We start from the raw sequence: 54,892 nt of genomic DNA, 5'->3' as shown, positions 1-54,892 counted from the left end.
GCGACGGCCACGGCGAGCGCTCCGCCGAGCCCCACCGCGTACCGCGCACGCCCCTCGCTCAGCTCGATCCCCACGACGGCGATCCCGCAGGCGATGCCCGGCAGCAGGGCGAACAGCGCCCATCCGGCGGGCACTTCGGGGGCCCGGCGTGCGGGGGCCGGCAGGGGGGTGCCGCGCTCCTCCTCGTCGCGCGGCACGCGCGCGTACATCTCCTCGGCGAGCGCGAACACGTCCCGGTGCCTGAAGCGCGCGGCGGTCCGGTCGGTCACTCCGTGCGCCTCAAGGCCCGCGGCGATCTCCAGCGGGTCGACGGCGCGCTCGCACAGTTCGCGGTGCCGGTGCATCAGCGCCTTGACGGGGTCGACGGCGCCGCGGCGCGCGGGCTTGGCTCCGGCCCCCGCCCCGGCTCCTGTCCCTGCCCCGGCGCTCGGGCCCCGCCAGGCCGCGGGCTCCCGTACCAGGGCGGCGTCGGCCACCAGTTCCTCCGACCGCACGTCCCAACCGCCGGGGCTCCCCGGAGCCCGTGGCGCGTCGATCCGCTGTTCCTTGTTCATACGCCCGCCTCCTTCAACCGCTCAGGTCCGTCCGCCTCTTGGGCCCAGCTGGGCGCGCCGCCCGCGCCGGTGACCGCGTCCCCGCCACCGGAGGCCGCCGCCCACCGGCCCGGCAGGTACGCCTCCGCCGGGTTGCCGAAGGGCACCGGCTCGCCCGCGTCGTCGAGCGCCTCCCTGCGTACCGGGCAGTGCGAGACGATCTCCAGGTAGATGTCGCGGAAGGCTTCGGTGTTCTGCTCCACGGTGAACAGTTCGAGCGCCCGCGCACGCGCCGCCGCCCCGAGCCGGTCACGCCGCCCGGCGTCGCGCAGCAGCGCCACGCACGCCTCCGCGAGCGCACGCGGATTGCGCGGCGGGACCACGAGTCCGGTGCCGCCGATGACCTCGACGACCGCGCCGACATCCGTGGAGACCGTGGCGCGCCCGCAGAACATCGCCTCGACCAGGCTGATCGGGAAGCCCTCGACGACGCTCGAAAGGACGACGACGCTCCCCGCGGCGTACGCGTCGGCGAGTTCGAGCGCCCCGGGCGCGCCGATCTCCTCGAAGGAGACGGGGTTGTCGCCGACGGCGTGCGCGCCGTCCGCCTCGTCGGGGAAGAGCTGTGCCGCGAGGGCCTTGCAGTGCGCCAGATACGCGGCCGCCTCGGGGCCTTCGGCGGACGCCCCGACGATCCGCAGCCGGGCCTTGGGCTCCTCCTTGCGGATCTCCGCGAAGGCGTGCAGCAGGGAGATCAGATCCTTGGCGGGCTCGATGCGCCCGACCCAGAGGAGGGTGTCGGGGTCCCCCGGGTCCTCCCGCTCGCCGACCTCCGCGAAGCGGGAGGCCTCCATGCCCGGGTAGACCGTGCGCAGCTTCGACCGCTCGGCCCCGCACCGCTCCTGCCAGCGGCGGGCGTGCGTGTTGCCCGGGGTGATGACCGTGGCCCTGCGGTACACCTCTGCGGCGAGCTTGCCGTGGAAGGAGGTGAGAAGTGCCCGCGCCGGCGCGCTGAGCGCCTCGTCGCCGGTCGCGAGGTAGTGCGCCCGCAGTTGCACGCCGTATTCGGTGACGAGGAGGGGTACTCCGGAGAAGTGCTGGGCGAGGAGACCGGGGAGCGCCGCCGGACCGCCGGACGTGGCGTGGCACAGGTCGACCGCGCCGAGGCCGTCGGCCTCGTACCAGTCGAGGGAGAGGGGTCGCAGCGCGCGCTCCAGGAGGCCCGCCACGGCGAGCAGGTCGGGTACGCGAGCGGTGCGCGCCGCGCGGAGTGCGCCGGGCGCGCGGCACGCGCCCTCCAGGGCGCGCACGGCGGTTTCGGAGCGCAGGGCGCCGCCGAGGCCGCCTTGATCGGCGGCGAGTTCCGCGAGGCCGTAGAGCGCGCTGCCGAAACGGTCCGCCAACGCTGCGGAGTCGCCGGATGCGCTGCCGGCGGCCGCAGCTCCGGAGTCGCACACCGCCGCGGCCAGTTCGCCGAAGCACTCCGCGAAGCGCCGCCGCGCCCGGCGTCCGTACCCGGCCCCGAAGGACGCTCCGTCGTCGGGCCGGTCGGCGGTCCACAGGGGCGCGGTCCGCACCCGGTTGACCTGGGGCGGCAGCTCGATCCAGCCCCGCGCCTCCTGCCGCTCGCTGCGGCTGAGTGCGTAGATGTCGAATTCGTGCTGCTCGAGCCCGCGCACGAGCCGGTCGCACCAGAGCCTGGCCTCACCGCTCACATACGGATAACCACCCTCCGTAAGCAATCCGATGCGCACGCGTACACCCCCGATCTCCCATGTGGGGAGCCGCCGTTGGACCGGCGGCTCGCAGCGGGACGAACGTATGCGGACATGCCGGTGGCGCGACGGACGGTTGTCCATCGCGCCACCAAAAGGGGTGAACGGCAGTAACTTTCTCGCCCCGGTAGCGTTCTGTCGCGCTATGGAGCCAGGAGAGCGCTCTTCCGCTACGGAGAGTCAAGCTGCGGCCAGCTCCCCGGCGTACGTCCGCACGTCTGTCGGGGCGCTCCGCACACCGCGTCGCACTCGCCCTGGGCACGCACCTCACGCAGCGCAGCGCAGCGGAACGTTACGGAGCGGCGATCAACTCACCGACGCCACCGCGCCGGATATGCCTCAACTCTTGGGAAACGCCCAGGGGTTGGCCTTGCACTTGATTCCGTCGTGGTCGAGGAACTTCGTCTGCTGCTGCATGACCGGCGCGAGGTCGCCGTCCTTCGTGCAGTCCGTGTGATTGAAGCCGAGCCGGTGGCCGACCTCGTGGTTGATCAGCATCTGCCGGTACGGGTGGATGCGGTCGCCGTAAGTCTTGGCGCCCTGCGCCCACCGGTAGGCGTTGATCATGACGCGCTCGGTGGCGGCGGAGTCACACGAGACGTTCTGCTCCATCGTGTCGAGCCCGGACTTCGCGCACCACTTCGCGGTCGTACCCGGGCTCGCGAGCGTGATGACGAAGTCGGGTTTCCCCGAGGAGATCCGCTCGAAGGTCCGGCCCCCGCCGTGCGCCCAGCTCCGTTCGTCGTTCAGGGTCTTCTGCACGGCCGACGCGAACAGCTCGCCGTCCAGGCCCATCCCCTTCTCGACGTCCACGCGGTAGCGGAACAGCTGCCCCTTGCCGGGGGCCTTCTCGATCCCGGCCATCGCGTCGAAGTCGCCGGAGGCCGTGAGCTTGGCGTCGAGCGGGTACTTCTTGGCCATCTTCGTCTCGTACGTCGCCGGGGCGGATTCGGGGGGCGTGGGCCGGTCGTCCGAGCGGGACGCGTCCTCGCCCGCGGCACGGCTGTCCTGCCCCTTCGCGGCCCGCGTGGAGGCCTCGGGAGCAGAATCCTTTGCCCCGTCGGCCACTTGGCCCGCCACCACGACCGCGAGAACGGTCGTCACAGCGGCGGCGGCGATCCCGGTGAAGGTGCGGCCCTTGCCTCCCTTGCCGTCCCGGTCGCCCCGGTCGTCGTCCGCGAAGGCGCCAGGGCCGTCGGCTCCGTCCGCCCCATCGGCGCTGTCGGCCCTATCGACACCGTCCGCACCATCCGCACCGTCGGCCCAGAGCTCACCCTGTGCTTCCTCGTCCTCGTCGACCGCGCGGTCCCAGTCGGTGACGGAGGCGTACGGGTCGCGGGGCTGAGGCGTCCGCGGCGGCGGGGGCCCGGTCGGCGCGCGCGTGGCACCGGTCGCCCCGCTCTCGAAGAGGTCCTCGTCGGCGAACTCGTCGCCGAACGCGTCCACGTAATCGCGACGCGGCCCCGGCATGCGAGGCGGCGCGGTCCGCGCCCCCGGCGTCCCGTAGGCGGCGCCCATCCGCGGCCCGGCTCCCCACGCCCCACCCGGCTCACGCTGCTCGGGGTGCCCACCACGGACGTGCGGCGTGCCGTGTGACGGGGTGGCCTGGGGCGTGCCGTGCGGCGGGGTGGCCTGCGGGAATCCATGCGGCGGGGTGGCCTGCGGGACGCCGTGCGCGGGCGTGCCGGCGTCCCCCGGGGCGCGTCTGCGGCGGCCCGTGCCGGGGCCCGGCGGGCGTGCGCCCTGCGGTGCCGGTATGTCGTCGGTATTCGTGTTGCCCGTGTTGTCTGCGAGGTCGGTTGAACCCCGGCGGCTATGACGTCCCACTCGCCGCCTCAGCTCCCCGCGCCCGATTGACCGGATGCATGCAACTCGCCCGTGTCCGCGAGGAGCTCGCGGATCGCCGTGGCCACCGTATCCGGATACTCCATCATCGCCACATGCCCTGCGTCCGGCAGGGTGAGAAGCCGTGAGTCACGGAACGCGGCGGCGGCCTTGCGGGCCATGCGGTACGACACGAGCAGGTCCTTGCCGCCGTACACGAGCAGCGTCGGCGCGAGCACCCGCTCCGCCTGCCGCCACAGGCCGTGCTGCCCGCCCAGTGTGTACGCGTTCACGATGCCGCGCGCCGAGCGGGCCATCGCGTCCCACATGTACGGAAGGGCGAGCCTGCGCTCCATCTCCCGCACCGCCGCGCTGTACCCCTCCGGCGAGACCCGGCCCGGGTCGCCGTAACAGAGCCCCATGACACCGCTGACCCGCTGCTCGGGCGTCCAGTCCTTGGTGAGCCTGGTGAACAGGGTCGCGACGCCGGGCACCGCGAGGAGCCCGGTGGGCACCGCCGTGCGCTGCACCCGGAGCTCGGGGAGCGCCGGCGAGATCAGCGTGAGGGTGCGCACCAGGTCGGGGCGGACAGCGGCGACGCGGGTGGTCACCGCGCCGCCCAGCGAGTTCGCGATCAGATGCACGGGGCCGTGCTCGCGCGAGTCGAGATAGCGGATGACCGCGCGCGCGTGCCCGGTGACCGAATAGTCGCCGTCGTCCGGCGGCGGCGAGTCACCGAAGCCCGGGAGGTCGACGGCCGCGCAGTCGACGACGTCCTCGAGGAGCGGCATCAGGGCCGACCAGTTCTGCGAGGACCCGCCGAGCCCGTGCACGTACAGCGCGGAGGGCAGCCCCTCGCGGACCGACGGCCTGGAACGCACCGAGAGCGTGAGCCCGGGAAGGGTGACCGAGTCGAGCCGCTCGCCCGCCGCGACCGCCACGACGCCCGGCTTGGGGGCGACGGTGGCGGCGATCACGTTCGGCAGCTCGGTCGAAGACATGCGGCAATGTTACGAGACGATCACACGGTGGTTCATGTGTTCGCCGTCACAGATCCGGCCGATCTCACCCCGAGATCGCGTAGCGCCCGGTTCGGCGGTCTCCTACGCTCATAGGAGAGGGCGAACAGGGCACTCGCACCACCAGTCCTCCACGGAAGAGGGCACTCGCATCACCAGTCCTCTACAGAAGAGAGCCACGATGACCGTCGACCCGACCGATCCCGAGACCTTCGAGGCCGAGGTAACCACCGACATCAGCACCGAAGCGCCCGAGGCGGACGCCGCGGAGCAGCAGACCGACCTCGCACCGCGCGGGGACGACTCCTTGCAGGATGTGGACACGGACGCGGCCAACGAGGCAGACCTGGCCGAACAGGCCCGCGTCGTCAGCATCGACGAAGACGACTATCGCTGAGCTGCCCGTGTTTGCCCTGCTACGCACGGCTTTCACGGTCGTCCGGTCCGTGAAATTCTCCGCTCGTACCGCGCACATCGTGGTTACCGAAAAGTACGATGGCCGCGCGGCGCACACCGCACATTCACGATCATGGGAGGCGGCGTGACAGCCATCGAGCAGACAGAGGCGGCGCGCCCGCGGGGCACACGCCTGCCGCGTCGCGCCCGACGCAATCAGTTGCTGGGCGCGGCACAGGAGGTCTTCGTCGCGCAGGGGTATCACGCGGCGGCGATGGACGACATCGCCGAACGGGCCGGAGTCAGCAAGCCGGTGCTCTACCAGCACTTCCCCGGCAAGCTCGACCTGTATCTCGCGCTGCTCGACCAGCACTGCGAATCACTGCTGCAGTCCGTGCGTACGGCACTTGCCTCCACCTCGGACAACAAGCTGCGCGTCGCGGCCACGATGGACGCGTATTTCGCGTACGTGGAGGACGAGGGCGGTGCCTTCCGTCTCGTCTTCGAGTCCGACCTGACGAACGAGGCGGCGGTCCGCGAGCGCGTGGACCGGGTCACCCTCCAGTGCGCGGAAGCGATCTGCGAGGTCATCGCGGAGGACACGGGCCTGCCCCGTGACGAGGCGATGCTGCTCGCGGTGGGCCTCGGCGGCTACTCCCAGGTGGTCGCACGGTACTGGCTCGCCAGTGGCAGCACGGTGCCGCGCGACAAGGCGGTGGAGCTGCTGACGTCGCTGGCCTGGCGCGGTATCGCGGGCTTCCCGCTGCACGGCCTGGAAGGTCACTGACGCGCCACCGGTGCGTGAGTTTCCCTTCTCGCGTCCCGCTTCCGCGTTCTGTTCCCGATCTCTGTTCGCTACTGGCGTGCAGCGGCACCAGCATGCGCATCGCCTCACCGGGCTAATGTGTGCTGAGTACGGCGCGGCAGGCCGCGCACATCACTGACCGTCGGAGGGACAAAGCCGTGGAGGTCAAGATCGGCGTGCAGTACGCGCCCCGCGAGATCGTGCTGGAGAGCGGCCAGAGTGCCGAGGAAGTCGAGCACGCGGTGTCCGAGGCGCTGACCGGCAAGTCGCCGCTGCTGAGCCTCGTGGACGACCACGGCCGTAAGGTCCTGGTTCCGGCCGACCGCCTCGCGTACGTCGAGCTCGGCGAGCCGACCGCACGCAAGGTGGGCTTCAGCGCCCTGTAGTTCAAGGCGCTGCACGCAGGACGAACGACGAGAACGGCCCGGTGGTCCACAACCACCGGGCCGTTCTCGTGTGTTGGTACGCGTTTGGCGCGCGTTCTGGCTGATGCGCCGACTGCGATGCGTTGACGCCACCCACGGGGGAAGGCTGTGGAGGATTGCATTCCGGCCGCCAGGGGTAAGACCGGCTACGACCGTTTTGCACCTGGCCGCGAGGGAGGGAACACCCTGTGATTCTGGAAGCACTCGGTTCCGCACTGCTCGGTTTCGCCCTGGCATGGGCGGCGGCCCACCGGCTGGCCGCGCGGCTGCCCGCGCGCAAGCTGGTCCTGTCGACCGGCGCGGCCGGCGCCGTGATCGGCGCGTTCGTCACGCACATGGCCCTGGGCTCGGGCCACGCCCTGGGCACCCTCGTGGGCGCGGTGGCCGTGGCAGCGGCCCTGCTCTCACTGCTGCTCCGCCCCAGCCGCGGCCATCTGCGCCGTCGCTCAGCGACGGCGTAGGGGGCGGGGGCCCGACGCCCCTTCAGGGGCGCGGGGAACTGCGCGAGCAGCCACAACGCACCCGCACCCACACCCGCAGCAACTTTGGCAAAACCGGCGGCCCCACACCCCGAGGGGCGCGGGGAACTACGCACAAGCCGCGCCCACCCGCCCATCCGGCGGGTGACACTCAGCCCGAGCGACTACGCCGCCAGGCCGAGCGCGGCCATCCGCTTCGTGTGCGCCTCGGTGATCCGCGAGAACATCCGCCCGACCTCGGCGAGGTCGAAGCCGTCGGCCACGCCCCCGACCAGCATGGTCGACAGCGCGTCACGGTCGGCGACCACCCGCTGCGACTGTGAGAGCGCCTCGCCCATGAGCCGCCGCGCCCACAGCGCGAGCCGCCCGCCCACACGCGGGTCCGCGTCGATCGCGGCACGCACCTTCTCCACCGCGAAGCTCGCGTGCCCCGTGTCGTCGAGCACGTCGAGGACGAGGCGACGGGTGTCACCGTCGAGGCGCGCCGCGACCTCGCGGTAGAAGTCACTGGCGATCGAGTCACCCACGTACGCCTTGACCAGGCCCTCGAGCCAGTCGGACGGCGCCGTCTGGCGGTGGAAGCCGTCGAGCGCAGCCACGAACGGTTCCATCGCCTCGGTGGCGTCCGCGCCGATCGCCGAGAGCCTGTCCCGCAACTGCTCGAAGTGGTGGAACTCCGCCGACGCCATCTTCGCCAGCTCCGCCTTGTCGCCGAGCGTCGGCGCCAGCTTCGCGTCCTCCGCGAGCCGCTCGAACGCCGCGAGCTCTCCGTAGGCGAGCGCTCCGAGCAGGTCCACGACCGCGGCGCGGTAGTTCGGGTCGGCGGAAGCGGTCGTCCAGTCCTGGGCAGCGATTCCCGTGGGTTCGGCAGGTGTGTCAGCGGCGGTGTCAGGCGTCTCCATAAACCGCACAATAGCCCGCGCGCAGCAACGTGTAAGGGCCTGGTCAGTGACTGTGACGACAGTGACGTGACGAATTCGCCAGACACGGCTGCGAGATTCCGGGGTACAGTGGTAATGCGCCTGCCGAATATTCGACGGGCCGTACGAATGAGGATGCCCGGTCGGAGGCCCGATCGGCTCCGACCCGACAGCCCTCCAGGCGGCCCGCGCAGTGCGGACGGCACGAGGAGGGAACCTCAGCGGTACGAGCGCTCGAGCGCAGGCAGTGGTCCCGCGCCCCCGGCCCAAGCAGCCGGCGGTAGTGGCACGGTCACGACCCCCCAGCGTTCGCCTCGGGCCGCGTCTCACAGAAGAGGCAATGCCCTGACTACGACTTTCCGCGATCTCGGAATTCTCTCCGAGACGGCCGAGGCCCTAGAGGCCGTCGGCATCATCAGCCCTTTCCCCATCCAGGAGATGACGCTCCCCGTCGCGCTCTCGGGCAGCGACGTCATCGGCCAGGCCAAGACCGGCACCGGCAAGACGCTCGGCTTCGGTCTCCCGCTCCTGGAGCGCGTCACCGTCCCCGCGGACGTCGAGGCCGGCCGGGCCAAGCCCGAGCAGCTGACCGACGCACCGCAGGCGCTCATCGTCGTCCCCACGCGTGAGCTCTGCCAGCAGGTCACGAACGACCTCCTGACCGCCGGCAAGGCACGGAACGTACGCGTTCTCGCCATATACGGCGGCCGTGCCTACGAGCCGCAGGTCGAGGCCCTCAAGAAGGGCATCGACATCGTCGTCGGCACGCCGGGGCGTCTGCTCGACCTCGCGGGCCAGAAGAAGCTCAACCTCAAGCACATCAAGTGCCTGGTCCTCGACGAGGCCGACGAGATGCTCGACCTGGGCTTCCTGCCCGACGTCGAGCGGATCATCAACATGCTGCCGCCGAAGCGTCAGACGATGCTGTTCTCGGCGACCATGCCGGGCGCGGTCATCGGCCTGGCCCGTCGTTACATGTCGCAGCCCACGCACATCCGCGCCACCGCGCCGGACGACGAGGGCCAGACCGTCGCGAACACGAAGCAGCACGTCTTCCGCGCGCACAACATGGACAAGCCCGAGATGGTCTCGCGCATCCTGCAGGCCGAGGGCCGCGGACTCGCGATGATCTTCTGCCGCACGAAGCGGACCGCCGCCGACATCGCCGAGCAGCTCGAGAAGCGTGGCTTCGCCTCGGGTGCCGTGCACGGTGACCTCGGGCAGGGCGCCCGCGAGCAGGCGCTGCGCGCGTTCCGCAACGGCAAGGTGGACGTGCTCGTCTGCACGGACGTCGCCGCGCGCGGCATCGACGTCGGTGGCGTCACGCACGTCATCAACTACCAGTCCCCCGAGGACGAGAAGACGTACCTGCACCGCATCGGCCGCACCGGTCGCGCGGGTGCCAAGGGCATCGCGATCACGCTGGTCGACTGGGACGACATCCCGCGCTGGCAGCTGATCAACAAGGCGCTGAACCTCGGCTTCAACGACCCGGTCGAGACGTACTCCAGCTCTCCTCACCTGTACGAGGAGCTGAACATCCCGGCGGGCACCAAGGGTGTGCTGCCGCGCGCCGAGCGGACCCGTGCCGGGCTGCGCGCCGAGGAGATCGAGGACCTCGGCGAGACCGGCGGCAAGGGCGGCTCGCGTGGTCGCGACCGTGGCCGTGACGGTGGTCGTGATGGCGGCCGTGACGGTGGTCGTGACCGTGGCCGCGCTTCCGAGCCGGAGCGCGAGCCGCGTGAGGCGCGTACGCCGCGTCGGCGCCGCCGCACCCGTTCGGGTACTCCCCTTGAGACCCCGGCGGTGGCGGTCGCCGAGGCCGCCGCTCCTGCGGCGGTAGCCGCCCCCGAGGCCGAGCCGACGGAGCCGCGCACGCCGCGTCGCCGCCGCCGGACGCGGAACGGTGCGGAGGCTGCGGAGGCAGTGGTCGAGACGGTCGCGACGGTCGAGGTCGTGGAGACGCCCGAGCCCGAGGCGCCCGCGGAGAAGCCGCGCCGCCGGACTCGCAAGGCCGCGGTGGCAGCGGAGACAGCAGTCGACACGGCCGAGGCCGAGGCCCCGGCGGAGAAGCCCCGCCGCCGTACCCGCAAGGCAGCGGAGCCGGTGGCAGAGGTGGCCGAGGCCGCCGAGACCCCGGCAGAGAAGCCCCGCCGCCGCACCCGCAAGGCCGCGGAGACCGCGGAGGCAGCGGTCGACACGGCCGAGGGCGAGACGGCGAAGCCGCGTCGCCGCACGCGCAAGGCAGCGGAGCCGGTGGCGGAGGTGGCCGAGGCCGCCGAGGCCGAGGCGCCCGCCACCAAGCCCCGCCGCACTCGCAAGGCCGCGGTGGCAGCGGAGACAGCAGTCGACACCGCTGAGGCCGAGGCCCCGGCGGAGAAGCCCCGCCGCCGCACCCGCAAGGCCGCGGAGCCGGTGGCAGAGGTGGCCGAGGCCGCCGAGACCCCGGCAGAGAAGCCCCGCCGCCGCACCCGCAAGGCCGCGGAGGCGACGGTGGACAAGGCCGAGGCCGGGATCCCCGCGCAGCCGACGGAGGAGACCAAGCCGCGTCGCCGTACGCGCAAGGCCGCGGAGGCTCCGGCTGTCGCCGAGGAGGCCACGGTCGCCAAGCCGCGCCGCAGGACCCGCAAGGCGGTGGCTGCGCCGGCCGAGGAGAGCTGACGCGCTCCGCTTGAGCAGAAACGCCCGAAGGCCCGGCCCCCACGGGGGACCGGGCCTTCGGCCTGCCTGCCCCGTGCCGACTCCCCGTCACGAGGGCCGAGCCACAACGCACCGCTCCGTTCCGCGCCGGACCTCCCCGCCACCCACTCCGACCGCCTCGCATCCCTGGGCGAGGGCGAGCAGGACGTACGGGGCAGACGGGGCCGCTCAGCCCCAAGGCCACGCACGACCACGCGCGCGCTGAAAATCCCACCCAGGGTGCTCCGACCTGGGGCAATCGGGCGGCCGGGTGGGAAAATCTGCGCAAGCGCAGACAAGCGCCCACAGCCCACCAGCGAAACAACCCCACCCCCCTACGACTGCAGGGCAATCGGGCGGGCGGGTGGGTGGGCAAAAATTCCGCGCGAAGCGCGGGCAAGACACCCACAACGCACCAGCAGAGCAGCCCCACCCCCTGCGGCTACGGGGGGCCCGCGGACCCGCGCCAGAGATCCGCGCGAAGCGCGAGCAAGCAAGTCACCAGCAGCGGCCCCGCCCCGCAAAGCACCAGCGGCCCCAGCGCCCCGCGCCCCGTGCCCGCCGAACACCCAGCCCACCCGACCCACCCGCCAGCTAGCCTCAAGGCATGAGCAGGCCCCCGACCTTCACCCCGCCCCCCGGCGTCGACGCCCGGCGTCTCCGGACCGCGCGCGGCGACTTCGCCGTCCTTGACGCCCGCCCGGCCGGCCAGGCCAAGGGCACCGTCCTGCTGCTGCCCGGCTTCACCGGGAGCAAGGAGGACTTCATCGCGCTGCTCAAGCCCATCGCAGATGCCGGGTACCGAGCCGTCTCCGTCGACGGACGCGGACAGTACGAGACCCCGGGGCCGGCCGACGACGAACTCCCTTACGCTCAGGACGAGTTGGCCCAAGACGTCCTCGCGCAAGTTGACGCCCTCACTCAAGCAGGCACCGAAGCCGACCCCCTCACCCAGCCCGACGGGGTCGCGCGCGCCCCGCACCTCCTGGGCCACTCCCTCGGAGGCCTCATCGCCCGCGCCGCCGTTCTCCGCGCCGCCGGGCTCGGGGCCCGCACTTTCGCCTCGCTCACCCTGATGGCGTCAGGCCCGGCCCAGATCACCCCCTCGCAGCAGGCCCGCGCCAAGATGCTGACGGACGCGCTCGGCGTCCTGTCGATGGACGAGGCATGGGCGGCCATCCAGGCGATGGATCCGCCGGAGGAGACAGACCTCGACGGCGACGCCCTGCGCGCCCGCTGGCTGCGGCACAGTCCCGCCCAGCTCATCGCCACCGGCAAGCAGCTCTGCGTCGAGCCCGACCGCGTCACGGAGCTCGCCGCACTCCCCTTGCGCAAGCACGTCATCTCCGGCGAGCGCGACGACACCTGGCCCATCCCCTGGCTGGACGACATGGCGGCCCGGCTGCACGCCCACCGCACGGTCATCGCCGGCGCCGAGCACTCCCCCAACACCGACCGCCCCGCGGAGACCGCCGCCGCCCTCATCGCCTTCTGGGACCGGATGCACGCCGACGAGGGCTGAGTGCGCGCCCAGAGCCGAAGCAGAGCCCACCAGGAAGCCGACCGGCGGTCAGCACCAAAAGCTCACAAGAGGCTAATACTGCGTCTGCAGATGCTCCCAGAACCCGTCCCGCAGCGCCCGCCGCAGGTCCGACTGCCCCCGCAGCGAGTACGCGAGCAGCTTCTCGGCCTCCACCAGGAGCTCCTGGTCCACGGACCCGGGCAGGTACGGATGCCCGGGCAGCAGGTCCACCAGCGCCGCACGCCCCCGCGCGGCCAGCCATTTGGCGGCGATCTGCGCGCCCACGAAACGCACGTCCTCCCGCGCGGGCCGCGGTGCGCCCGCGCCTTCGTACGTCGCATACGTCGTGACCGAGCGCCGGGACACGTACGGCTTGAAGAAGTCGAGGTCGAACGTGCGCTGACTGTCGACCTCCCACAGCAGTGGCTCCGCCTGATTGCGGCCCTCGGCCGCCTCGATGCCCCACAGGTGCACCCGCGCGCCGTACCCCTGCGCCGCCTCCACCGCCGAGACCAGGTCCTCGTCGCCGCCGATCAGGGCCGCGTCGCTGATGGCGCGATGCCTGGCGAGTGACTCCAGATCCGTCCGGATGAGGGAATCCACGCCCTTCTGTTGATTGTTCGCGTTGAGGTTGCCGAGACGCACCTTGACGTCCGGCAGCTCCGCGATCGACTGCTGCTCCACCGTGTGGATGCGGCGCCGCGCACCGTCGTACCAGTAGACGCGCAGCAGACGGCTGTCCGCGAAGATCGTGCGGGCCTTGTCGATGAACGCCTCGATCAGCCCCTCCGCGTCCAGGTCGAAGGCGCGCCGGTCCTCCGTGCCGACCGCGAGCCGTCCCGCCGCGGCGTACACATATCCGGCGTCGACGAAGATCGCGTGCGTGGACGGCGTCTTCGCCACCTCGGCGAGCATGCGCTCGAGGAGGTTGGTCGCGCGCTCCAGCTGGGCACTGATCTGGGTGCTGATCTCGATCTCGTCGTTCATCGGTGCCATTGTCCCGTTGGTCACGCAGCGAACACAACCGGTTCCGCTACTCGCGAGTAATTAGTCTGTCGAAAAATTTCCTTAGCGTAGGGAATGTTTGCTGGGGGCAACTCGTTGTACCCGTATGGAACGCCGGACACAGCTGTCCCGGCGGTCACCACACCAGTAGTTCTCCTTCAGGAGGATGACCAGACGAAGGGAGAAGCCTTATGCGCTTCGAAATCATGCGACTCGACGACGTCGACGGCGCCGCCGTGGACCGGACCGTCGTAGACGCCGCCTCCGTCAATCGGATCGTGCAGCAGGCCGCAGCGATCGGCCAGCGCATCTATATCCGACCGGCCGAATCCCCGGCCTCGTAACGCCAGGTTGCACGCATAAGCGGCGCGCACAGGCTGCGCGCACAGGTTGAAGGGCCCCCGTACACCTTTGGTACGGGGGCCCTTGGCATGTTCCCGAACGCCCCTTGGCATGCGCCCGAACACTTCCGCAACGCTTCCGCCAGTAGAGCCCTGGCTAGGCGCCGTTGATCACCTGGGTCACGCCGTTGATGATCTGCTGCACCGCGATCGCGGACAGCATCATGCCCGCGAGCCGCGTCACCAGGACCACGCCGCCGTCCTTGATGACCCGGATGATCAGCAGCGAGTAGCGCATCACGAGCCACAGCACGACGTGCATCGCCACGATCGCCGCCCACACGGAGATCTGCGTACCGACGCTGTCGGCGTCCTGGACGGCCAGGATGACGGAGACGATCGCGCCGGGACCCGCGAGCAGCGGCATGCCGAGCGGCACGAGGGCGACGTTCACGTCCTTGGTCTGCTTCGGCTCGTCCGTCTTGCCGGTGAGCAGGTCGAGCGCGATCAGCAGGAGCAGCAGGCCGCCCGCGATCATCAGCGCGGGGACGGAGACATGCAGGTAGTCGAGGATCTGGTGCCCCAGGACACCGAAGACCGCGATGACGCCGAAGGCGACGCAGACAGCCTGGAAGGCCATCTTCTTCTGCACCTTGGCCGGGCGGCCGGAGGTGAGTCCGAGGAAGATCGGCGTGATCCCAGGGGGATCCATGATCACAAAAAGGGTGAGGAAGAGGGAGCCGAAGACGGCGACGTCGAACACAGTGATGGCCTTGCAGAGAAGTGAGCGTACGAAAACGCCGCACGGGCGCGGCGGAATGGGAGGAAGTGAGGGTGCGGGTGTGGCGGAGGGGGGGTGGCGCTACGCGCCGGCGCGTCCGCCCGCGCCCGGCACCGGGAACGCCCCGGTCGCGCGCCGCGTGATCTCCCCGTAGATCTCGGGGTCGGTGGTGAACTCCCCGAGCACGCAGGTCTTGCGGCTGCCGTGGTAGTCGCTCGACCCGGTGGCCAGCAGGCCGAGGTCCGCGGCGAGGCCGTGCAGCCGGGTGCGGGTGGCCGGGTCGTGGTCCATGTGGTCGGCCTCGACGCCGTCGAGTCCGGCGGCGGCCAGCGCCGCTATCGCGGCCTCCGGCACCACCTGGCCACGCTTGACGGCCGCCGGGTGCGCGAAGACGGTGACGCCGCCCGCGGCCTTGACCAGGCGGATCGCGTCGAAGGGGTCCAGTTCGTGCTTCTCGGCGTACGCACGGCCACCGTCGGCGAGCCAGTCCTCAGTGAATGCGTCCGAGACGGTGGGCACGACGCCCAGCTCCACCAGGGCCTCGGCGATGTGCGGGCGGCCGACCGAGCCGTCGCCCGCGATGCGCGCGACCTGCTCCCAGGTGACCGGGACGCCGAGCTCCCGGAGCTTGCCGATCATCGCCTTCGCGCGGGGCACCCGGTCGTCGCGCACGAGCTCACGCTCACGGGCGAGCTCCGGCTCGTCGGGGTCGAAGAGGTAGGCCAGCATGTGCAGACCCACACCGTCGAGGCGGCACGAGAGTTCGGCGCCGGTGACGAGAGTGAGGCCCCGGTCGAGCCCTTCCAGGGCCGTGACGGCCTCCGCGTAACCGCGGGTGGTGTCGTGGTCCGTGAGGGCGACGACATCGAGTCCGGCGGCGGCTGCGTTGCGCACCAGCTGCGCCGGGGTGTCCGTGCCGTCGGAGGCGGTGGAGTGGGTGTGCAGGTCGATGCGCACGACGCGGACTCCAGGCTCTGACGGGGCGGGGCGGACCGGTCCACGAAGGACGGTCGCAAGGGGGACGCTCAAGGATAACGGGACTCGAACGCTCCACCGCCCGCCCCAGAGGAGACCCCTCTCACTGACCGACCCACCGCCCCGGAGAAGCCCGCCTCACTGACCGGCCCGCCGCCCTGGTAAAGCCCGCCTCACCGACCAGTCCGCCGCCCCGAAGAAGCCCCCCTCACCGCCCGGCCACCCGCACCGGCCACCCACCCCCCGCCACACACATCAGCACCTCACGGCATCAAGATCCGCGGCGAAAGCGCCCCGCACGGCAGCAGGTCCACCTCCGCGCCCGCGTCACGCAGGTCGGTGAGGACCAGCTCGTCGTACATCAGGAGTCCCGACTGCTCGGGCCACGCGATCGCCCACAGCCACAGGCCGCGCGCCTCGCCCGCGAAGACCGCGCGGTCGTCCGGCGTGCCCGCCACGTGCCACATCGGGGTCGGGCGGCCCGCCGCGAGCAGCTTGGCCTGCGGCGGCTTCTCGACGTTCAGATAGGGACCGGGGTCCGGGCCGTCGACTCCGGCGTACCGCGCGCCGAGACCGACGCCGAGTTCCTCGGCGACCAGGACCAGCTCGCCCATGCCGCCGAGCGGCGCGGGCCCCGAGCAGGCCACCGCGGTGGCACGGCCGCCGCTGCGGTCGTCGCCCGCGCAGGCCACGCCCGTGAACAGCCAGCCGACCGGCAGCGGCCACGGCATCCAGACCGGCACCTGCGCGCGGTGCACCACGACCTGGAGCGCCTCGACGCTCGGCGGGATCACAGGTTGCAGCGGATGCACCGTCCCGTGCACATCGCACTGCCAGGAGTCGGCAAAGAGGCCGGGAGCCCTGACCCGGCCACCACACTTCGGGCAACTGGGTTCGCCCCTCATAGCGACCAACGGTCCTCCCCGGTCGTCGCCCCGTCAAGGACGATCACCCGTCCGGTGGCCCTGCCACCAGGCGAAACTAGATGTAGCTTGCATCTTTTAGCTTGGCTAACTAATATGTGTATACGTCAACGATCTCGAAGGAAGCCGCTAAAGGAGCAGGCATGAACAGCAGCACAGGAGGTCCCTCCGGAGGGGACCCGTTCGACGAGGGAGCGACCAGCCTTCTGCGTCAGCCGAAGGCTGTCTGGGCCACCGCCGGCGCGTCCGTCGTCGCCTTCATGGGCATCGGGCTCGTCGACCCGATCCTCCCCTCCATCGCCAAGGGCCTGGACGCCTCCGCCAGTCAGGTCTCCCTGCTCTTCACCTCGTACTTCCTGATCACCGCCGTCGCGATGCTGGTGACCGGGTTCGTCTCCAGCCGGATCGGCGGCAAGAAGACCCTGCTGCTCGGCCTCGCGCTCGTCGTGGTCTTCGCGGGCCTCGCCGGCACCTCGGGATCGGTCGGCGAGCTGGTCGGGTTCCGCGCGGGATGGGGCCTTGGCAACGCGCTCTTCGTGTCGACGGCGCTCGCGGTCATCGTCGGCGCGGCGGCCGGCGGCAGCGCCGCGGCGATCCTGCTGTACGAGTCGGCGCTCGGTCTGGGCATGGCGTGCGGGCCGCTGCTCGGCGCGGTGCTCGGCAACGCGAGCTGGCGCTACCCGTTCTTCGGCACGGCCGTCCTGATGGCGGTCGGCTTCCTGTGCATCACGGCGTTCCTGAAGGAGCAGCCGAGGCCCGCGCAGAAGACCTCACTGCTCGCGCCGATCAAGGCCCTCGGTCACGGCGGGCTCGCGTCGGCCGCCGCCTCCGCGTTCTTCTACAACTACACGTTCTTCACGGTCCTGGCCTTCACGCCGTTCGTCCTGAACATGACCCCGTACAAGTCGGGGGCGATCTTCTTCGCCTGGGGCCTGCTGCTCGCCGTCTTCTCGGTGCTCGTGGCCCCGCGGCTGCAGGCGAGGTTCGGCTCGCTGAAGGTGCTCGGCGGTTCACTGGTGCTGCTCGCGGCGGACGTGCTGGTGCTCGGGTACGGCAACCACGCCACGGCCATCGTCTGCACGATCCTGTCCGGCGCCTTCATCGGCGTGAACAACACCGTCTACACCGAGCTCGCGCTCGGCGTCTCGGACGCGCCGCGCCCGGTGGCCAGCGCCGGTTACAACTTCGTCCGGTGGTTCGCGGCAGCCGCCGCCCCGTTCTTCGCCCCGAAGATCGAGGAGTGGAGCGACATCCACATCCCCTTCGTGGTCGCGGCCGTCACGGCGGTGCTCGGCGCGGTCGTGGTCTGGGTCCGCAAGGACTCCCTGGCGCACGAGGCCGAGGAGCTCGAACCGAAGCACGCGGCGGAGGACGGCGTCACCGTCTTCGCCAACTGAGGACCCGCGTACGGGACTTCAGTCCAGGGCCACGGACTTGCGCAGCGGATCGCGCAGGTCCGTCCCGCTGTTGAGCCAGCGCTCCTGAAGGGCTTGCGCGCCGTGCACGCGCTTCCACGCGCCCTCGTTCGGCGTCATGGGCAGCAGCGGCAGGAACCGTACGGGATCCATCGGTTCGTCAAGGTCCAGGTCCTCCACCAGGCCGCCGGGCTCCGCGACGAGCACCGACGTGAACTGCGCGCCGGGCCACAGTGGTTCACCCACGTCGAGCGAGGCGCCGGGAGCCACGATCAGGCCCTCGACCTGGGGCGAGGCTGCCAGCACGGCGAGGGGGCGCAGCACCTTGTCCGTGTCGGCGGCCCCGCCTCGTACCGTGAGGACCAGCTCCGCGCGCGGGCCCTTGACCGGGTCGGCCAGCGCGGCGGTGGGGTCGGCCATCGGCTGGGCCGACATGCCGAGGGTGGCGTATCTGACCAGGTCCCCGTCCGTGAAACGCAGCACTTCGACGCGGTCGGTGCCGAGGAAGGTCACCGCGGCGCGGGCGTCCGGTTCACCGAGGCCAGTGCGGAGACGGGCCTCGACCAGAGCAAGAACATCAGCCATGACGCGAGCATAGAACTCGTCAGTGGCGGGTAAAGACGGGGCTTGACACTTCAGTCGGCTGATAGTGTTGGCCGCTGGTTCCGGGCAGCACGCAGAGCGCGCTTTCAAGCCCGGGCAGATGACTTGGCGCGCTACGCGCTTGGGACTTCCCCTACGGGGGACCGGCCGGAGGAGGTGGGGCTGCCATGGATCGAAGTCGACCGTGCAGTACCACCCGTTCTTCCGTCTGACACCTCACGCAGCCCTGTAGCTGCCACCGTGCGTCTGTACTCCCCGTGCTTGCGTGCGACGGAAGAGCACTTCGTTTCCACCTGATCTCTCTGAGTTCTCTGATCTGAGTCAGTAGCGAAGCTGCCACCGCGATGGTGCGGTGCTCCCCGCTTTGTGGACGTGCCAAACATCCTCAGCAGGACGTCCCCATTCCGGGTAGTTCCACCTGTCGCCGGCGGCCTCCGTCAAAGGAGCCTGCCCATGTCGATGATCCGTGACCTTCGCGCCGCCGTACGTCCCTCGCTCCGCAAGGACGGCAGCGCCTACAGCTCGTACGACACCACCCGTGACCCCACCGCCGCCTCCGCCGTCGTCGACTGCGCCGTCTACCGCGACGGCCGTCGCGCGGCCTGCGACGACACGCTCACGCCGCACGAGGCGATGCTCCAGGTGCGCCGCGAGGGCGGCTTCGCCTGGATCGGTCTGCACGAGCCGACGGAGGAGGAATTCTCCGGTATCGCCGCCGAGTTCGGGCTGCACCCGCTGGCCGTCGAGGACGCGGTGCACGCACACCAGCGGCCCAAGCTGGAGCGGTACGACGACACGCTCTTCACCGTCTTCAAGACCATCCACTACGTGGAGCACGCCGAACTCACCGCCACCAGCGAGATCGTGGAGACCGGCGAGGTGATGTGCTTCACCGGGCGGGACTTCTTCATCACGGTGCGGCACGGCGGCCACGGCTCGCTGCGCGGCCTGCGGCGCCGGCTCCAGGAGGAGCCCGAGCTCCTCGCCAAGGGGCCGTCCGCCGTCCTGCACACCATCGCCGACCACGTCGTCGACGGTTATCTCGCGGTGGCCGACGCCATGCAGGACGACATCGACGAGGTCGAGACCGAGGTGTTCTCCGCCCCGAGCAAGGGCAAGGGCTCCGCGCGCGGTGTCGACGCCGGGCGGATCTACCAGCTCAAGCGGGAGGTCCTGGAGTTCAAGCGGGCCGTCTCGCCGCTGCTTCGGCCCATGCTGCTGCTGAGCGAGCGCCCGATGCGCCTGGTCGACCCGGACATCCAGAAGTACTTCCGTGACGTCGCCGACCACTTGGCTCGCGTCCAGGAGCAGGTCGTCGGCTTCGACGAACTGCTCAACTCGATCCTCCAGGCCAACCTCGCGCAGGCCGCGGTCGCGCAGAACGAGGACATGCGCAAGATCACCTCCTGGGCGGCGATCATCGCCGTGCCGACGGCGGTCTGCGGGGTCTACGGCATGAACTTCGACCACATGCCGGAACTGCACTGGCGGTTCGGCTACCCGATGGTGCTCGGTCTCATCGCCGGAGCCTGCTACACCATCCACCGCACCCTGAAGCGCAACGGCTGGCTCTAGGCGTACGGTGCGGGCGGCTCGATAGGCTGCGCGCATGACAGACACGCTGCTCGCCCAGGCCCTCGTCGAGGAGGCCACCAAGAAGTCCGGCCTCATCTGGGTGCGCGGCGAAGGCCCTGCCCGTGCGCTGTGGCACGTGTGGCACGAGGGCGCGGCGTACCTCATCGGCGACGGCCCCGGCGAGCAGCCGCTGCCGGGCCTCGTCGACGGCGGCACCGCCGAAGTGACCGTACGCAGCAAGGACAAGGGCGGTCGGCTCATCGCCTGGACGGCGGCGGTGACCGAGCTCGCGCCGCGCTCCGAGGCGTGGGAGGCGGCCGTCGCCGAGCTCAAGGGCAAGCGCCTGAACGCGCCTGACGGCGAGCGGATGCCGCAGCGTTGGGCGGACGAGTGCCGGGTCGTGCGGCTCACCCCGCGGGATGCGATCACCGACCTGCCCGACGGCTCACTCGCGGCCCCGCCGCTGCCGACCGGGGCGACGACCCGCGAGCCGGTGCCCGAGGCGCTGCCCCGGCTGTTGTTCAAGCGGAAGAAGCGGCGGGGCTGACCGGACCTCGAACCGGTCGGCTACGAGTCGGGCAACTGCTCGCCGTAGTCCACCATCTCGTCCTTGGCCGGCTCCTCCAGGGTGAAGTCCCTGCCCCAGTCGCTGAGCCGGAGCGTGCCCGCGTCGCCCGCGCGCTGCAGGCGCAGCGGGTAGGGCTTGCCCTTGAGGGAGACGTCCAGGGTGCCGCCCGCGCCCTTGTCGCCGGTGATCTTGATGCTGGGGTTGCCCGACGTCGTGCCGCGCTCACCGGTGGCGAGTTCGCCGTGCAGGGTGAGCATGCCCTCAAGGAGGAGGTCCTTGTCGGTGAAGCCGCTGAGCTGCTGGTAGGACGCGTCTTCCTCGGGGACCTTCACGTACTTGCCGTCGAGCTTCGCCGCGGCGTCCTCGTCGGCCTTGCCGGGCTTCTCGCCGCCCTTGGCGTCCTCGTGGGTCCAGAAGGCGGAGTCGGCCATCAGGTAGAGCTGCTTGCCGACGCGCAGCAGCTGGAAGGTCTCGCCCTTCGAGGTGACCGAGCCGCTGCCGCCCTCGTCCTTGAGCCGCATGTCGAGCTTGTACGTGTGGCCCTTGCTGACCAGCGTGCCCGAGAGCCGCACGGCGGGTGCCGCGTCGGCCGCCGCGCGGGTCTTGCCCTGGATCTTCGCGGCGGAGAGTTTGCCGATGCCGTTCGTGCCCGCGTCCGGATCCTCTTCGCTGCTGCACCCGGTCAGACCGGTGATCCCCAGGACGAGACCCGCGCACATCGCGCTCACGAGTGCCGTCTTGCGGGTACGGCGGACCGGGGGAATCGCTGACACAGGGGGCGCTGCCTCTCGTGGGGACGACGGCTACGGCTACGGCAGTACGGCAGCGTACCCGTGCTGACTAGGTAGATTGTCGCCAGTGCGGCCGGACGCCCCACCGGGGCGTATCCGACCGGGACGGGCTAGCCTGAAGCCCGCATTGACTGACAGAACGGCATGAAAAGGTCACGAGCAGAGGAGGGGGCGTGCGATGGCGGCTAGCGCCTCCCGGGTCTTCGTGTCACATCTGGCCGGTACCGCCGTCTTCGACCCGAACGGCGACCAGGTGGGCCGGGTGCGCGACCTGGTCGCGATGCTGCGGGTGAACCGCAGGCCGCCCCGGCTGCTCGGTCTCGTCGTCGAGCTGTCCACGCGGCGCCGCATCTTCCTGCCCATGACCCGGGTGACGGGCATCGAGTCGGGCCAGGTCATCACGACCGGCGTACTGAACGTGCGGCGCTTCGAGCAGCGGCCCACCGAGCGGCTCGTGCTCGGCGAGATGCTCGACCGGCGGGTCAGGCTCGTCGAGTCGGACGAGGAGGTCACCGTCCTCGACGTGGCGGTGCAGCAGCTGCCGGCCCGTCGCGACTGGGAGATCGACCGGGTCTTCGTGCGCAAGGGGAAGGGCGGCACCTTCCGGCGCAAGGGCGAGACGCTGACCGTCGAGTGGTCGGCCGTCGACGGCTTCTCGCTCGAGGAGCACGGTCAGGGTGCCGAGAGTCTGCTCGCCACCTTCGAACAGCTGCGCCCCGCCGACCTCGCCAACGTCCTGCACCACTTGACGCCGAAACGGCGTGCGGAGGTCGCCACCGCCCTCGACGACGACCGGCTCGCCGATGTCCTCGAAGAGCTCCCCGAGGACGACCAGATCGAGATCCTCGGCAAGCTCAAGGAGGAGCGCGCCGCCGACGTCCTGGAGGCCATGGACCCGGACGACGCCGCCGACCTGCTCGCCGAACTCCCCGAGGAGGACAAGGAACGGCTGCTCACGCTGATGCAGCCGGACGACGCCGCCGACGTACGGCGCCTGATGGCGTACGAGGAGCGCACCGCGGGCGGTCTGATGACGACCGAGCCGATCGTGCTCCGGCCGGACGCCACGGTCGCCGACGCCCTCGCGCGGGTGCGCCAGCAGGACCTGTCCCCCGCCCTCGCCGCGCAGGTCTACGTGTGCCGCCCGCCCGACGAGACGCCGACCGGCAAGTACCTGGGTACCGTGCACTTCCAGCGGCTCCTGCGCGATCCGCCGTACACGCTGGTCAGCTCGATCCTCGACGACGACCTGCAGACACTGGCGCCGGAGACCGCGCTGCCCCAGGTCGCCGGGTTCTTCGCCACGTACGACATGGTGGCGGCCCCCGTCGTCGACGAGGGCGGCTCGCTGCTCGGCGCCGTCACCGTCGACGACGTGCTCGACCACATGCTGCCGGACGACTGGCGCGAGACGGAATTCCACCAGGAGGAGGCTCCTCATGCCGCCGGCTGACCGGGAGCGGGACAACCGCGCCGAGCAGCGGACCGCTCCCCGCTTCCGGCTCGACCAGCCGCGGCCGCCGCGCCGCAAGTTCCTGCCGGAGTACGACCCCGAGGCGTTCGGGCGCCTCTCGGAGCGGATCGCGCGGTTCCTGGGCACGGGGCGCTTCATCGTCTGGATGACGGTCACGATCATCGTCTGGGTGGCCTGGAACGTCTGGGCTCCCGAGGTGCTGCGCTTCGACCCGTTCCCCTTCCTGTTCCTGACCCTCGCGCTCTCCCTCCAGGCCTCGTACGCGGCGCCCCTGATCCTGCTGGCGCAGAACCGGCAGGACGACCGGGACCGGGTCAACCTCGAACAGGACCGCAAACAGAACGAGCGGTCCATCGCGGACACCGAGTATCTGAGCCGCGAGATCGCCTCGCTGCGCATGGGCCTCGGCGAGGTGGCCACCCGCGACTGGATCCGCAGCGAACTCCAGGACCTGGTCAAGGAGCTGGAGGAGCAGCGCAGGGGCCACCGCGTCGTATTCCCGGCCGAGGAGAGCGGCGGGCGTGACGTAGGCGACCGTTGACGGCTCTTTCCGGGGCGGGGTTACCGCGCCGTACTATCGGTCTTATGGCTACGGAAGACGCGGTGCGTGAAGCACTGGCGACGGTGAACGACCCCGAGATCCATCGACCCATCACCGAATTGGGGATGGTCAAATCGGTAGACATCTCCCCTGACGGGGTGGTGGCGGTCACCGTGTACCTCACGGTCTCCGGGTGCCCGATGCGCGAGACCATCACGAAGAACGTGACCGACGCGGTCGCCGCCGTCGAAGGCGTCACGCGCGTCGACGTCACGCTCGACGTGATGAGCGACGAGCAGCGCAAGGAGCTGGCGAGCGCGCTGCGCGGCGGCACCGCCGAGCGCGAGGTCCCCTTCGCCAAGCCCGGCTCCCTGACCCGTGTCTACGCCGTCGCGTCCGGCAAGGGCGGCGTCGGCAAGTCCTCGGTGACGGTGAACCTGGCGGCCGCGATGGCGGCGGACGGCCTGAAGGTCGGCGTCGTGGACGCGGACATCTACGGCCACTCCGTGCCCCGGATGCTGGGCGCGGACGGCAAGCCCACCCAGGTCGAGGACATGATCATGCCGCCGTCGGCGAACGGCGTGAAGGTCATCTCGATCGGCATGTTCACGCCGGGCAACGCCCCGGTCGTGTGGCGTGGCCCGATGCTCCACCGTGCCCTCCAGCAGTTCCTCGCGGACGTCTTCTGGGGCGACCTGGACGTCCTGCTCCTCGACCTGCCCCCGGGCACCGGCGACATCGCGATCTCCGTCGCCCAGCTGGTCCCGAACGCCGAGATCCTCGTCGTGACGACGCCCCAGCAGGCGGCGGCCGAGGTCGCCGAGCGCGCGGGCTCCATCGCGGTGCAGACCCACCAGAAGATCGTCGGCGTCGTCGAGAACATGGCGGGGCTGCCCTGCCCGCACTGCGGCGAGATGGTCGACGTCTTCGGCACGGGCGGCGGCCAGCGTGTCGCCGAGGGCCTCACGAAGACGACGGGCGCCAACGTCCCGGTCCTCGGCTCCATCCCGATCGACGTCCGCCTGCGCGAGGGCGGCGACGAGGGCAAGCCGGTCGTCCTGACGGACCCGGACTCCCCGGCCGGCTCGGCGCTGCGCACGATCGCTGGCAAGCTGGGCGGCCGTCAGCGCGGCCTCGCGGGCATGACGCTGGGGATCACCCCGCGCAACAAGTTCTGAGGCCTTCCCGGGCTTCTGCCGTACGCCGATGGGGGCGCCGCTCGTCATGAGCGGCGCCCCCATCGGCGTATGTGTGCGGCGGCCCGACCGGCCGGCCGCGTCCTAACCGGCCGCGTAGTCGTGGATGTCCTTGACCACGGAGAAGCCCAGGCCGTACGCGCTCATGCCACGACCGTAGGCACCCAGGTGGACGCCTTCCTCCGTGGACCCGGCGAGCACCCAGCCGAACTCGGACTCGCGGTAGTGGAACGAGGTCGGCACCCCGTCCACCGGGAGCGAGAGCGTCGACCAGTCCTCACCCTGCAGGTCGTCGGCCAGGACCCAGGCCGTCTCGGTCTGCTGGTCCAGCCAGTCGTCGCGCAGGCTGTGGTCCATCTGGCTGGGCCAGGTGAAGGACAGCAGACCCACTCCGGCGAGCCAGGCCGCGGACGACACCGACGTCGCCTCGAGCAGGCCCGTGCCGTCCGGGCTGCGCCGCACCGGGTTGGCCGCGACGGTCACCACGGCCGCGAAGCGCTCCTTTTCGTTGTTGCCGAAGGGTCCGTCACTCCGTACCGACGGCTCATCGCCGTGCCCGATGGAGCCGTGCTCCACCGTGCCGTCCGCGGCGGTGCCGACCTGCATCAGCCAGCGCTCGCCCGTGAAGGCCTCGTCGAGGCCGTACCAGGGGAAGGGCGCCAGCAGATAGCTGTCGACCGTGCGCCGGGCGGAGGGCATCGCCTGTGCGGTGCCGTCCGCGGCCGGCGCCTGTGCGCCTACGCGACTTGTCGTCTCCATGTACCCGGCCGCCTCCTCGTTCTCATCGGTCCGCAGGGCCCGCCCCCCTCGGGCGTCCTCAGCCGGACAACAAGGCAGGATAGCCACACCCGTTCCGGAAGCTGGGACACCGGTCGGCGGTCGGGTGACTCGAAAGGCATGCCGATGGGCGTGCTCAGGGGCTCGCCGGGGGCGCCGCGGAGGAGGTCAGGTGGCGTCCGCGTCGTACGGCGGATGGTCGGCGGGCGCGGCCTTCTCGGGCTTCTCGGCCATGTCGACACGGTCGCCACGGCCGTCCTTCTTGGCCATGTCGACGCGGCCGCCGCCCGCGTCGGACGCGCTGTCCGTGCCGGTCGCGCCGTCGGAGGATTCACTCTCCCGCCCGTGCACGGCGTCCGTGACCTCGGCCATCTCCTTCTTCAGGTCGAAGCCGTTCCGGATTTCCTTCAGGCCGAGCTCGTCGTTGTCGAGCTGCTTGCGGATGAAGGTCTTCGGATTCAGGTCCTCGAACTCGAAGTCCTTGAATTCCGGGCCGAGTTCACTGCGGATGTCCGCCTTGGCGCTGTCCGAGAATTCACGGATCTTACGAATGGTCCGCGAGGCGTCCTGAATGAGCTTGGGCAGCTTGTCCGGGCCGAAAACGAGCACGGCGAGGATGATCAGCGCCACTACCTCGAGCGGGCCAATGTCTGAGAACACCTTGAGCTCCTTGCCATCCGGACCGGGTCCACGGTACCCGGCGTTCCTGTCCGTCCGGTAGCCGCTGGGCGACAGACGTGGATCAGTTCCCGTCCGACCCGCCGAGCACCAGTGTCACTTTCCGGTCCTTTCCCGCTCGCTGGACGGTCAGCTCGAGGCGGTCCTTGGGCCGGTGGGCGCGGATCTTGACGATGAGTTCGTCGCCGGAGTGGATGCGCCGGCCGTCGACTTCGGTGATGACGTCGCCGGGTTTGATCCCGGCGCGGTCGCCCGGACCCCCCTCGTTCACGGCGGGGCCGCCGTCCTTGCCCTTCTCGCCGACGCGGGCGCCGTCGCCCGTGTACTCCATGTCGAGCGTGACACCGATTACAGGGTGCGTGGCCTTGCCGGTGTTGATCAGCTCTTCGGCGACGCGCTTGCCCTGGTTGATGGGGATGGCGAAGCCGAGGCCGATGGAACCCGCCTGGCCGCCGCCGGGGGCCGAGCTGTCGTCGGCGGAACGGATGGCGCTGTTGATGCCGATGACCCGGGCTTCGGAGTCGACCAGCGGGCCGCCGGAGTTTCCGGGGTTGATGGGTGCGTCGGTCTGGAGCGCGTCGACGTAACTGACGTCGCTGCCGTCGCCCTTCTCGCCACCGGCGGTGATGGGGCGCTCCTTGGCGCTGATGATGCCGGAGGTGACGGTGTTGGCCAGGTCGAAGGGGGCTCCTATGGCGACTACCGGGTCGCCCACCTGCACGTTCTCGGAGTTGCCGAGGGGCAGCGGCTTCAGTCCGCGTACGCCGGAGACCTTGACCACGGCGAGGTCGTAACCGGCGTCGCGGCCGATGACCTCCGCCTTGGCGGTCTCTCCGCCGCTGAACGTCACCGATATCTCGCCGCCCGTCCCCGCGGGCTCGACCACGTGGTTGTTGGTGAGGATGTGGCCCTTGCCGTCAAGGACGAAGCCGGTGCCGGTGCCTTGCGCCTCGTCGCCGCTGACGTGCAGCGTCACGACGCCGGGCAGCGAGCTCGCCGCGATCCCGGCGACGCTGTCCTTGGCGCGGGCCTTGTCCTGCGAATCCGCCTGCGGCAGCTCGATGTCCGAGACGCCGGCGTTCCGCTCGACGTAGGCCCCGATGGCTCCGCCGATCCCGCCGGCCACGAGGGTGATGACGGTGACCCCGACCAGAATGAGCCGCCGCGCCTGCTTCTTCTGCTTAGCCTCATCCACAGGCACGGCTCCGCTCTGCTGGAGGGGCGCGTTCCACGGGTCATAGGGCTGCCGGGGCGGGACGACGGCTTGGGGCTGGGGCTGGGCTTGCGGCTGTGGCTGCGGGGCGACTCCGTGGGCGGGGGCCGGAGCCGGGCCGGGAGTGCCGTGGGGCGGGGTTCCGCCGTGCTGCGCCGCCGGGAGCTGCGTGCCGTGGGCGGGGGTCGCCGCAGGGTGCTGTACGGGCGGGGCGGGGGCCCAGGGACCGGGCTCACCGTAGGGCGGCGTGCTGTACGGATCGGGGTCGTGCAGCGGGCGGGGCCGATCGCCGGGAACACCCGGGCCAGTGGCCGCATCGTGCGCACCCAGGGCACCGTAACCAGGCTCCGCCCCGGGCAGGGTGGCCGCAGCGGGGGCCCCTTCGGCGGGGTAGCCGGAAGGCGAAGCGCCCCCGGCCAGATCACCAGGGGTGGCGCCTGCCGGGGCACCAGTGGCCGTGGCGGATTGAGTGGGAACCCCCGGGGCAGTCGCGGCCGGGGTCGCGGCACCGGAGCCGGGCAGCGTGGCCGGGGCTCCCTCGGCGGGGTAGCTCGGAGCCGCAGCGTTCCTGGCCAGGTCATCAGGGGTGACGCCTGCCGACGAACCCGTGGCCGTGGCGGCCTGGGCGGGAACCCCCGGGGCGATCGCGGCCGGGGGCACGGCACCGGAGCCGGGCAGCGTGGCCGCAGCCGGGGCTCCCTCGGCGGGGTAGCCGGAAGGCGGAGCGCCCCCGGCCAGGTCACCAGGGGCGGCGCCTGCCGACGCCTCAACGGCGGGCGGGGCAGTCGCGGTGTCGGGCGGTGTCGCCGCGGCCAGGGTGAAGTCGCCCGAGGCGTCCTCCGCTCGGCCCGTGGCGCCCGTCCCCTCGTCGGGAGGCCCCGTTCCGTCCGGCGTGGAGGCCGGCCTGGGGCGGCTCCACCACTTCGCCTTTGTGGGCTTGCCCTCGTCCATGCTCTCCCCACACCTGGCCTACGGCGGACGCCGATCACGTGCTCATCTCCGCGCCCGCCACAAGCCTCGGGCAGGCACGGCCCACCCAGGATTCAACCAGGTTCCCGCGCCGAAGCGCAGAGCACGTCAGCGTATCTGCGAAGAGCCCTGCAGCCTGGCCTCGGTGGGCGAGGCCGCCGCGGTGCCCGCGGGGAACGTGCTGCCCTGTACGACGGGAGGGACCGGACGGATCAGCGGGGACATGATCGCCGCGCCGGTCAGCATCGGCGCCGCGACCTGCTGCCCCGCGTACACCGGCTCGGGCTGCTGGACACGAGGGCCCCGCGCGGGCACGCCGGGCAGCAGGGGCCCGGTCGCCTGCGTGGGCGCGACCGGCGCCGCGAGGACCCCGGGGCGCTGGCCCTGCACCGACAGCGGTCCGCTGCCACGGCGGCGCACCGAATCGGGAGCCACGGTGACCCCCGAGCCCGGCGAACGCATCGGCGACGCGCTGCTCTTGCTGTTGCCCGAGGTGTTGCTGCCGGAGCTGTTGCTCGTGCCCGAGCCCGCGCGCGGGTCACCCGGGTCGGCGGGTATGCCCGTCGTGACGCCGCCCAGCGCTATCGCGGCCAGCGACACCGCACCCGCGGCGGCGAAGGCGAACCGGCGCCCGCGCCACAGCGACCGCTCGGCCTCGGCACGCCCGACGTCACGGCGGTCGACGTCATGGATGCGGAAGCCGCGCCCCGAAGTCGGCAGCACCGCGGCATGGCTGCCCGACGGTGCGTAGCCGAAGGTCTCGGGCCGCACGCCGAAGACTCCGCTCGGCGGCAGCCCTGACTCGCTGTCCGCGGTGGCGAAGCCGCCGCTTCCAGGGGGTCTTGGGCCGGAAGGGGGCTCGCTGCCACCGCCGGGAAGGCCTTGGAGCCGGGCGAGGAAACTCTCGGAGGGAGGCGGCGGCGCCGCCTCGGCGAAGACGCTCTTGAGCCGGCGCTGCGCGTCGGCCTCGGTCTTGCACTTCGGACAGGTCGCGAGATGAGCGAGAACCCGCTCACGCGCGTCATGGCCCAACTCACCGTCCACCAGGGCGGCGAGTCGGTCCCCCAGATGCTGCTCGGCCAGATGCCGCTCGGCAGGATTCGACCGTGATCCACTCACGCGGTCGCGCCCCCTCCTCCCAGCGCCACGGCTCCTGCGAGCGAGCGGCGCTCGGCGCGGGCTTCGGGCGACCGGTGCTGTAGGGCCTTGCGGAGCTGCGAACGGCCACGGTGGATACGGCTGCGGACCGTGCCCAGCTTGACGCCGAGCGTCGCGGCGATCTCCTCGTACGAGAGGCCTTCGATGTCGCACAGGACCACTGCCGCACGGAACTCGGGCGCGAGGGTGTCGAGGGCCTGCTGGACGTCCGCGTCGAAGTGCGTGTCGTTGAAGACCTGCTGCGGCGACGGCTCACGGCTGGGGAGGCGCTCGGCCGCGTCGTCCCCGAGGGCGTCGAAACGGATGCGCTGCTTGCGGCGCACCATGTCCAGGAAGAGATTCGTGGTGATGCGGTGCAGCCAGCCCTCGAACGTGCCGGGGGTGTAGGTCGACAGGGACCGGAAGACACGGACGAAGACCTCTTGCGTGAGGTCCTCGGCGTCGTGCTGATTGCCGGTCAGGCGATAGGCGAGGCGATAGACGCGTCCGCTGTGCGTGCTGACGATCTCCTCCCAGGTGGGCGGAGTCCACGCCTGCGATTCCGCATCAGCGGCAAAGGTCGCGGTCTGAGCGGAGTGGGCGGTGTGGAATCGGTCAGCGGTGTCGGTCACGGATTTCGGCTCACCCGCCAATCCGAGAAAGCGCCTCAGCGCTCCTCCCCGATCCGCGGACGCAGCCGCACCTCCCCTGTCGGCTCTGGTGGTGTCCAGTGGAGCCCCTACCATAACCACCTCGCCCGTTAGCTCCGGATAAGCGTTTTTACTGGAATTTGGTACGGGCTTCCTGCCAGGTGTCCTGCCTGGTCGCAGGGCCCGCAGCCAGTCTTGATCCATTCGTTACCCCCGGCGTCCGCCTACCCCTACTAAACGCCCGGTCCCATCTGCGGGTTCCCACCCCCAACGGATACAGTCACGGCCAGGCACCCACGGGGACAGGAGAGGGCCATTACCGGCAACCGGCAGACGAGCTGGGCGTTCGCCGACGCCTTTGTCGCCGAGGACGAGGCCACACGCTGGGCCCGTGACCGGGCCGAGGACGCGGGCCTGCCCTCGGTGTCTCCCGGTACCGGCGCCGCACTGCGCCTGCTCGCCGCCACGGCGGACGCCAAGGCCGTCGCCGAGATCGGGACGGGCACGGGCGTGTCCGGGCTCCACCTGCTGCACGGAATGCGGCCCGACGGCGTGCTGACCACCGTCGACCCCGAGCCCGAGCGCCAGCAGTTCGCCCGGGAGGCCTTCCGCGCCGCCGGGTTCGCCGGCAACCGCGCCCGCTTCATCCCGGGCCGCGCACTCGACGTACTCCCGCGCCTCGCGGACGGCGGCTACGACCTCGTGTTCTGCGACGGTGACCGCACGGAGTACCTGGACTACCTCGCTGAATCGTTGCGCCTGTTGCGCCCCGGCGGGCTCGTCTGCTTCGAGGGCGCCTTCTCCGACGGCCGGACGGTGGACTCCGGCCCGCAGCCCGCCGAGGTGCTGCGCATCCGCGAGCTCCTGCGCACCGTGCGCGAGAGCCAGGACCTGATGCCGGCCCTGCTCCCGGTGGGCGACGGCCTTCTCTGCGCCGTGAAGCGCTAGTTCCCGCACTCTCCGAAGCCCGGACATAGCACTGCCCCGGCATGTCGTGACGATGCCGGGGCAGTGAAAAAGTGTGGGCGCTTCCGCGTCAGCCGACGACCTTCTTCAGGGCGTCGCCGAGTGCATCGGCCTCGTCCGGAGTCAGTTCGACGACAAGTCGTCCGCCGCCTTCGAGCGGAACGCGCATGACGATGCCCCGCCCCTCCTTGGTCACCTCGAGCGGGCCGTCGCCCGTCCGCGGCTTCATGGCCGCCATGCTCGTTCCCCTTCCTGAAACCAGCTCATCGCAGCCGACAACCCAGGTGTCACCGGCATCGAACACATTGCTTCCAGGCCATTATCCCGCATGGCAGGACCCGATGACCAACATCGGTCTGCATCGCTTGCGCAACGCGCGCCCGCAAAACCACTCAATTCGGCGATGTGGCTGCGATACTTCGCCGCCCCTCACGCCTCCATGGCCAGGAATTCTTTGACGCAGGTCACATATCTCCCCTCATGTCGGAGCCCGATGATCTCCGTCATGCTGGGCTCGGACAAAGATGACCGGCGCAGGACCACTGGAGGGGATTCACCATGGCCGACACCGTGCTCTACGAGGTGAGCGACGGGCTCGCGACCATCACGCTCAACCGCCCCGAGGCGATGAACGCGATGAACATCGAGGCCAAGGTCGCCCTGCGCGAGGCGGTGCAGTCGGCCGGGTCGGACCCCGCGGTCCGTGCCGTACTGCTCACCGCGACGGGGCGCGCCTTCTGTGTGGGGCAGGACCTGAAAGAACACGTCGGTTCCCTCATGGCGGACCGCGCGGCGGGCACCGGACAGACGATGAGCACGGTGCGGGAGCACTACAACCCCGTCCTGCGCGCGCTGACCGGGATGGCCAAGCCGGTCGTCGCCGGGGTCAACGGCGTCGCGGCGGGCGCGGGTCTCGGCTTCGCACTCGCCGCCGACTACCGGATCGTCGCGGACACCGCGCGCTTCAACACGTCCTTCGCCGGGGTCGCGCTGACCGCCGACTCGGGCGTCTCCTGGACGCTGCAGCGTGTGATCGGGCCCGGCCGCGCGAGCGACCTGCTGCTGTTCCCGCGCAACATCGGCGCGCAGGAGGCGTACGACCTGGGCATCGCCAACAGGGTCGTCCCCGAGGCCGAGTTGGCGGCCGAGGCCGAGAAGCTGGCCCGCACCCTGGCCGAGGGCCCCACCCTCGCCTACGGGGCCCTCAAGGAGTCGCTCGCCTACGCGGCGGGCCACACCCTGGACGAGGCCCTGGAGAAGGAGGACGAGCTGCAGACGAAGGCGGGCGCGTCCGAGGACCACGCGATCGCCGTCCAGGCGTTCCTGGACAAGGCGAAGCCGAAGTACCTGGGCCGCTAGGCCGCTCTAGTGGGCCTGGGGGACGCGGATCACGCAGTCCTCCAGGTGGTCGTTCACCAGGCCGCAGGCCTGCATCAGGGCGTACGCCGTGGTGGGGCCGACGAATCGGATGCCGCGCTTCTTCAGGGCCTTGGACAGGGCCGTGGACTCGGGCGTGATCGCCGGTACGTCGGCCAGCGCGCCCGGAGCCTTGCGGGTCGCCGGGTCCGGCGCGTGCGACCAGATGAGCTCGTCGAGCTCTCCCTCGGACCAGCCGGCGAGCACGCGCGCGTTGGCGAGGGTCGCGTCGACCTTGGCGCGGTTGCGGATGATGCCGGGGTCGGCGAGGAGCCGCTCCCGGTCGACGTCCGTGAACCGCGCGACCTCGGCGATCTCGAAGTTCGCGAAGGCGGCACGGAAGCCCTCGCGGCGGCGCAGGATCGTGATCCAGGAGAGGCCCGACTGGAAGGCCTCCAGGCAGAGCCGCTCGTACAGCGCGTCGTCCCCGCGGACCGGGCGGCCCCATTCCTCGTCGTGGTACGCCACGTAGTCCTCGGTCGAGAGGCCCCAGGGGCAGCGCAGTCTGCCGTCCGGGCCCGCCACCGCGTCGCCGCTCACCGTCCGTGCTCCTCTTCGGCCGCGTCCTTCGGGGCCGTCTGGTCCTCGGGCATGGCCGGGGCGTGCGTCTTGAGGAGGCCGGGGCCGCCGACCGCGGTCGCCTGGGCGCCCGCGAGGGCCGCCTCCAGCTCCGCGATGTGGGCGTCACGCTCGGCGAGTTCGGCGGCGAGGCGGCCGAGCGCGTCGTCCACGTCCGCCATGCGGTAGCCCCGCACGGTCAGCGGGAAGCGCAGTGCCTCCACGTCCGCGCGGCGCAGGGCGCGGTCCGGCGGCAGCGGGTCGGTGAACCGCTCGGCCGGCACGTCGGGCAGCACGGCGCGCTCCCCGCCGCCCACCACGGCCAGGGTCACCGCGCCGACCACCACGACGAGGGCGATGACCAGGAACAAGAACAAGACCATCTCTTCAGGCCCCCACGCTCGACTGCCGTGCTGAAACTGTCAGGCTCTGATCGTGCCATGCCCCTGTGACAGTTAAGGTCGCAGGCGGCCGGACCACGGCACCGACGAAGGAGGCTCACAGGGGATGCTCAGGCTTGGCAGGCGTGAATTCGACGCGCACGAGCCGGTGATCATGGCGATCGTGAACCGGACCCCTGACTCCTTCTACGACCAGGGCGCCACGTTCCGTGACGAGCCCGCGCTCGCCCGCGTGGAGCAGGCTGTGTCGGAGGGCGCCGCCATCATCGACATCGGCGGGGTCAAGGCCGGTCCGGGCGAGGAGGTGACGGCCGAGGAGGAGGCGCGCCGGACGGTCGGTTTCGTCGCCGACGTGCGCAAGCGGTTCCCCGATGTCGTCATCAGCGTCGACACCTGGCGGCATGAGGTCGGCGAGGCCGTCTGCGAGGCGGGCGCGGACCTCCTGAACGACGCGTGGGGCGGGGTCGACCCCCGGCTGGCGGAGGTGGCCGCCCGGTACGGCGTGGGTCTGGTGTGCACGCACGCGGGTGGCGCCGAGCCGCGGACCCGTCCCCACCGGCTGGCGTACGACGACGTCATGGCCGACATCCTCTCGGTCACCCTCGGCCTCGCCGAGCGCGCGGTCGCGCTCGGGGTCCCGCGTGAATCCGTGATGATCGATCCCGGGCACGACTTCGGGAAGAACACGCGGCATTCGCTGGAGGCGACGCGGCGGCTCGGGGAGATGGTCGACACCGGGTGGCCCGTCCTGGTGTCCCTGTCCAACAAGGACTTCGTCGGCGAGACGCTCGACAAGCCGGTCAAGGAGCGTGTGCTCGGGACGCTGGCCACGACCGCCGTGTCGGCCTGGCTGGGGGCGCAGGTGTACCGGGTGCACGAGGTCGCCGAGACGCGGCAGGTCCTGGACATGGTCGCCACCATCGCCGGGCACCGGGACCCGGCCGTGGCCCGCCGGGGGCTTGCGTAGCGGAGCGGGCGGGCGCCGAGCGGGCCACGCGGCGGCCCGCCCGGCGGGGCGCTAGCGGCCGACTTCCTTGGTGACCAGGGTGACGGCCTCGTCCACGTCGTCCGTGACGTGGAAGAGGTGCAGGTCGTGCTCCGATGCCTTGCCGCCCGCCACCACCGTGTCGCGCAGCCAGTCGACGAGGCCGCCCCAGTACTGCGACCCGAAGAGGACGATCGGGAAGCGCGTCACCTTGCGGGTCTGGACGAGGGTGAGGGCCTCGAAGAGCTCGTCCAGGGTGCCGAGGCCGCCCGGCAGGACCACGAAGCCCTGGGCGTACTTCACGAACATGGTCTTCCGCACGAAGAAGTAGCGGAAGTTCACGCCGATGTCGACGTGCTCGTTGAGGCCCTGCTCGAAGGGCAGCTCGATGCCGAGGCCGACGGAGACGCCCTTGGCCTCCCGCGCGCCCCTGTTGGCGGCCTCCATGGCGCCGGGGCCGCCCCCGGTGATCACGGCGAAGCCCGCGTCGACGAGCGCCTTGCCGATGCGGACACCCGCCTCGTACTCCAGTGAACCGACCGGCGTGCGTGCCGAGCCGAAGACGCTGATCGCGCTGGGGAGTTCGGCGAGCGCGCCGAAGCCCTCGACGAATTCCGACTGGATGCGCATGACCCGCCAGGGGTCGGTGTGCACCCACTCCGACTGGCCCTCGGCGTCGGTGTCGAGGAGACGCTGGTCGGTGGTGCCCGGGGTGATCTGCTCACGCCGGCGCACCACGGGCCCCAAGTGCTGCTCGTCCCGCGGGCCCTGCCCTTCTGGACTACCCATGAACATCCCCTTCCGCTGACACTCTTGCTCGACGTGCCACTTCAGCGTAGGTCTACGGGCGTTACAGGCGTCGCATCCTCAACAGAACTCAGGATGTCAACCAGGCGGTGAGCCGCTTCTCGGCCTCCGGGATGAGGGAGGCCTGCACCCGTTCGTCGATCTTGTGGGCGAGCAGCGGGTTGCCCGGGCTGTAGTTCACGGCGGGCACGCCGAGCGCGCTGAAGCGGGAGACGTCCGTCCAGCCGAACTTGGGCTGTGCCCGGCCGCCGACCGCCGCCATGAAGGCCGCGGCGGCCGGGTGGTCGAGGCCGGGGCGTGCGGCGCCCGTGTGGTCGTCGACGATGAACTCGTCGATCTCGCAGTCGGCGAAGTAGTCGCGCACGAAGGCGAGTGCCTCGTCCTCGCTGCGGTCCGGCGCGTAGCGGAAGTTGACGACGACGGTGCACTCGTCGGGGATGACGTTGGTCGCGACGCCGCCCTCGACGCGTACGGCGTTGAGTCCCTCGTGGTACTGGAGGCCGTCGACGACCGGCTTGCGCGGCTCGTACGCGGCGAGCTTCGCGAGGATCGGCGCGGCCTTGTGGATGGCGTTCGAGCCCATCCACGCGCGCGCGGAGTGCGCGCGCGTGCCCTTCGTCCTGAGGAAGACCCGCAGGGTGCCCTGGCAGCCGCCCTCGACCTGGTTGTCCGTCGGCTCCAGGAGGACCGCGAAGTCGCCCGCGAGCCAGTCCGGGTGGGCCTCGGCGATGTGGCCGAGGCCGTTCAGGTGGGCGGCGACCTCTTCGTTGTCGTAGAAGACGAAGGTCAGGTCGCGGTTCGGCTCCGTCACGGTCTGCGCGATGCGCAGCTGAACGGCGACGCCCGACTTCATGTCGCAGGTGCCGCAGCCCCACAGGACGCCGTCCTCGTCCAGGCGCGAGGGCACGTTGTCCGCGATCGGGACCGTGTCGATGTGCCCGGCGAGGATCACGCGCTCGGCCCGGCCCAGGTTCGTGCGGGCCACCACGTTGTTGCCGTGCCGGTCGACCGTGAGGTGCGGCAGGCCGCGCAGGGCCGTCTCGATCGCGTCGGCGAGGGCCTTCTCCTGGCCGCTCGGCGACGGGAAGTCGACCAGCTGGGCGGTGAGCGCGGCAGCGTCGAGCGTGAGGTCGAGCGACGCGTCGTGTGAGGTCTGAGCCATGGATTCGACCCTAACGCCCCTCGGCGCGCCGCCCTGTCGGTGGCCTCCAGTACCTTGGTCGCGTGCCTGAGCCCCCCACCCTCGTCCGGCGCGGCCGCCTCCTCCGTATCGGGGCCGCCGTGGCGGTCCTGCTCGCGCTCGTGGGCTATGTGGTCGTCCAGTACGTCTTCGGGGGCAAGGCCGCGCCACGCTGCCAGGTCGTCTCGGGCAACGGCGACGGGGCCTCGTACGAATTCGGCGCCGAGCAGGCCGAGAACGCGGCGACGGTCGCCGCCGTGGGCACCTCCCGCGGCATGCCGGAGCGCGCGATCACCATCGCCCTGGCGACGGCCCTGCAGGAGTCGGGCCTTCGCAACATCAGTCATGGCGACCGGGACTCGCTCGGCCTCTTCCAGCAGCGGCCCTCACAGGGCTGGGGCAACGAGAAACAGATCATGGACCCGGCGTACTCGGCGGCGCGTTTCTACGACCACCTCAAGGACGTCCCCGGCTATTCACGGCTCCCCCTGACGGTCGCCGCGCAGCGCGTGCAGCGCAGCGGCTACCCCCAGGCGTACGCGAAGCACGAGCCGGACGCCGTGCTGCTCGCCGCCGCGCTGACCGGCCGCGCCCCCGCCACCCTCACCTGCGAGGGCCGCACGGCCGACGAGCCGGGCGATCCGGCCAAGGTGCGGGCCGCCCTGGTCCGCGACTTCGGCCGCGAGGTGGCACCGAAGGGCGGCAGGGGCGGGGACACCGTCACCGTGCCGGTGGACTCCACGGCGTCCGGCGCGGGAGGCGGCGAGCAGCGGGGCTGGGAGCTCGCGCACTGGGCGGTGGCCCAGGCATCCGCGCTCGGCATCGAGCGCGTCTCGTACGGCGGCCGGGAGTGGAGCGCCGAGGGCTCCGGGAAGGAATGGCGCAAGCCGGGCAAGGCGGGCGCGACGGGCGCGGACGGGCGGCCCGCGGCCGGCGGAACGGGCACGGGCGACGTCCGAATTGTCATTGGGCAGTAGTACGGCGGATCACCCGATCGAGTCACGCTGATCACTCGCGGGCGAAGTGCCGTCCAGAGATGCGCACCCTCACCTCGACATGCACCGGACCCCTTGCCAGTACAGGGCATTGACGTTTCAGCAGCCTCACATGAGGTGATCGTTTTGCCCGTTTTTATCCACAGCCGATTATGCGATGCATTGCCAATTCTTTACGTTGGCCCACCGCAACCTTCGACGGCTTCGAGCGGTAGTCACAGCGTCTGAACGCCGGGCCCCATCCGGCCGGACACACCAACGTCTCTCCCGTCTGAAGGAGCATCATGTCCCTCCCCCTGACCCGCCGGATCGCTCGCGCCGCGCTGCTCATCGCAGCGGGAGCGGCTCCCGTGGTCGGTGCGGCCGGCTCCGCAAGCGCCGCCCAGCTTCCGGCCGCCCCCGACCTGGGCGGTGTGACCGCCCTGGACAGTGCCGGTCTGGGCAACACCGTCGACGGCGCAGCTCAGAACACCACCGGTCTCGCGGGTGAGACCGGCAGCAAGGCCGTGAAGAAGGGCGTGCCGACCGCGGGCAAGGTCGTCGGATCGGGCGCCAAGACCGCGACCCCCGTCGCGCAGAAGGCCGCGGGTGACCTCGCGGGCAGCGCCGGTGACGTGGTCGGCGACACCGCGGGCACTGCCACCAAGGGCGGCCTGCCGACCGACGCCGTCGGCGAGGGCCTGCCGACGGACGCGGTCACCAAGGGCGGCCTGCCCACCGACCAGCTGCCGGTCAAGAGCCTGCCGCTCGGCTGACCGCCGCGTAGCTGCGAGGAGGGCCCGGAGCCACTGGCTCCGGGCCCTCCTCACGCGTCGGCCACCACGCGGCGGGCAGCGGCTCAGGCGAGCCGTTCGACCGCCGCGGCCACGCGCTCGTCCGACGCCGTGAGCGCCACACGCACGAAGCGGTCGCCCGCCGGGCCGTAGAAGTCCCCGGGAGCCACGAGGACGCCCAGGTCCGCGAGGTGCCCGACGGTGTCCCAGCAGGACTCGTCGCGGGTCGCCCAGAGGTAGAGGCTCGCCTCGCTGTGCTCGATGCGGAAGCCGTGCTTCAGGAGGGCTTCGCGCAGGGCGGTGCGCCGGGCCAGGTACCGATCGCGCTGCTCGCGCACGTGCTCGTCGTCGCCGAGCGCCGCGACGACGGCCGCCTGCGTCGGCGCGGACGTCATCATGCCGCCGTGCTTGCGGATCTGCAGCAACTCACCGAGGACGTCCGCGTCTCCGGCGATGAACGCGGCGCGGTAACCCGCGAGGTTCGACCGCTTGGAGAGCGAGTGGACGGCGACGATCCCCTCGAACGAACCACCGCACACGTCCGGGTGCAGGACCGAGACGGGCTCCGCCTCCCAGCCGAGCTCCAGGTAGCACTCGTCGCTCACGAGGAGCACCCCGTGCTCGCGCGCCCAGGCCACGGTGCGGGTCAGCTCGTCCTTGGACAGCACGCGACCGGTGGGGTTGGAGGGCGAGTTGAGCCAGAGAAGCTTGAGGTTCGTCGGGTCGAGGTCCGTGGGGGCGTCGTACGAGACGTACTCGGCGCGGGCCAGCCGCGCGCCCACCTCGTACGTCGGGTAGGCGAGGCGCGGGTAGGCGACGACGTCACCCGGGCCAAGTCCCAGCTGCGTCGGGAGCCAGGCCACCAGCTCCTTGGAGCCCACGACCGGCAGCACGTTCCGGTGCGTGACGTCGCGCGCGCCGAGGCGCCGCTCGCACCAGCCTGTGATCGCGTCACGCAGCTCGGGCGTGCCCCACACCGTCGGGTAGCCCGGCGAGTCCGCCGCCGCGACCAGCGCTTTCTGGATCAGCTCGGGGACCGGGTCGACCGGGGTGCCCACCGACAGGTCGACGATGCCGCCGGGGTGGGCGGCCGCCGTGGCCTTGTACGGCTCGAGCTTGTCCCAGGGGAAGGCGGGAAGGCGGCCGGAGAGACCGGAGACTACGGACACGTGCTGACTCCCGTACTGCGTGTACGTCCTGCCACTGCGCGGACGTACGGGGTGGACAAATGCCTCGGTCCCGCACGGCGACTTGTGCCGTACGGGACCGGGGCGGCGCTTCAAGCCGCCGTTACTGGTTCTGCGGCGGCAATGCGGCGATGAAGGCGTGGTCGCGCTCGATCAAGCCGAGCTTGCTGGCACCACCGGGCGATCCGAGCTCGTCGAAGAACTCGACGTTCGCCTTGTAGTAGTCCTTCCACTCTTCCGGGGTGTCGTCCTCGTAGAAGATCGCCTCGACCGGGCAGACCGGTTCGCAGGCTCCGCAGTCGACGCATTCGTCCGGGTGGATGTACAAGGACCGGGAGCCCTCGTAAATGCAGTCGACCGGGCACTCCTCGATGCACGCCTTGTCCTTGACGTCGACACAAGGCTGCGCGATGACGTAGGTCACGCTGTCGTTCCTCCTCGATACGGGCGTTGGCGGGCCGTCCTCAGGCTCCGCTCGCCTGGCGCGCGGGAGCGCGGCGTCGTCGATGCCCGCCTCTAGTATCTCCGTTCCCGGGCATGATCCGAACAGGAGGGGCGTACAGAGCTGTGGAATTCACTGCGGGCGGACGGCTTGAGGTGCGCATCAGCCCTGCTGACGTGGGCAAACGGGTGTCGGTACGCCGCCTGAACGAAGGGCCGGGGACGGGTGGCAAGTTCACTGACACGGTGGGTGTTCTCACATCGTGGAATGACGGTGTGGTACTCATCACACGGCGCGACGGTGAGCGTGTCCACATCGCGGAGAGTTCCCTGATGGCGGGCAAGGTGGTCCCCTCCGCCCCGGCCCGCAGGCGCGGCCCGGCGGCCTCGTACCGGGAGCTGGCCCGGGTGGCGGCACGCGCCTGGCCGCCGGTGGAGAGCGAGCAGCTCGGCGAGTGGGAGCTGCGCGCGGCGGCCGGATTCACCCGGCGGGCCAACTCGGTGCTGCCGGTGGGCGATCCGGGACGGCCGCTGGACGAGGCACTCGCGTACGTACGCCAGTGGTACGCGGAACGGGAGCTGCCCGCGTACATCCAGACCGCGACCGGGGCCGAGGACACCCAGGAACTGCTCTGCGCCGAGCTCGAGGAGCGCGGCTGGGAGCGCGAGGTGAGCTCCGCGATCCACGTCGGCGCTCTCGCGCCCCTCGGCGACCCGGACATGCCCGGAGCAGGGCCGGAGCAAGTGCTTCTCGCGCGCTCCTTCGACGAGGCGTGGCTGCGCCGGTACAAGCGTTTCAAGGTGCCGGGTCCCCATGTGCGCAAGGTGCTGGCGGGCGGCCCGTCGGTGTGGTTCGCTTCCGTGCCCGGGGCCTCTCCCGACGCGGGGCCCGCCGCGATCGGACGGTGCGTCGTGGACGGGCGCTGGGCGGGATTCATGGCGGTCGAGGTGGATCCGGCGCACCGCAGGCAGGGACTGGCGACGGCGGTGATGGCCGCGCTCTCCCGGCAGGCGCTCGCCGAGGGCGCTTCGGCGGCCTGGCTGCAGGTCGAGGACGACAACGAAGGTGCGCGGGCGCTGTACGGCGGTCTTGGCTTCGCCGCGCACCACACGTACCACCACTATCGATACCCGTCGGCTCGGTAGCTCCTACCGGTCGGCTCGGTAAGTAAGGCACGAGGCACGCATGCACGAGGAGTCAAGGACGGCCGCGTCCCGGCGGCGGTTCGCCGAGGAGGCCAGGTCCGAGCGGCCCGACCTGTCCCTGCTGTGCCTCCTGTTGAGCGCGGAGGCGGACCCCGGGCTCGGCGACGACGACATCGACGCGGCGCAGATCGAGCTCGACCGGCTCGCCGGGCAGCTCCCCTACCGCCCCGGCGGCGCGCGGGAGTGGGCGGCCGCCGTCGCCGAACTCCTCGGCTCGCAGTGCGGGTTCATGGGCACGCCCGCCGACTACCAGCGCCTGGAGTCCTCCCTGCTGCACGAGGTGCTGCGGCGCCGCCGCGGCCTTCCGATCCTGCTCTCCGTGGTGTGGATCGAGGTGGCACGCCGGGCCGGCGCACCCGTCTACGGGGTCGCGCTGCCCGGTCACTTCGTCGTCGGCTTCGGCACCCGCGAGGAGCAGGTGCTCACCGACCCGTTCGCCGGCGGGCGGCTGCTCACGGGCGCGGACGCGGAGCTGCTCGTCGCCGGGTCGTCGGGCGGCACGGTGTCCGCGTCGATGCTGACGCCCGCCGATCCGCTGAACATCGTGCTGCGCATCCTGAACAACATCCGTGCGTGGGCGGCGGCCCGGCCCGAGCGCTCGGACGTGGCGCTCTGGGCCGTGGAACTCTCCCTGCTGCTGCCCGCCCACCCGGCACGGCTGCGCTACGAACGGGCCCAACTCCTGGTCCAGCGAGGGGACTTCCTCGCGGGTGCCGCCGAGCTGGAGGAGTACGCCGACGTGGTGACGGCGGTGGAGCCGACCACGGCGGACCGCGTGCGGGACCAGGCACGGGCGGCGCGGGCCATGCTCAACTGACGCCGCCCGCCGGATCGGTTCCTCCTGCTCGTCCGGTTCCGCCTTCCCGACCGGCGTCCCGCGTGCGGGCGTACCGCCCGGGTGTGATGCCAAGGACCCGCTTGAAGTGCCGGCTGAGGTGCGACTGGTCGTAGAACCCGGCGGCGGTCGCCACCTCGCCCGGCGGCCGGCCCGCCAGGAGGAGACGGCGGGCGCGGTCGACGCGGCGGGACATCACGTACTGGTGCGGTGCGATGCCGTACGCCCCGCTGAAGGCGCGCACGAGGTGTGTGGGGTGGGCGTGGACCAGGCGCGCCGCCTCGTCCAGGGTCACGCCGTCGAGCAGCCGCTCGTCGAGGAGGTCGCGGAGGTTCTGGGCGACGCCCCGTCCGGTGCCTTCTGGAGCGCCGGTGGTGGCCCTGGGGCGCAGGTGACCGCGCAGCCGCTCGCTGATCAGGGCCAGGCGGCTCTCGGCCTCCAGCTCGTCCCCGCGGCACGCCAGCGCCGCGTGCAGCTGGCCCACGCGCGTGCGCAGGACGGGGTCGACGAGGTCGGGGCCGTCCACCGCGGGGCCGATGAGGCCGGCGTCCAGCTGTGTCATGTCCAGGTAGAGCACGCGCTTGCGGAAGCCGTCGGGGGTGGCGGGCGAGCCGTTGTGCGGGACCTGGGGCGGCAGCAGGGAGACGGTGTCACTCGGGGTGCCGTGCTCGTGGCGGTCCAGGTCGTAGCGGACGGCGCCGTCGTCGACGATCAGCAGGGTCCACGCGTCGTGGACGTGCATCGGGTACGCGTGCTCCGTGAAGTGGGCGTGGAAGACCTCCACGACACCCGCGACCGGCGGGCGCCATGCGGATATTTCCTGCCGGACCACCATGCAAAGAACGTACAAGACGTGGTGGCGGTCCACTCGGCAGTCTCAATGCATGAGAACCACCGCTGAGACAGACACCGCCGCCGCGACGACGGGCGAGGCCCCCGTTCGCTTCGACACGAAGATCGCCGTCCTGCTCCGTGACGACCTGGAGGCCTGGCAGCGCCTCAACGTGACCGCGTTCCTGGTCAGCGGGCTCGGCACGGCGGCGCCCGAGGTGATCGGCGAGCCGTACGAGGACGCCGACGGCACCCCCTACCTGCCGATGATCCGCCAGCCCGTCCTGGTCTTCGAGGGATCGAAGGAGACCGTGGGCGCCGCGCACCGCCGCGCCCTCTCGCGTTCGCTGCCGACCGCGGTGTTCACGTCCGACCTGTTCACCACCGGCAACGACCGGGACAACCGGGCCGCGGTGCGCGCCGTGCCGACGGATCAGCTCGACCTGGTGGGGCTCCTCGTGCACGGCCCGCGCAACGCGGTCGACAAGGTCCTCAAAGGGGCCCGGATGCACCCTTGACCGACGGGGGTGAGAGCCGAGGGGGAGATCGGAGCGCTATCGATCGGTCCGGCAGGGCACGAAGCACCTATGCACCCCCAATCCCCCGAGCGGCGACGCCTCTTCGCCGATCAGGCACGGGCGGCGCGGCCCGATCTCGCGCTGCTGTGCCTGCTGATCGGCGCGGAGGCGGACCCGGACCTCGACGACGCGGGCATGCGCGCGGTACTGCGCATCCTCGACCGCCTTGCCGACCAGCTGGCCGAGCGGCTGCCCGACAAGGCCGACGGCCCCCGGCCCTGTGCGCTCGCGCTCGCCGAACTGCTCGGCGGGCGCTACGGGTTCAGGGGCAGGCCCGGCGACTACCAGCACCTCCGGTCGGCGCTGCTGCACGAGGTGCTCCGACGGCGCAGAGGCCTGCCCATCCTGCTCTCGGTGGTGTGGATCGAGGTCGCCCGCCGTGCGGGCGTGCCCGTCCACGGGGTGGCCCTGCCCGGTCACTTCGTGGTCGGCTTCGGCGGCCATGACGAGCAGGTCCTCGCCAATCCCTTCGCGGGCGGCGGCGTACTGACGCCCACGGACGCGGAGTTGCTGGTCGCCGGGGCCACGGGCGCGCCGCTCGTGCCCTCGATGCTGAGTCCCGCCGGGCCCCTGGACATCGTCCTGCGCGTCCTCAACAACATCCGCGCGTGGGCGGCGGCCCGTCCCGAGCGCTCGGACGTCGCGCTCTGGGCCGTCGAACTCTCCCTGCTGCTGCCCGCGCACTCCGACCGGCTGCACTACGACCGCGCCCAGCTCCTGGTGCGGCGCGGCGACTTCCTGACCGGCGCCCTGGAGATCGAGACGTACGCCGACGTCCTGGCCGCGACGGACGAGGCGGCCGCGGCGCGGCTGCGGCAGGAGGCACACGGGGCGCGGTCGATGCTGAACTGACTCGGCGAGCCGGGCGGCGGGCCGGAGGCCGGGCGGTCCACCGTCGTGGTCCGCCCGGCCTCCGGGTGCGTACGGGTATCGGCGTACGGGTGTCGCCGTGCGAATCAGCTGGCGTCGGTCTCGATCACGCCGATCCGCTCCGCGGGCGTCTTGCCCATCAGTGCCTTGTTCATCGCGGCGGCCACGTCCGTCGGCTGGACCGGCGTCTTGTCGCCGTTGCCGCGCTGGATCAGGATGCCGTCGAAGACGTTGCCGTAGAGCTTCTTGAGCTCGACGGTGTTGTAGTGCACCTGCAGCGTGCCGTTCTTGAGCACCTTCGTCTCGAGCACCTTCGGCAGCGACTTCGCCGGACCGAACGGGATCGACGCGTTGCCCGCCTTGATCGTGACGTTGGCGGACATGGCGGGCTTCGCGAAGCGCGTCATGAACTTGTCGACCTCGGCGTTCGGGACGGTCGGCTTGCGGGTCGTGACGGGCAGCTCGACGGTGCCGGCGCTGCCGTTCTCGACCTGCTTCTTGTACGCCTCCGACACGGCCGTGGTCGACGCCGCGACGTCGATGCCCTTGCCCGCCTTGCCGTACACCGGAACGGCCTTGCCGGGCACGAACTTGACCGAGCCCTCCTTGGCCGAGCCCGAGCCGCCCGCGGCGCGCTCCAGGGCGGCCGCCAGCTTCTCCTCGTCCACGGGCATGACCGGCTCGGCGACGCGCGCCCCGCCGAACAGCGAACCGATCACCGAGACGGGGTTGTAGTCGCTGCCCGCGGCCTCGCGGACGGTCGCCTGGCTGTCCAGGGTCAGGCCCGCCTGGTCCGGGCTGAGCGTGACCGCCTCGCCGTCGACCGACAGCTTCAGGGGCTTGGCGACGCGCTCGCCGATCTTCGCGTCGAGCTTCTTGACGGCCTCGTCGCGCGTGCCGCCGCCGATGTCGACGCCGAGCGCGGTGGTGCCCTTGGGCACGTCGGCGTGGTTCATCAACAGCCCCGCGCCGTACGCCCCGCAGGCCACGACGACCACGGCCACGGCCACCAGAACGAGCTTGTTGCGCCCCTTCTTCTTGGGCGGGGCCGCGGCGACGGGCACGTTCGGCTGCACCGGCTCGGGCAGCTTGGGCGGGGTGTGCGGCAGGGGCCCGTCGGTCTGCGGGGCCGTGGCGAACGGCGAGTTCTGCGCGGGCGGCACCACGGGGATGCCGCTCGTCAGGGTGTCGCCGGAGACGTTGGTCCCGGGAGAGGGCGCGCTCGGGCCGCCCGGGATGGAGCCGGGGCCGCCGGGGACCGGGCCGCCTGCGGCGGGGGGCCGTGGGCCGCCACCGGGGCCCTGGACCGGGCCCGCCTTCTGCGGCGTGAGGATGGCGGTGTCGTCGCCCATCGCGGGGGCACCGGCGCCCGCGCCCGAACGGGCCGCGGGATTGGCCGGGTTGGGCCGATTGCCCGGGTTGCCGGGATTGCCGGGACCACCCTGATTCGGCGCCGCCATCGGGTTCGCCCGGCCTGCCGGGTTGGCCTGGTTCGCCGGGTGGGACGGATCGGCGGGCTTCGGCGCGAGCGGTCCTTCGCCGGTCACCGGTCCGGCGGTCGGCCCCGAAGGTCCACGGCCGCCCTCGCCCCCGGCGCCTCCGGAGAAGTACGGCAGGTCCCCGCGCTGCGGGTCGCCGCCCTGCGGCGCACCCGTGCCGAGCGGACCCGCCGCCACGGCGCCGGACACGTCGAAGGCGCCCGTACCGGAGCCGTTGCTCCCGGAATGGCCGGAACCGGGCGCGGCGTTCCCCGGCGTGCCGTTGCCGGACGCGGTGGCCCCGCCGGTCGCCGGGCCGCTCTTGCGCGGCGCGAACCAGTCGCTCGTCTTCTCCTCCGCCGGAGCGGAGGGCGACGCGGGCCCGGCGGCGGCAGGCCCGGCGGGCGCGGAGCCCGATGCGGGCAGCCCGGCGGACCCGGGACCGCCCGCGCCGTTCGCGGACCCCGGACGCCCGGCGCCGTCAGCGGCGTCGGCCGCCGCGCGGCCCCCGTCCAGCGGACGTGACGCACCGGCGTCGCTGTCCCCGACGGGCGTGCGCATGACGACCGGTGGGATGGGCCGCGACCCGGGGATGTTGATCCGGATACGCGTGGTCAGCGTGGTCTCGGTCTTGGGCTCGTCGGGCCGCTCGTCGGCGGCCTGCCGCTGCGCGCCGTCCACGGCGCCGTCCGACGCGGCACCCTGCGCGGGGGAGCCGTACGGCGGCGTCCCCGAGGGGTAAGCGGCTCCACCGCGCCCCTGGGGCCCGGAGGACGAACTGTCAGTTTCACGACTCAAGGCAGGTTCTCCCGGTTGGCTCCGCCGCCCGTGCTCCCCGCGCGGAGGAGATTTCCCTCCGGCCGGAGGCTGGGGGAGGCTCGGCGGCGCGCACCACCATACTGGCCGCCGTCGGCACTCATCCTGTGACCGCCGTCAAACCCGTGCGGGACACGGGTTGAAGTGGTACGTCACTTGCCAAGTCGGGCGGCGGGCCCGCCTGGTTGCGGTCGCTGCCCGAGGGTGGCACACATCACAGCAACAGCCATCCCGCCCAGCAGGTAGGCATACGAGCCGAGTCCCGCCCCGAAGAGGAAGTCCCCCTCGGGCCGGCTGGCCGTGAGCAGCATGACGGAGACGAGCCAGCCCGCCGCCGGCGCGACCGCCCCCGCTCTGGTGCCGATGGCGCGCACCCCTCCGTGAAAGAGCCCCGCGGCCCCGAGGAGCGCGAGCAGCAACCCGCCCGGAAACCAGCCCCCTTGGACGAGGGCACCCGCGGCGCCGACGACCGCTCCAAGGACGAAGAGGCCTGCGTACGACGCGATGCGGCCGGGGTTCAGCGGCTGCGCGAGGGCGCTGCCGCCCGGCGGGGACGCGGCGGACGACGAACCGGAAGCCGGCGACGACGCCGACGTGGCACGCGAACGAGTACTCACGGCGCCGTCACCCCTTCGAGCCCTTCGGGCCCCGCGTCCGCGAGCCCCGCGAACAGATCGGTCTCACGCTCGCCGTCCATCGCACCGCTTCCTCCTCGCACCAACTCGTAGTACTCCACATCGAAGATCGGCTGCGCGAGCCCGTTCGACAGGACGAAGAGCGGTTCCTGCACCTCGATCTGCGTGGCGTGCGCGCGCATCGCCGCCGCCTTCGCCGGGGCGAAGGCGGTCCCGTCGATCTCCGCCGTGATCCGCTCGTCGTCCGTCACGCCGGGCACGTCCGCGACCACGCCGGGGGTCGTGAACGGTGAGTGCCGCAGGGCCCCCTCCATCCACCGGAACCGCTCTTCGACGACGGAACGCGGCGCACGGTTCCAGTAGATCTTGGCGATGGTGTGCGGTTCGCCGAGATCCGCGCGGAAGGCGCTCTCGGCCGCGAGGTCCGCGGCGCGCATCGCGACGCGGTGGGCCTGGATGTGGTCGGGGTGGCCGTACCCGCCGTCCGGGTCGTACGTCACGAGCACCTGGGGCCGCACCTCGCGGATCACCTCGACGAGGTGCGCGGCGGCGTCGTCGAGATCGGCGGACCAGAAGGCGCCCGTACGGTGGTTCTGCTCGACGCCCATCATCCCGGAGTCGCGGTAGCGGCCGGTGCCGCCGAGGAAGCGGTGGTCGGCGACGCCGAGCTGCTTCATCGCGGCGGCCAGCTCACCGATGCGCTGCGGGCCGAGCGCGTCCTCGCGGTCGGGCGCGAGATGGGCGAGGCCGGGCGGGATGACCTCGCCCTCCTCGCCCAGCGTGCACGTCACCAACGTGACATGGGCGCCTTCGGCCACGTACTTGGCCATCGTCGCGCCATTGTTGATCGACTCGTCGTCGGGGTGCGCGTGCACGAGCAGCAGACGCCGGGCGGGCAGTTCCGTCATGGGACCACCCTACGAGCACCCCGCGCGCCTACCGGAACGTGCTGCGCACTGATCAGAACTTGATGTCGCCGATCATCCCCGCCACGTTCGTCGTCAGCTCGTTGATCGTCGGGGCGATGGAGGAACTCGCCAGATAGAAGCCGAGCAAGACACAGACGATCATGTGGCCCGCTTTCAACCCTGACTTCTTGACCAGCAAGAAGACAATGATCGCCAGCAGCACCACCGCCGAAATCGAGAGTGCCACGGCGGCTCACCTCCAAGTCCCAGACCCTGCACCAGTGCGGACGCCAGCAGGTACATACCCACTAAGCGCTACGGATCATAACTATCCGTGGGTCCGCATGACTCGGAGCACGGCAGCACAAGGGGGCGCATGCCCCATAGGCTCGGGGGATGACCACCGAGACGCCCGGAACCGCCGGGCCCGCCGAGAGTCACGCGCAGCGGCTCTCCTTCCCCCGCCTGCACGCCCGCACGCAACGCTTCACTCTCGGTGCGCCCCGCGCGTTCACGGTGGCGCCGGACGGGTCCCGCGTCGCCTTCCTGCGCTCGTCGTCGGGTACGGACCGGGCGAACCAACTCTGGGTCCTCGACGTGGCGGACGGCGCCACCGAGCGGGTCGCGGCCGACCCCGAGGCCCTCCTCAAGGGCGCGGCCGAGCGCCTCTCCGCCGCGGAACGCGCCCGCCGTGAGCGCAGCCGCGAGGGCGGCGCGGGCATCGTGGGCTACGCGACGGACGCGGCGGTGGAGCTCGCCGCCTTCGCCCTGTCCGGGCGGCTCTTCGCCGCGGAGCTGCGCGTGGGCACGGCGCGCGAACTGCCCGCCCCCGCACCGGTGATCGACCCGCGCCCCTCGCCCGACGGCCGCCACATCGCGTACGTCGCCGGGGGCGCCCTGCGGGTGACCGGCGCCGACGGCGATGGCGACCGGGCCCTTGTGGCTCCGGAGCCCGACTCCGCCGAGAAGGAGACCGTGACGTACGGCCTCGCGGAGTTCATCGCGGCCGAGGAGATGCAGCGTTCGCGGGGCTTCTGGTGGTCGCCGGAGTCGGACCGGCTCCTCGTCGCACGGGCCGACGACGCCCCCGTACGGCGCTGGTGGATCGCCGATCCCGCGCATCCGGAGACGGAGCCCGCGCGGGTCGCCTACCCGGCCGCGGGCACCGCCAACGCGGACGTACGCCTCTTCGTGGTGACCCTGGACGGCGCCCGCACCGAGGTGATGTGGGACCGCGCCCGCTACCCCTATCTGGCGCGCGTGCACTGGTCGTCGGCCGGTGCGCCGCTGCTCCTCGTCCAGTCCAGGGACCAGCTCAGCCAGCTCTATTTGGCGGTGGACCCGGACGACGGCTCGACGCGCATGGTGCACGCGGAGGAGGACCCGCAGTGGCTCGAGCTCTTCCCCGGCGCCCCCTCCTGGTCACCCAGCGGACGACTGGTCCGGATCGTGGACGAGGGCGGCGCGCGGGTCCTCGCGGTGGGCGAACGCCCCCTGACGGGCCCGCAGCTGCACGTCCGCGCCGTCCTCGACGTGGCGGACGACGACGTCCTGATCTCGGCGTCGGCGGGTGCGGCGGCGACGGCCCCGGAGACCGGCGAGGTGCACGTCTACCGGGTCAACGAACTGGGCGTCGAGCGCGTCTCGACCGAAGCCGGGGTGCACTCGGCGGTGCGCTCGGGAGGCCTCACGGTCCTCGTCACGGCCACGCTCGACCAGCCGGGCTCACGCGTCCGGGTGCTGCGCGACGGCAAGCAGGTGGCGACCGTCGCCTCGTACGCGCGGCATCCGGAGCTCACCCCGCGCGTGACGCTGACCGAGGGGGGCGCACGCAAGATCCCGTGCGCCGTCCTGCTCCCCACGGACTACGAGGAGGGGTCGGGCCCGCTGCCCGTGCTCCTCGACCCCTACGGCGGCCCGCACGGTCAGCGGGTCCTGGCCGCCCACAACCCGTACCTCACGTCCCAGTGGTTCGCCGACCAGGGCTTCGCGGTGGTCGTCGCGGACGGCCGGGGCACTCCGGGCCGCTCCCCCGAGTGGGAGAAGGCCATCCGGCGGGACTTCACCCTCACCCTGGACGACCAGGTGGACGCGCTCCAGGGGCTCGCCGCCTCGTTCCCCCTGGACCTGGACCGGGTCGCCATCCGGGGCTGGTCCTACGGCGGTTACCTCGCGGGGCTCGCGGTCCTGCGCCGCCCCGATGTCTTCCACGCGGGCGTCGCGGGGGCACCGGTGACGGACTGGCAGCTGTACGACACGCACTACACGGAGCGGTACCTGGGTGATCCGGGCGCCGACCCGGCGCCGTACGCCCTGAGTTCCCTCGTCACCGAGGAGGGCCTGGTGGCGCCGGAGGTCCCGCACCGGCCGCTGATGATCGTGCACGGCCTCGCGGACGACAACGTGGTGGTGGCGCACGCCCTGCGCCTGTCGTCGGCGCTGCTCGCGGCGGGGCGCCCGCACGAAGTCCTCCCGCTCTCCGGGGTCACGCACATGACTCCGCAGGAGCAGGTGGCGGAGAACTTGCTGCTGCTGCAGGTGGACTTCTTGAAGCGGTCGCTGGGGCTGTCCTAGACCCCGCACGCACGGCGACCGGCCGGGGGGACATGGCAAAACCCCGGCCGGTCTACGGCACCCGCACGGCCGTACGTCCGTAAGCCTGCCGGGTGTGTGTGGCGGTGCGGGGTCAGTGGAGTTGCCCTCATGTTTCTTCCCCAACCCCGCCCCTTCCCGGCTGTGACACTTGCGGCTCCGCCGCGGGCCGCTCGGCGCGGGGGCCTTGGTTGCCCTGTCACCGGCTTCGCCGCGTTTGCGGACATCTTGTACGGGGTCTGGGGCGGAGCCCCTGCGCGGCGGAGCCGCACATGTCACAGCCGGGAAGGGGCGGGATTGGGGAATGCCCCGCAGGGACCGCCCCTACGGCACCACTTGCTTCTCCTCCGCGAAGTGGCACGCCGAGTCATGGGCCGCCGGGCCCGAGACACCGCGGAACTCCGCCGGAACGGCAAGCAGCGGCACCTCCAACGCACACCGCTCCCTCGCCTTCCAGCACCGCGTGCGAAACCGGCACCCCGAGGGCGGGTTGGCGGGCGAGGGCACGTCGCCCGCCAGGATGATCCGCTCCCGGTGTTCACGGGCCGCAGGATCAGGTACGGGCACGGCCGACAGCAGCGCCTGCGTATAGGGATGCGTCGGATGCTCGTAGATCTCCTCGTCGGAGCCGATCTCGACGATCCGCCCCAGGTACATCACGCCGACCCGGTCGGAGATGTGCCGCACGATCGACAGGTCGTGCGCGATGAACACGTACGACAGATCGAACTCGTTCTGCAGCTGGTCGAGCAGGTTCACCACCTGCGCCTGGACCGAGACGTCGAGCGCCGACACCGGCTCGTCCGCCACGATGATCTCGGGCCGCAGCGCGAGGCCGCGCGCGATCCCGATGCGCTGCCGCTGGCCGCCCGAGAACTGGTGCGGATAGCGGTTGATGTACTCGGGGTTCAGCCCGACCACGTCGAGCAGCTCCCGCACCTTCTGCCGCCGGGAGCCCTTGGGCGCGACCTCCGGATGGATCTCGTACGGCTCCCCGATGATGTCGCCGACCGTCATGCGGGGATTCAGCGACGTGTACGGGTCCTGGAAGACCATCTGGATGTTGCGCCGCACGGCCTTCAGCGCGCGCCCGGACAGCTTGCTGATGTCCTCGCCCTTGTAGCGGATCTCGCCCGCCGTCGGCCGCTCCAGGTTCACCAGCATCTTCGCGACCGTCGACTTGCCGCAGCCGGACTCCCCCACGATGCCGAGCGTCTCGCCCCGGCCGAGGTCGAAGTCGACGCCGTCGACGGCCTTGACGGCGCCGATCTGCCTGCGGATGACGATGCCCTGGGTGAGCGGGTAGTGCTTGACCAGGCCCCGTACCTGGAGGATCGGCTCGCGACCCGACGCCGAGCCGTGCGCCGCGAACTCGTGCTCCGCCCGCGCCTTGTGCATCAGCTGCCGTGCGGTCTCGCCCTCGTCCTCCAGCTGCTTCTTGCTGATGTGCTCACCATGAGGCATCGAGCGTCTCCTTCCAGAAGTGGCAGGCGCTCCGGCGGTCGGCGGCCAGGCCTTCGTACGCCACCTCGTAGAGCGGCGGCACGTCGGTCCTGCAGACGTCCCGTGCCATCGGGCAGCGGGGGTTGAAGGCGCAACCCGGCGGGATGTGCATGAGGTTCGGCGGCAGGCCCTTGATCGCGTAGAGCTCCTGGCCCTTCTGGTCGAGCCGGGGAATCGACTCGAGAAGTCCTCGCGTGTACGGGTGCGCGGGAGCCTTGTAGATCTCGTGGACGGGGGCCTTCTCGACGATGCGGCCGGCGTACATGACGGCGATGTTGTCGGCGACGTCCGCCACGACGCCCAGGTCGTGGGTGATGAGGATGAGGCCCATGTGCAGCTCGCGCTGGAGCTCGGCGAGGAGTTCCATCACCTGGGCCTGCACGGTCACGTCCAGGGCCGTGGTCGGTTCGTCGGCGATGATCAGCGAGGGTTCGAGCGCCATCGCCATGGCGATCATGATGCGCTGGCGCATGCCGCCGCTGAACTGGTGCGGGTACTGCCCGACGCGTTCCTTCGCGGCGGGGATGCGCACCCGGTCCATCAGCTCGACGGCCTTGGCCTTGGCGTCCTTGCGGGACATCCCCTGGTGGACGACGTACATCTCGCCGAGCTGCTGGCCGACGCTGACCACGGGGTTCAGCGACGACAGGGCGTCCTGGAAGATCATCGCCATGCCGGCGCCGCGCGTCTTGCGCCGCTCCTCCGCCTTGAGCTTGAGGAGGTCCTGGCCCTTGAAGAGGATCTCTCCCCCGGTGATCTTTCCGGGCGGCATGTCGAGGATGCCCATGATGGCCTGCGCGGTCACGGACTTGCCGGACCCGGACTCGCCGAGCACGGCGAGCGTCTCGCCCTCGCTGACGGTGTAGTCGACGCCGTTGACGGCTTTGGCGACGCCGTCCCTGGTCCGGAACTCCACGTGCAGGTCGCGGACTTCGAGCAGCTTGTGCGTCCCCGCGGTGGGCGCGCCGGACGCGTCGGATGCCACGGTTGCCATGGGCGCCTACCTCAGCTTCGGGTCGAGGGCGTCGCGCACCGCGTCGCCGAGCATGATGAACGCGAGCACGGTGATGGCGAGCGCTCCGGCGGGCCAGAGCAGCATGTGCGGGGCGTTGCGGATGTACTGGGAGGCGGCCGAGATGTCGATCCCCCAGCTCACGGTCGGCGGCTTCAGGCCCACGCCGAGGTACGAGAGGGTCGCCTCCAGGGCGATGTACGTGCCGAGCGCGATGGTGGCGACCACGATCACCGGGGCGACCGCGTTCGGCGCGATGTGCCGGAGGAGCATCCGCGAGTTGGAGGCGCCCAGGGCGCGGGCCGCCTGAACGTAGTCGTTCTGCTTGGCGGTGATGACGGAGCCGCGGGCGATGCGGGAGAGCTGCGGCCAGCCGAGCAGGACCATGAAGCCGATCACCGGCCAGACGGTGTTGCTGGTGACGACCGACAGGAGCACCAGGCCGCCGAGCACGACGGGGATGGCGAAGAAGACGTCGGTGATGCGGGAGAGGATCGCGTCCCAGACCCCGCCGAAGAATCCCGCGAGCCCGCCGAGCACGCTGCCCAGGATCGCGACGCCGAGTGTGGCGCAGACGCCGACGGTGACCGAGGCGCGGGCCCCGTACACGGTCCGCGTGTAGACGTCGCAGCCCTGTCCGTCGAAGCCGAAGGGGTGGCCGGAGGTGGAGCTCTTCTGGGCGTTGGCGAGGTCGCAGTCGAGCGGGTTGCGGGAGGCGATCAGGGAGGGCCAGATCGCGATGACGACGAGGAACAGGATGATGAGGGCGGAGATGATGAAGATCGGGTTCCGTCGCAGCTCGCGCCAGGCGTCGGACCACAGGCTGCGGGCGGGGGCCGAGGGGCCGGTTCCTCCCGGGCCGCCGGGCGTCTTCTCCAGCGTCGTCCCCTCGCTCGCCGCGAGGTCCATCGCGCCGCCCGCGCCGGTCGGGGCGATGGCTCCGTCTGGCTCTCGGGGTTCAGGCATAGCGGATCCTCGGGTCGAGTACGGCGTACAGCAGGTCGACGATCAGGTTGGCCACCAGGAAGACCAGGACGAGGACGGTCACGAAGCCGACGACGGTCTGGGTGCTCTGGCGGAGGATCCCCTGGTAGAGCTGGAAGCCGACGCCGTGGATGTTGAAGATCCGCTCGGTGACGATCGCGCCGCCCATCAGCGCGCCGATGTCCGTGCCGATGAAGGTGACCACCGGGATGAGTGAGTTGCGCAGCAGGTGCCGGGTGATGACGCGGCGTCTGGGCAGTCCCTTCGCGATGGCCGTGCGGACGTAGTCCGCGCGGCGGTTCTCGGCGATGGAGGTCCGGGTGAGCCGGGTGACGTACGCCAGGGAGACCGAGGCGAGCACGAGCCCCGGCACGATGAGTTCGTTCAGGGGTGCCTCCGACGAGACGGAGGGTTTCATCACGCCCCATTCGACGCCGAGCAGCAGCTGGAGGAGCAAGCCGGTGACGAACGTGGGGATCGCGATGACGACGAGCGTCAGGAGCAGTACGACGGTGTCGATGGGGCGCCCGCGCCGCAGGCCGGTCACCACGCCGAGGGAGATTCCGATGACGATCTCGAAGACGATCGCGACGAGCGTCAGGCGGATCGTGAGGGGGAAGGCCGTCGCCATCAATTCGGTGACCTTCTGCCCGTTGAAGGCGGTACCGAAGTCACCGGTGAAGACATTGCCCATGTAGGTCACGTACTGCTGCCACACGGGCTTATCGAGGCCGAACTCCTTCTTCAGCTGAGTGGCTGTCGCGGGGTCGCACTTTCGGTCCCCGCACAGGCCCGCGATGGGGTCGCCCATCACGTTCACCATCAGGAAGATCAGCAGCGTGGCGCCGAAGAAGACCGGGATCATCTGCAGCAGGCGCCGGATCACATAACGTCCCATGGAGGGCTCCGGAAGTAGCGGGAGCGGTCATCCGGCGCGGTGCCGCGC

General features: G+C 71.4%; 55 protein-coding genes (1 of these 55 cut by a window edge). 23 read left to right on the top strand and 32 right to left on the bottom strand.

Annotated features, from left to right (window positions below):
• The 4 genes from ACWGIH_RS06095 to ACWGIH_RS06080 all read right to left on the bottom strand — a co-directional run.
• Nucleotides 1–554, bottom strand: the 5' end (the start) of a protein-coding gene (locus ACWGIH_RS06095) for a hypothetical protein (protein ID WP_453444085.1). It extends 685 nt beyond the left edge of the window; the window shows 554 of its 1,239 coding nt (coding positions 1–554); the start codon lies at nt 552–554; its stop codon lies off the left edge, out of view.
• On the bottom strand, nt 551–2,287 hold the full coding sequence (locus ACWGIH_RS06090) for a DUF3492 domain-containing protein (RefSeq protein ID WP_453444083.1): 1,737 nt from the start codon (nt 2,285–2,287) through the stop codon (nt 551–553). Before ACWGIH_RS06090 ends, ACWGIH_RS06095 begins: the two co-directional genes overlap by 4 nt.
• A gap of 360 nt (nt 2,288–2,647) precedes the next feature.
• Complete coding sequence (locus ACWGIH_RS06085) at nt 2,648–4,135, bottom strand: DUF3152 domain-containing protein (protein WP_453444081.1); 1,488 nt, start codon at nt 4,133–4,135, stop codon at nt 2,648–2,650.
• Between the two features lie 8 nt (nt 4,136–4,143).
• A complete protein-coding gene (locus tag ACWGIH_RS06080; protein ID WP_453444079.1) occupies nt 4,144–5,133 on the bottom strand; it encodes an alpha/beta fold hydrolase in 990 nt (329 codons plus the stop codon).
• A 199-nt stretch (nt 5,134–5,332) separates the two neighbouring features.
• Between ACWGIH_RS06080 and ACWGIH_RS06075 the strand changes: the two genes are divergently transcribed.
• From ACWGIH_RS06075 to ACWGIH_RS06060, 4 genes are all read left to right on the top strand, one after another.
• Complete coding sequence (locus tag ACWGIH_RS06075; RefSeq protein ID WP_453444077.1) at nt 5,333–5,548, top strand: hypothetical protein; 216 nt, start codon at nt 5,333–5,335, stop codon at nt 5,546–5,548.
• A 144-nt stretch (nt 5,549–5,692) separates the two neighbouring features.
• Nucleotides 5,693–6,334 carry a TetR/AcrR family transcriptional regulator gene (locus ACWGIH_RS06070; RefSeq protein WP_249587903.1) on the top strand — a complete coding sequence of 214 codons (642 nt, stop codon included), beginning with the start codon at nt 5,693–5,695 and terminating at the stop codon, nt 6,332–6,334.
• 176 nt (nt 6,335–6,510) lie between these two features.
• Nucleotides 6,511–6,738 (top strand): DUF3107 domain-containing protein, encoded by a 228-nt coding sequence (locus ACWGIH_RS06065; protein ID WP_055565193.1) that lies wholly within the window; start codon nt 6,511–6,513, stop codon nt 6,736–6,738.
• A gap of 227 nt (nt 6,739–6,965) precedes the next feature.
• Nucleotides 6,966–7,238, top strand: coding sequence for a hypothetical protein (locus ACWGIH_RS06060; protein ID WP_453444075.1), 273 nt, complete (start codon nt 6,966–6,968; stop codon nt 7,236–7,238).
• A gap of 182 nt (nt 7,239–7,420) precedes the next feature.
• Here ACWGIH_RS06060 and ACWGIH_RS06055 read toward each other — a convergent pair whose 3' ends face one another.
• Nucleotides 7,421–8,158 carry a ferritin-like fold-containing protein gene (locus ACWGIH_RS06055; protein WP_453444073.1) on the bottom strand — a complete coding sequence of 246 codons (738 nt, stop codon included), beginning with the start codon at nt 8,156–8,158 and terminating at the stop codon, nt 7,421–7,423.
• 456 nt (nt 8,159–8,614) lie between these two features.
• On the opposite strand from ACWGIH_RS06055, the gene ACWGIH_RS06050 reads away from it, so the two are divergent.
• The gene (locus ACWGIH_RS06050) at nt 8,615–10,837 is read left to right on the top strand and encodes a DEAD/DEAH box helicase (protein ID WP_453691598.1); all 2,223 of its coding nucleotides are present in this window, start codon (nt 8,615–8,617) and stop codon (nt 10,835–10,837) included.
• Between the two features lie 625 nt (nt 10,838–11,462).
• Nucleotides 11,463–12,377, top strand: coding sequence for an alpha/beta fold hydrolase (locus tag ACWGIH_RS06045; RefSeq protein WP_453444070.1), 915 nt, complete (start codon nt 11,463–11,465; stop codon nt 12,375–12,377).
• A 72-nt stretch (nt 12,378–12,449) separates the two neighbouring features.
• Here ACWGIH_RS06045 and ACWGIH_RS06040 read toward each other — a convergent pair whose 3' ends face one another.
• Complete coding sequence (locus ACWGIH_RS06040) at nt 12,450–13,364, bottom strand: NYN domain-containing protein (RefSeq protein WP_453444069.1); 915 nt, start codon at nt 13,362–13,364, stop codon at nt 12,450–12,452.
• A gap of 209 nt (nt 13,365–13,573) precedes the next feature.
• On the opposite strand from ACWGIH_RS06040, the gene ACWGIH_RS06035 reads away from it, so the two are divergent.
• Complete coding sequence (locus ACWGIH_RS06035; RefSeq protein ID WP_167829028.1) at nt 13,574–13,726, top strand: hypothetical protein; 153 nt, start codon at nt 13,574–13,576, stop codon at nt 13,724–13,726.
• Nucleotides 13,727–13,880: 154 nt separating this feature from the next.
• Here ACWGIH_RS06035 and ACWGIH_RS06030 read toward each other — a convergent pair whose 3' ends face one another.
• The 3 genes from ACWGIH_RS06030 to ACWGIH_RS06020 form a co-directional block, all read right to left on the bottom strand.
• A complete protein-coding gene (locus ACWGIH_RS06030) occupies nt 13,881–14,486 on the bottom strand; it encodes a MarC family protein (RefSeq protein ID WP_451206536.1) in 606 nt (201 codons plus the stop codon).
• A gap of 99 nt (nt 14,487–14,585) precedes the next feature.
• On the bottom strand, nt 14,586–15,461 hold the full coding sequence (locus ACWGIH_RS06025; protein WP_453444067.1) for a PHP domain-containing protein: 876 nt from the start codon (nt 15,459–15,461) through the stop codon (nt 14,586–14,588).
• 281 nt (nt 15,462–15,742) lie between these two features.
• A complete protein-coding gene (locus ACWGIH_RS06020; RefSeq protein ID WP_365820266.1) occupies nt 15,743–16,384 on the bottom strand; it encodes a DUF6758 family protein in 642 nt (213 codons plus the stop codon).
• A 161-nt stretch (nt 16,385–16,545) separates the two neighbouring features.
• Between ACWGIH_RS06020 and ACWGIH_RS06015 the strand changes: the two genes are divergently transcribed.
• Nucleotides 16,546–17,799, top strand: coding sequence for an MFS transporter (locus tag ACWGIH_RS06015; protein ID WP_453444065.1), 1,254 nt, complete (start codon nt 16,546–16,548; stop codon nt 17,797–17,799).
• Between the two features lie 18 nt (nt 17,800–17,817).
• Here the strand turns inward: ACWGIH_RS06015 and ACWGIH_RS06010 are convergent, their stop codons facing one another.
• Nucleotides 17,818–18,402 (bottom strand): suppressor of fused domain protein, encoded by a 585-nt coding sequence (locus ACWGIH_RS06010; RefSeq protein WP_453444063.1) that lies wholly within the window; start codon nt 18,400–18,402, stop codon nt 17,818–17,820.
• 471 nt (nt 18,403–18,873) lie between these two features.
• Between ACWGIH_RS06010 and ACWGIH_RS06005 the strand changes: the two genes are divergently transcribed.
• Complete coding sequence (locus tag ACWGIH_RS06005; RefSeq protein WP_453444061.1) at nt 18,874–19,995, top strand: magnesium and cobalt transport protein CorA; 1,122 nt, start codon at nt 18,874–18,876, stop codon at nt 19,993–19,995.
• Between the two features lie 34 nt (nt 19,996–20,029).
• Nucleotides 20,030–20,542 carry a hypothetical protein gene (locus tag ACWGIH_RS06000; protein WP_453444059.1) on the top strand — a complete coding sequence of 171 codons (513 nt, stop codon included), beginning with the start codon at nt 20,030–20,032 and terminating at the stop codon, nt 20,540–20,542.
• Between the two features lie 20 nt (nt 20,543–20,562).
• Here the strand turns inward: ACWGIH_RS06000 and ACWGIH_RS05995 are convergent, their stop codons facing one another.
• Nucleotides 20,563–21,282, bottom strand: a complete 720-nt coding sequence (locus ACWGIH_RS05995) for a hypothetical protein (RefSeq protein WP_453444288.1) — start codon at nt 21,280–21,282, stop codon at nt 20,563–20,565.
• Nucleotides 21,283–21,532: 250 nt separating this feature from the next.
• On the opposite strand from ACWGIH_RS05995, the gene ACWGIH_RS05990 reads away from it, so the two are divergent.
• The 3 genes from ACWGIH_RS05990 to ACWGIH_RS05980 are packed head-to-tail and all read left to right on the top strand — an operon-like array spanning nt 21,533 to nt 24,547.
• On the top strand, nt 21,533–22,807 hold the full coding sequence (locus ACWGIH_RS05990; RefSeq protein WP_453444057.1) for a magnesium transporter MgtE N-terminal domain-containing protein: 1,275 nt from the start codon (nt 21,533–21,535) through the stop codon (nt 22,805–22,807).
• A complete protein-coding gene (locus ACWGIH_RS05985; RefSeq protein ID WP_451206559.1) occupies nt 22,794–23,369 on the top strand; it encodes a DUF1003 domain-containing protein in 576 nt (191 codons plus the stop codon). The genes ACWGIH_RS05990 and ACWGIH_RS05985 overlap by 14 nt, the downstream gene beginning before the upstream one ends.
• Before the next feature lie 44 nt (nt 23,370–23,413).
• Entirely contained in the window at nt 23,414–24,547 is a 1,134-nt protein-coding gene (locus ACWGIH_RS05980; RefSeq protein ID WP_190082089.1) for an Mrp/NBP35 family ATP-binding protein, read from the top strand.
• Between the two features lie 102 nt (nt 24,548–24,649).
• Here the strand turns inward: ACWGIH_RS05980 and ACWGIH_RS05975 are convergent, their stop codons facing one another.
• The 5 genes from ACWGIH_RS05975 to sigE form a co-directional block, all read right to left on the bottom strand.
• Entirely contained in the window at nt 24,650–25,324 is a 675-nt protein-coding gene (locus ACWGIH_RS05975) for a hypothetical protein (RefSeq protein ID WP_453452146.1), read from the bottom strand.
• Nucleotides 25,325–25,510: 186 nt separating this feature from the next.
• Nucleotides 25,511–26,002: a sec-independent translocase gene (locus tag ACWGIH_RS05970; protein WP_453452147.1), complete on the bottom strand. Its 492-nt coding sequence runs from the start codon at nt 26,000–26,002 to the stop codon at nt 25,511–25,513.
• 82 nt (nt 26,003–26,084) lie between these two features.
• Nucleotides 26,085–28,184 (bottom strand): trypsin-like peptidase domain-containing protein, encoded by a 2,100-nt coding sequence (locus ACWGIH_RS05965; RefSeq protein WP_453452148.1) that lies wholly within the window; start codon nt 28,182–28,184, stop codon nt 26,085–26,087.
• Between the two features lie 126 nt (nt 28,185–28,310).
• The gene (locus tag ACWGIH_RS05960) at nt 28,311–29,321 is read right to left on the bottom strand and encodes an anti-sigma factor family protein (RefSeq protein WP_453452149.1); all 1,011 of its coding nucleotides are present in this window, start codon (nt 29,319–29,321) and stop codon (nt 28,311–28,313) included.
• Nucleotides 29,318–30,085, bottom strand: coding sequence for an RNA polymerase sigma factor SigE (gene sigE, locus ACWGIH_RS05955; RefSeq protein ID WP_363308023.1), 768 nt, complete (start codon nt 30,083–30,085; stop codon nt 29,318–29,320). The genes ACWGIH_RS05960 and sigE overlap by 4 nt, the downstream gene beginning before the upstream one ends.
• Before the next feature lie 153 nt (nt 30,086–30,238).
• Here sigE and ACWGIH_RS05950 point away from each other — a divergent pair, with 153 nt between their 5' ends.
• On the top strand, nt 30,239–30,937 hold the full coding sequence (locus ACWGIH_RS05950) for an O-methyltransferase (protein ID WP_453452168.1): 699 nt from the start codon (nt 30,239–30,241) through the stop codon (nt 30,935–30,937).
• Between the two features lie 88 nt (nt 30,938–31,025).
• Here ACWGIH_RS05950 and ACWGIH_RS05945 read toward each other — a convergent pair whose 3' ends face one another.
• Nucleotides 31,026–31,193, bottom strand: coding sequence for a DUF3117 domain-containing protein (locus tag ACWGIH_RS05945; RefSeq protein ID WP_003966491.1), 168 nt, complete (start codon nt 31,191–31,193; stop codon nt 31,026–31,028).
• 320 nt (nt 31,194–31,513) lie between these two features.
• Here ACWGIH_RS05945 and chcB point away from each other — a divergent pair, with 320 nt between their 5' ends.
• Complete coding sequence (gene chcB, locus ACWGIH_RS05940; protein ID WP_453452150.1) at nt 31,514–32,314, top strand: 2-cyclohexenylcarbonyl CoA isomerase; 801 nt, start codon at nt 31,514–31,516, stop codon at nt 32,312–32,314.
• Nucleotides 32,315–32,320: 6 nt separating this feature from the next.
• Here chcB and ACWGIH_RS05935 read toward each other — a convergent pair whose 3' ends face one another.
• Together ACWGIH_RS05935 and ACWGIH_RS05930 are read right to left on the bottom strand one after the other, a co-directional pair.
• Nucleotides 32,321–32,911, bottom strand: a complete 591-nt coding sequence (locus ACWGIH_RS05935) for a DNA-3-methyladenine glycosylase I (protein ID WP_453452151.1) — start codon at nt 32,909–32,911, stop codon at nt 32,321–32,323.
• Nucleotides 32,908–33,312 (bottom strand): DivIVA domain-containing protein, encoded by a 405-nt coding sequence (locus ACWGIH_RS05930; protein ID WP_453452152.1) that lies wholly within the window; start codon nt 33,310–33,312, stop codon nt 32,908–32,910. Before ACWGIH_RS05930 ends, ACWGIH_RS05935 begins: the two co-directional genes overlap by 4 nt.
• 124 nt (nt 33,313–33,436) lie before the next feature.
• Between ACWGIH_RS05930 and folP the strand changes: the two genes are divergently transcribed.
• Entirely contained in the window at nt 33,437–34,297 is an 861-nt protein-coding gene (gene folP / locus ACWGIH_RS05925) for a dihydropteroate synthase (protein WP_365820236.1), read from the top strand.
• A gap of 51 nt (nt 34,298–34,348) precedes the next feature.
• On the opposite strand, the gene ACWGIH_RS05920 is transcribed toward folP, so the two are convergent.
• Entirely contained in the window at nt 34,349–35,104 is a 756-nt protein-coding gene (locus ACWGIH_RS05920) for an LOG family protein (protein WP_453452153.1), read from the bottom strand.
• Between the two features lie 88 nt (nt 35,105–35,192).
• The gene (gene dapE, locus ACWGIH_RS05915) at nt 35,193–36,284 is read right to left on the bottom strand and encodes a succinyl-diaminopimelate desuccinylase (protein ID WP_453452154.1); all 1,092 of its coding nucleotides are present in this window, start codon (nt 36,282–36,284) and stop codon (nt 35,193–35,195) included.
• Nucleotides 36,285–36,346: 62 nt separating this feature from the next.
• On the opposite strand from dapE, the gene ACWGIH_RS05910 reads away from it, so the two are divergent.
• Together ACWGIH_RS05910 and ACWGIH_RS05905 are read left to right on the top strand one after the other, a co-directional pair.
• A complete protein-coding gene (locus ACWGIH_RS05910; protein WP_453452155.1) occupies nt 36,347–37,279 on the top strand; it encodes a heavy metal transporter in 933 nt (310 codons plus the stop codon).
• Nucleotides 37,280–37,581: 302 nt separating this feature from the next.
• Entirely contained in the window at nt 37,582–38,052 is a 471-nt protein-coding gene (locus ACWGIH_RS05905; RefSeq protein WP_451206598.1) for an ATP-binding protein, read from the top strand.
• A gap of 83 nt (nt 38,053–38,135) precedes the next feature.
• On the opposite strand, the gene ACWGIH_RS05900 is transcribed toward ACWGIH_RS05905, so the two are convergent.
• Both ACWGIH_RS05900 and fdxA read right to left on the bottom strand, forming a co-directional pair.
• The gene (locus ACWGIH_RS05900) at nt 38,136–39,239 is read right to left on the bottom strand and encodes a bifunctional succinyldiaminopimelate transaminase/glutamate-prephenate aminotransferase (RefSeq protein WP_453452156.1); all 1,104 of its coding nucleotides are present in this window, start codon (nt 39,237–39,239) and stop codon (nt 38,136–38,138) included.
• A 121-nt stretch (nt 39,240–39,360) separates the two neighbouring features.
• Nucleotides 39,361–39,681, bottom strand: coding sequence for a ferredoxin (gene fdxA / locus ACWGIH_RS05895; protein WP_030573070.1), 321 nt, complete (start codon nt 39,679–39,681; stop codon nt 39,361–39,363).
• Between the two features lie 143 nt (nt 39,682–39,824).
• On the opposite strand from fdxA, the gene ACWGIH_RS05890 reads away from it, so the two are divergent.
• Both ACWGIH_RS05890 and ACWGIH_RS05885 read left to right on the top strand, forming a co-directional pair.
• Nucleotides 39,825–40,844, top strand: a complete 1,020-nt coding sequence (locus ACWGIH_RS05890; protein ID WP_453452157.1) for a GNAT family N-acetyltransferase — start codon at nt 39,825–39,827, stop codon at nt 40,842–40,844.
• Between the two features lie 40 nt (nt 40,845–40,884).
• Nucleotides 40,885–41,721: a transglutaminase family protein gene (locus ACWGIH_RS05885; RefSeq protein ID WP_453452158.1), complete on the top strand. Its 837-nt coding sequence runs from the start codon at nt 40,885–40,887 to the stop codon at nt 41,719–41,721.
• Here ACWGIH_RS05885 and ACWGIH_RS05880 read toward each other — a convergent pair.
• A complete protein-coding gene (locus tag ACWGIH_RS05880; RefSeq protein WP_453452159.1) occupies nt 41,714–42,574 on the bottom strand; it encodes an AraC family transcriptional regulator in 861 nt (286 codons plus the stop codon). The two genes, ACWGIH_RS05885 and ACWGIH_RS05880, sit on opposite strands and share 8 nt — an antisense overlap.
• A 49-nt stretch (nt 42,575–42,623) precedes the next feature.
• On the opposite strand from ACWGIH_RS05880, the gene ACWGIH_RS05875 reads away from it, so the two are divergent.
• Nucleotides 42,624–43,088, top strand: a complete 465-nt coding sequence (locus ACWGIH_RS05875; protein WP_453452160.1) for a DUF2000 family protein — start codon at nt 42,624–42,626, stop codon at nt 43,086–43,088.
• Nucleotides 43,089–43,157: 69 nt separating this feature from the next.
• Entirely contained in the window at nt 43,158–44,000 is an 843-nt protein-coding gene (locus ACWGIH_RS05870) for a transglutaminase family protein (protein WP_453452161.1), read from the top strand.
• Between the two features lie 104 nt (nt 44,001–44,104).
• On the opposite strand, the gene ACWGIH_RS05865 is transcribed toward ACWGIH_RS05870, so the two are convergent.
• The 4 genes from ACWGIH_RS05865 to ACWGIH_RS05850 all read right to left on the bottom strand — a co-directional run bounded on the left by ACWGIH_RS05865 (nt 44,105) and on the right by ACWGIH_RS05850 (nt 48,102).
• Nucleotides 44,105–46,294 carry a hypothetical protein gene (locus tag ACWGIH_RS05865; protein ID WP_453452162.1) on the bottom strand — a complete coding sequence of 730 codons (2,190 nt, stop codon included), beginning with the start codon at nt 46,292–46,294 and terminating at the stop codon, nt 44,105–44,107.
• 170 nt (nt 46,295–46,464) lie between these two features.
• Nucleotides 46,465–46,833 (bottom strand): DUF6113 family protein, encoded by a 369-nt coding sequence (locus tag ACWGIH_RS05860; protein ID WP_453452169.1) that lies wholly within the window; start codon nt 46,831–46,833, stop codon nt 46,465–46,467.
• Between the two features lie 92 nt (nt 46,834–46,925).
• A complete protein-coding gene (mshB, locus tag ACWGIH_RS05855; RefSeq protein ID WP_453452163.1) occupies nt 46,926–47,855 on the bottom strand; it encodes an N-acetyl-1-D-myo-inositol-2-amino-2-deoxy-alpha-D-glucopyranoside deacetylase in 930 nt (309 codons plus the stop codon).
• Between the two features lie 52 nt (nt 47,856–47,907).
• On the bottom strand, nt 47,908–48,102 hold the full coding sequence (locus ACWGIH_RS05850; RefSeq protein WP_344521425.1) for a hypothetical protein: 195 nt from the start codon (nt 48,100–48,102) through the stop codon (nt 47,908–47,910).
• 149 nt (nt 48,103–48,251) lie between these two features.
• On the opposite strand from ACWGIH_RS05850, the gene ACWGIH_RS05845 reads away from it, so the two are divergent.
• A complete protein-coding gene (locus ACWGIH_RS05845) occupies nt 48,252–50,429 on the top strand; it encodes a prolyl oligopeptidase family serine peptidase (protein WP_453452164.1) in 2,178 nt (725 codons plus the stop codon).
• A 342-nt stretch (nt 50,430–50,771) separates the two neighbouring features.
• Here ACWGIH_RS05845 and ACWGIH_RS05840 read toward each other — a convergent pair whose 3' ends face one another.
• From ACWGIH_RS05840 to ACWGIH_RS05825, 4 genes are read right to left on the bottom strand one after another with little or no spacing between them, the layout of a single operon-like run.
• Nucleotides 50,772–51,845 (bottom strand): ABC transporter ATP-binding protein, encoded by a 1,074-nt coding sequence (locus tag ACWGIH_RS05840; RefSeq protein WP_453452170.1) that lies wholly within the window; start codon nt 51,843–51,845, stop codon nt 50,772–50,774.
• 52 nt (nt 51,846–51,897) lie between these two features.
• The gene (locus tag ACWGIH_RS05835; RefSeq protein WP_453452165.1) at nt 51,898–52,944 is read right to left on the bottom strand and encodes an ABC transporter ATP-binding protein; all 1,047 of its coding nucleotides are present in this window, start codon (nt 52,942–52,944) and stop codon (nt 51,898–51,900) included.
• 6 nt (nt 52,945–52,950) lie between these two features.
• Complete coding sequence (locus ACWGIH_RS05830; protein ID WP_453452166.1) at nt 52,951–53,928, bottom strand: ABC transporter permease; 978 nt, start codon at nt 53,926–53,928, stop codon at nt 52,951–52,953.
• Nucleotides 53,921–54,844, bottom strand: a complete 924-nt coding sequence (locus ACWGIH_RS05825) for an ABC transporter permease (RefSeq protein WP_453452167.1) — start codon at nt 54,842–54,844, stop codon at nt 53,921–53,923. The genes ACWGIH_RS05830 and ACWGIH_RS05825 overlap by 8 nt, the downstream gene beginning before the upstream one ends.
• Between the last annotated feature and the right edge of the window lie 48 nt (nt 54,845–54,892).

The organism is Streptomyces sp. NPDC054872, from assembly GCF_053610705.1.
This window is presented reverse-complemented; position numbering and strand designations above follow the sequence as displayed.

Excerpts from the sequence above, each read along its gene's own strand:
- ACWGIH_RS06080 (WP_453444079.1), bottom strand. The coding sequence starts at position 5,133 with ATGTCTTCGACCGAGCTGCCGAACGTGATCGCCGCCACCGTCGCCCCC.
- ACWGIH_RS06075 (WP_453444077.1), top strand. The coding sequence starts at position 5,333 with ATGACCGTCGACCCGACCGATCCCGAGACCTTCGAGGCCGAGGTAACC.
- ACWGIH_RS06055 (WP_453444073.1), bottom strand. The coding sequence starts at position 8,158 with ATGGAGACGCCTGACACCGCCGCTGACACACCTGCCGAACCCACGGGA.
- ACWGIH_RS06050 (WP_453691598.1), top strand. The coding sequence starts at position 8,615 with ATGACGCTCCCCGTCGCGCTCTCGGGCAGCGACGTCATCGGCCAGGCC.
- ACWGIH_RS06045 (WP_453444070.1), top strand. The coding sequence starts at position 11,463 with ATGAGCAGGCCCCCGACCTTCACCCCGCCCCCCGGCGTCGACGCCCGG.
- ACWGIH_RS06040 (WP_453444069.1), bottom strand. The coding sequence starts at position 13,364 with ATGAACGACGAGATCGAGATCAGCACCCAGATCAGTGCCCAGCTGGAG.
- ACWGIH_RS06035 (WP_167829028.1), top strand. The coding sequence starts at position 13,574 with ATGCGCTTCGAAATCATGCGACTCGACGACGTCGACGGCGCCGCCGTG.
- ACWGIH_RS06020 (WP_365820266.1), bottom strand. The coding sequence starts at position 16,384 with ATGAGGGGCGAACCCAGTTGCCCGAAGTGTGGTGGCCGGGTCAGGGCT.
- ACWGIH_RS06015 (WP_453444065.1), top strand. The coding sequence starts at position 16,546 with ATGAACAGCAGCACAGGAGGTCCCTCCGGAGGGGACCCGTTCGACGAG.
- ACWGIH_RS06010 (WP_453444063.1), bottom strand. The coding sequence starts at position 18,402 with ATGGCTGATGTTCTTGCTCTGGTCGAGGCCCGTCTCCGCACTGGCCTC.
- ACWGIH_RS06005 (WP_453444061.1), top strand. The coding sequence starts at position 18,874 with ATGTCGATGATCCGTGACCTTCGCGCCGCCGTACGTCCCTCGCTCCGC.
- ACWGIH_RS06000 (WP_453444059.1), top strand. The coding sequence starts at position 20,030 with ATGACAGACACGCTGCTCGCCCAGGCCCTCGTCGAGGAGGCCACCAAG.
- ACWGIH_RS05995 (WP_453444288.1), bottom strand. The coding sequence starts at position 21,282 with ATGTGCGCGGGTCTCGTCCTGGGGATCACCGGTCTGACCGGGTGCAGC.
- ACWGIH_RS05990 (WP_453444057.1), top strand. The coding sequence starts at position 21,533 with ATGGCGGCTAGCGCCTCCCGGGTCTTCGTGTCACATCTGGCCGGTACC.
- ACWGIH_RS05985 (WP_451206559.1), top strand. The coding sequence starts at position 22,794 with ATGCCGCCGGCTGACCGGGAGCGGGACAACCGCGCCGAGCAGCGGACC.
- ACWGIH_RS05980 (WP_190082089.1), top strand. The coding sequence starts at position 23,414 with ATGGCTACGGAAGACGCGGTGCGTGAAGCACTGGCGACGGTGAACGAC.
- ACWGIH_RS05975 (WP_453452146.1), bottom strand. The coding sequence starts at position 25,324 with ATGGAGACGACAAGTCGCGTAGGCGCACAGGCGCCGGCCGCGGACGGC.
- ACWGIH_RS05965 (WP_453452148.1), bottom strand. The coding sequence starts at position 28,184 with ATGGACGAGGGCAAGCCCACAAAGGCGAAGTGGTGGAGCCGCCCCAGG.
- sigE (WP_363308023.1), bottom strand. The coding sequence starts at position 30,085 with ATGGTAGGGGCTCCACTGGACACCACCAGAGCCGACAGGGGAGGTGCG.
- ACWGIH_RS05945 (WP_003966491.1), bottom strand. The coding sequence starts at position 31,193 with ATGGCGGCCATGAAGCCGCGGACGGGCGACGGCCCGCTCGAGGTGACC.
- chcB (WP_453452150.1), top strand. The coding sequence starts at position 31,514 with ATGGCCGACACCGTGCTCTACGAGGTGAGCGACGGGCTCGCGACCATC.
- ACWGIH_RS05930 (WP_453452152.1), bottom strand. The coding sequence starts at position 33,312 with ATGGTCTTGTTCTTGTTCCTGGTCATCGCCCTCGTCGTGGTGGTCGGC.
- folP (WP_365820236.1), top strand. The coding sequence starts at position 33,437 with ATGCTCAGGCTTGGCAGGCGTGAATTCGACGCGCACGAGCCGGTGATC.
- ACWGIH_RS05920 (WP_453452153.1), bottom strand. The coding sequence starts at position 35,104 with ATGGGTAGTCCAGAAGGGCAGGGCCCGCGGGACGAGCAGCACTTGGGG.
- dapE (WP_453452154.1), bottom strand. The coding sequence starts at position 36,284 with ATGGCTCAGACCTCACACGACGCGTCGCTCGACCTCACGCTCGACGCT.
- ACWGIH_RS05905 (WP_451206598.1), top strand. The coding sequence starts at position 37,582 with ATGTCCCTCCCCCTGACCCGCCGGATCGCTCGCGCCGCGCTGCTCATC.
- ACWGIH_RS05885 (WP_453452158.1), top strand. The coding sequence starts at position 40,885 with ATGCACGAGGAGTCAAGGACGGCCGCGTCCCGGCGGCGGTTCGCCGAG.
- ACWGIH_RS05880 (WP_453452159.1), bottom strand. The coding sequence starts at position 42,574 with ATGGTGGTCCGGCAGGAAATATCCGCATGGCGCCCGCCGGTCGCGGGT.
- ACWGIH_RS05875 (WP_453452160.1), top strand. The coding sequence starts at position 42,624 with ATGAGAACCACCGCTGAGACAGACACCGCCGCCGCGACGACGGGCGAG.
- ACWGIH_RS05870 (WP_453452161.1), top strand. The coding sequence starts at position 43,158 with ATGCACCCCCAATCCCCCGAGCGGCGACGCCTCTTCGCCGATCAGGCA.
- mshB (WP_453452163.1), bottom strand. The coding sequence starts at position 47,855 with ATGACGGAACTGCCCGCCCGGCGTCTGCTGCTCGTGCACGCGCACCCC.
- ACWGIH_RS05845 (WP_453452164.1), top strand. The coding sequence starts at position 48,252 with ATGACCACCGAGACGCCCGGAACCGCCGGGCCCGCCGAGAGTCACGCG.
- ACWGIH_RS05840 (WP_453452170.1), bottom strand. The coding sequence starts at position 51,845 with ATGCACAAGGCGCGGGCGGAGCACGAGTTCGCGGCGCACGGCTCGGCG.
- ACWGIH_RS05835 (WP_453452165.1), bottom strand. The coding sequence starts at position 52,944 with ATGGCAACCGTGGCATCCGACGCGTCCGGCGCGCCCACCGCGGGGACG.
- ACWGIH_RS05830 (WP_453452166.1), bottom strand. The coding sequence starts at position 53,928 with ATGCCTGAACCCCGAGAGCCAGACGGAGCCATCGCCCCGACCGGCGCG.
- ACWGIH_RS05825 (WP_453452167.1), bottom strand. The coding sequence starts at position 54,844 with ATGGGACGTTATGTGATCCGGCGCCTGCTGCAGATGATCCCGGTCTTC.